General features: G+C 55.8%; 47 protein-coding genes and 1 other RNA gene (1 of these 48 running past the window's edge). 3 read left to right on the top strand and 45 right to left on the bottom strand.

The features are described from left to right. From WMO23_RS00740 to tkt, 11 genes are all read right to left on the bottom strand, one after another. Positions 1–42, bottom strand: the 5' portion of a protein-coding gene (locus tag WMO23_RS00740) for a regulatory protein RecX (protein WP_020309632.1). It extends 384 nt beyond the left edge of the window; the window shows 42 of its 426 coding nt (coding positions 1–42); its start codon is at positions 40–42; its stop codon lies off the left edge, out of view. Next, positions 43–1,119 (bottom strand): recombinase RecA, encoded by a 1,077-nt coding sequence (gene recA, locus WMO23_RS00735; RefSeq protein ID WP_020309633.1) that lies wholly within the window; start codon positions 1,117–1,119, stop codon positions 43–45. Between the two features lie 15 nt (positions 1,120–1,134). Next, positions 1,135–2,394, bottom strand: coding sequence for a competence/damage-inducible protein A (locus WMO23_RS00730; RefSeq protein ID WP_292298514.1), 1,260 nt, complete (start codon positions 2,392–2,394; stop codon positions 1,135–1,137). Between the two features lie 15 nt (positions 2,395–2,409). Beyond that, a complete protein-coding gene (gene rimO / locus WMO23_RS00725; protein WP_349173027.1) occupies positions 2,410–3,744 on the bottom strand; it encodes a 30S ribosomal protein S12 methylthiotransferase RimO in 1,335 nt (444 codons plus the stop codon). 6 nt (positions 3,745–3,750) lie between these two features. Continuing rightward, a complete protein-coding gene (locus tag WMO23_RS00720; protein ID WP_020724158.1) occupies positions 3,751–4,794 on the bottom strand; it encodes an ABC transporter substrate-binding protein in 1,044 nt (347 codons plus the stop codon). A 5-nt stretch (positions 4,795–4,799) separates the two neighbouring features. Next, complete coding sequence (locus WMO23_RS00715; protein ID WP_071601811.1) at positions 4,800–6,689, bottom strand: YgiQ family radical SAM protein; 1,890 nt, start codon at positions 6,687–6,689, stop codon at positions 4,800–4,802. Between the two features lie 12 nt (positions 6,690–6,701). After that, entirely contained in the window at positions 6,702–7,106 is a 405-nt protein-coding gene (locus WMO23_RS00710; protein ID WP_292108205.1) for a helix-turn-helix domain-containing protein, read from the bottom strand. A 72-nt stretch (positions 7,107–7,178) separates the two neighbouring features. After that, positions 7,179–9,722 carry an FtsK/SpoIIIE family DNA translocase gene (locus WMO23_RS00705; protein ID WP_020309641.1) on the bottom strand — a complete coding sequence of 848 codons (2,544 nt, stop codon included), beginning with the start codon at positions 9,720–9,722 and terminating at the stop codon, positions 7,179–7,181. A 24-nt stretch (positions 9,723–9,746) separates the two neighbouring features. Next, positions 9,747–11,066, bottom strand: a complete 1,320-nt coding sequence (locus WMO23_RS00700) for a replication-associated recombination protein A (protein ID WP_349173024.1) — start codon at positions 11,064–11,066, stop codon at positions 9,747–9,749. 79 nt (positions 11,067–11,145) lie between these two features. Next, positions 11,146–11,323: non-coding RNA, 6S RNA (gene ssrS / locus WMO23_RS00695), on the bottom strand. Between the two features lie 271 nt (positions 11,324–11,594). Further along, positions 11,595–13,586, bottom strand: a complete 1,992-nt coding sequence (tkt, locus tag WMO23_RS00690) for a transketolase (RefSeq protein ID WP_020309643.1) — start codon at positions 13,584–13,586, stop codon at positions 11,595–11,597. Between the two features lie 160 nt (positions 13,587–13,746). On the opposite strand from tkt, the gene WMO23_RS00685 reads away from it, so the two are divergent. Continuing rightward, positions 13,747–14,508: an HAD family hydrolase gene (locus WMO23_RS00685; protein WP_020309644.1), complete on the top strand. Its 762-nt coding sequence runs from the start codon at positions 13,747–13,749 to the stop codon at positions 14,506–14,508. A gap of 38 nt (positions 14,509–14,546) precedes the next feature. On the opposite strand, the gene WMO23_RS00680 is transcribed toward WMO23_RS00685, so the two are convergent. From WMO23_RS00680 to fdxA, 34 genes are all read right to left on the bottom strand, one after another. Next, entirely contained in the window at positions 14,547–15,698 is a 1,152-nt protein-coding gene (locus tag WMO23_RS00680) for a toxic anion resistance protein (protein ID WP_020309645.1), read from the bottom strand. Positions 15,699–15,707: 9 nt separating this feature from the next. Further along, positions 15,708–16,418 (bottom strand): 5-bromo-4-chloroindolyl phosphate hydrolysis family protein, encoded by a 711-nt coding sequence (locus WMO23_RS00675; RefSeq protein WP_256378943.1) that lies wholly within the window; start codon positions 16,416–16,418, stop codon positions 15,708–15,710. A 234-nt stretch (positions 16,419–16,652) separates the two neighbouring features. Beyond that, a complete protein-coding gene (locus tag WMO23_RS00670; protein ID WP_020309647.1) occupies positions 16,653–17,567 on the bottom strand; it encodes a lysophospholipid acyltransferase family protein in 915 nt (304 codons plus the stop codon). 12 nt (positions 17,568–17,579) lie between these two features. Then, positions 17,580–18,611, bottom strand: coding sequence for a UDP-3-O-(3-hydroxymyristoyl)glucosamine N-acyltransferase (gene lpxD / locus WMO23_RS00665; protein WP_020309648.1), 1,032 nt, complete (start codon positions 18,609–18,611; stop codon positions 17,580–17,582). An 18-nt stretch (positions 18,612–18,629) separates the two neighbouring features. Beyond that, positions 18,630–19,049: an OmpH family outer membrane protein gene (locus WMO23_RS00660; RefSeq protein ID WP_020309649.1), complete on the bottom strand. Its 420-nt coding sequence runs from the start codon at positions 19,047–19,049 to the stop codon at positions 18,630–18,632. A 16-nt stretch (positions 19,050–19,065) separates the two neighbouring features. Next, the gene (locus tag WMO23_RS00655; RefSeq protein ID WP_020309650.1) at positions 19,066–20,001 is read right to left on the bottom strand and encodes a hypothetical protein; all 936 of its coding nucleotides are present in this window, start codon (positions 19,999–20,001) and stop codon (positions 19,066–19,068) included. 9 nt (positions 20,002–20,010) lie between these two features. Then, on the bottom strand, positions 20,011–20,559 hold the full coding sequence (locus tag WMO23_RS00650) for an OmpH/Skp family outer membrane protein (protein ID WP_020309651.1): 549 nt from the start codon (positions 20,557–20,559) through the stop codon (positions 20,011–20,013). A gap of 21 nt (positions 20,560–20,580) precedes the next feature. Further along, positions 20,581–21,861 carry a hypothetical protein gene (locus WMO23_RS00645; protein WP_239639535.1) on the bottom strand — a complete coding sequence of 427 codons (1,281 nt, stop codon included), beginning with the start codon at positions 21,859–21,861 and terminating at the stop codon, positions 20,581–20,583. An 18-nt stretch (positions 21,862–21,879) separates the two neighbouring features. Further along, the gene (locus tag WMO23_RS00640) at positions 21,880–24,102 is read right to left on the bottom strand and encodes a BamA/OMP85 family outer membrane protein (protein WP_020309653.1); all 2,223 of its coding nucleotides are present in this window, start codon (positions 24,100–24,102) and stop codon (positions 21,880–21,882) included. A gap of 16 nt (positions 24,103–24,118) precedes the next feature. Beyond that, positions 24,119–24,718 carry a hypothetical protein gene (locus WMO23_RS00635; RefSeq protein ID WP_020309654.1) on the bottom strand — a complete coding sequence of 200 codons (600 nt, stop codon included), beginning with the start codon at positions 24,716–24,718 and terminating at the stop codon, positions 24,119–24,121. Between the two features lie 168 nt (positions 24,719–24,886). Next, complete coding sequence (locus WMO23_RS00630; protein WP_292107619.1) at positions 24,887–25,522, bottom strand: sigma-70 family RNA polymerase sigma factor; 636 nt, start codon at positions 25,520–25,522, stop codon at positions 24,887–24,889. Between the two features lie 242 nt (positions 25,523–25,764). Next, positions 25,765–30,051 carry a translocation/assembly module TamB domain-containing protein gene (locus WMO23_RS00625; RefSeq protein ID WP_349173019.1) on the bottom strand — a complete coding sequence of 1,429 codons (4,287 nt, stop codon included), beginning with the start codon at positions 30,049–30,051 and terminating at the stop codon, positions 25,765–25,767. Between the two features lie 154 nt (positions 30,052–30,205). After that, a complete protein-coding gene (locus WMO23_RS00620; RefSeq protein ID WP_292107615.1) occupies positions 30,206–31,888 on the bottom strand; it encodes a TolC family protein in 1,683 nt (560 codons plus the stop codon). A 28-nt stretch (positions 31,889–31,916) separates the two neighbouring features. Beyond that, positions 31,917–33,152, bottom strand: a complete 1,236-nt coding sequence (locus WMO23_RS00615; RefSeq protein WP_349173017.1) for an MlaD family protein — start codon at positions 33,150–33,152, stop codon at positions 31,917–31,919. Next, positions 33,149–33,901, bottom strand: a complete 753-nt coding sequence (locus tag WMO23_RS00610) for an ABC transporter ATP-binding protein (protein WP_020309660.1) — start codon at positions 33,899–33,901, stop codon at positions 33,149–33,151. Before WMO23_RS00610 ends, WMO23_RS00615 begins: the two co-directional genes overlap by 4 nt. 8 nt (positions 33,902–33,909) lie before the next feature. After that, entirely contained in the window at positions 33,910–34,674 is a 765-nt protein-coding gene (locus tag WMO23_RS00605) for an MlaE family ABC transporter permease (RefSeq protein ID WP_292107609.1), read from the bottom strand. A 362-nt stretch (positions 34,675–35,036) separates the two neighbouring features. After that, positions 35,037–37,052: a SpoIVB peptidase S55 domain-containing protein gene (locus tag WMO23_RS00600; RefSeq protein WP_292299461.1), complete on the bottom strand. Its 2,016-nt coding sequence runs from the start codon at positions 37,050–37,052 to the stop codon at positions 35,037–35,039. Positions 37,053–37,063: 11 nt separating this feature from the next. Continuing rightward, a complete protein-coding gene (locus tag WMO23_RS00595) occupies positions 37,064–37,354 on the bottom strand; it encodes a hypothetical protein (protein WP_020309663.1) in 291 nt (96 codons plus the stop codon). A 41-nt stretch (positions 37,355–37,395) separates the two neighbouring features. Next, entirely contained in the window at positions 37,396–38,466 is a 1,071-nt protein-coding gene (locus WMO23_RS00590) for a rod shape-determining protein (protein ID WP_020309664.1), read from the bottom strand. Continuing rightward, complete coding sequence (murA, locus tag WMO23_RS00585) at positions 38,447–39,721, bottom strand: UDP-N-acetylglucosamine 1-carboxyvinyltransferase (protein ID WP_292298506.1); 1,275 nt, start codon at positions 39,719–39,721, stop codon at positions 38,447–38,449. Before murA ends, WMO23_RS00590 begins: the two co-directional genes overlap by 20 nt. A gap of 388 nt (positions 39,722–40,109) precedes the next feature. After that, on the bottom strand, positions 40,110–41,075 hold the full coding sequence (glpX, locus tag WMO23_RS00580; RefSeq protein ID WP_020309666.1) for a class II fructose-bisphosphatase: 966 nt from the start codon (positions 41,073–41,075) through the stop codon (positions 40,110–40,112). A gap of 322 nt (positions 41,076–41,397) precedes the next feature. Beyond that, on the bottom strand, positions 41,398–42,678 hold the full coding sequence (serS, locus tag WMO23_RS00575; protein WP_292262347.1) for a serine--tRNA ligase: 1,281 nt from the start codon (positions 42,676–42,678) through the stop codon (positions 41,398–41,400). Positions 42,679–42,732: 54 nt separating this feature from the next. Beyond that, a complete protein-coding gene (locus WMO23_RS00570; protein WP_292107600.1) occupies positions 42,733–43,377 on the bottom strand; it encodes a histidine phosphatase family protein in 645 nt (214 codons plus the stop codon). Between the two features lie 12 nt (positions 43,378–43,389). Then, the gene (gene serA / locus WMO23_RS00565; protein WP_301876882.1) at positions 43,390–44,982 is read right to left on the bottom strand and encodes a phosphoglycerate dehydrogenase; all 1,593 of its coding nucleotides are present in this window, start codon (positions 44,980–44,982) and stop codon (positions 43,390–43,392) included. A 24-nt stretch (positions 44,983–45,006) separates the two neighbouring features. After that, positions 45,007–46,080 carry a 3-phosphoserine/phosphohydroxythreonine transaminase gene (gene serC / locus WMO23_RS00560; protein ID WP_292262353.1) on the bottom strand — a complete coding sequence of 358 codons (1,074 nt, stop codon included), beginning with the start codon at positions 46,078–46,080 and terminating at the stop codon, positions 45,007–45,009. 842 nt (positions 46,081–46,922) lie between these two features. Beyond that, positions 46,923–49,205 carry an adenosylcobalamin-dependent ribonucleoside-diphosphate reductase gene (locus WMO23_RS00555; RefSeq protein ID WP_296821036.1) on the bottom strand — a complete coding sequence of 761 codons (2,283 nt, stop codon included), beginning with the start codon at positions 49,203–49,205 and terminating at the stop codon, positions 46,923–46,925. Positions 49,206–49,344: 139 nt separating this feature from the next. Continuing rightward, entirely contained in the window at positions 49,345–50,301 is a 957-nt protein-coding gene (locus tag WMO23_RS00550) for an alpha/beta hydrolase (protein ID WP_020309673.1), read from the bottom strand. A gap of 6 nt (positions 50,302–50,307) precedes the next feature. Further along, a complete protein-coding gene (gene dhaM / locus WMO23_RS00545; RefSeq protein ID WP_020309674.1) occupies positions 50,308–50,685 on the bottom strand; it encodes a dihydroxyacetone kinase phosphoryl donor subunit DhaM in 378 nt (125 codons plus the stop codon). 21 nt (positions 50,686–50,706) lie between these two features. Then, entirely contained in the window at positions 50,707–51,336 is a 630-nt protein-coding gene (gene dhaL / locus WMO23_RS00540; protein ID WP_239639869.1) for a dihydroxyacetone kinase subunit DhaL, read from the bottom strand. A 6-nt stretch (positions 51,337–51,342) separates the two neighbouring features. Beyond that, the gene (gene dhaK / locus WMO23_RS00535; RefSeq protein WP_020309676.1) at positions 51,343–52,332 is read right to left on the bottom strand and encodes a dihydroxyacetone kinase subunit DhaK; all 990 of its coding nucleotides are present in this window, start codon (positions 52,330–52,332) and stop codon (positions 51,343–51,345) included. Between the two features lie 207 nt (positions 52,333–52,539). After that, the gene (gene pyrR, locus WMO23_RS00530; RefSeq protein WP_292261590.1) at positions 52,540–53,073 is read right to left on the bottom strand and encodes a bifunctional pyr operon transcriptional regulator/uracil phosphoribosyltransferase PyrR; all 534 of its coding nucleotides are present in this window, start codon (positions 53,071–53,073) and stop codon (positions 52,540–52,542) included. A gap of 15 nt (positions 53,074–53,088) precedes the next feature. Then, positions 53,089–54,006: an RluA family pseudouridine synthase gene (locus WMO23_RS00525; RefSeq protein WP_020309678.1), complete on the bottom strand. Its 918-nt coding sequence runs from the start codon at positions 54,004–54,006 to the stop codon at positions 53,089–53,091. Between the two features lie 10 nt (positions 54,007–54,016). Next, positions 54,017–54,454 carry a signal peptidase II gene (gene lspA / locus WMO23_RS00520; RefSeq protein ID WP_020309679.1) on the bottom strand — a complete coding sequence of 146 codons (438 nt, stop codon included), beginning with the start codon at positions 54,452–54,454 and terminating at the stop codon, positions 54,017–54,019. Positions 54,455–54,579: 125 nt separating this feature from the next. Then, the gene (gene fdxA / locus WMO23_RS00515; RefSeq protein WP_020309680.1) at positions 54,580–54,744 is read right to left on the bottom strand and encodes a 4Fe-4S ferredoxin; all 165 of its coding nucleotides are present in this window, start codon (positions 54,742–54,744) and stop codon (positions 54,580–54,582) included. Positions 54,745–55,259: 515 nt separating this feature from the next. Here fdxA and WMO23_RS00510 point away from each other — a divergent pair. After that, positions 55,260–55,940, top strand: coding sequence for a response regulator transcription factor (locus WMO23_RS00510; RefSeq protein WP_020309681.1), 681 nt, complete (start codon positions 55,260–55,262; stop codon positions 55,938–55,940). After that, a complete protein-coding gene (locus tag WMO23_RS00505) occupies positions 55,924–57,357 on the top strand; it encodes a sensor histidine kinase (RefSeq protein ID WP_296821034.1) in 1,434 nt (477 codons plus the stop codon). Before WMO23_RS00510 ends, WMO23_RS00505 begins: the two co-directional genes overlap by 17 nt. The last annotated feature ends 314 nt before the right edge of the window (positions 57,358–57,671 follow it).

Raw genomic sequence — 57,671 nt, 5'->3', positions numbered from 1 at the left:
GAGGAGCTGCAAGGCTTTTTCATAAGCTTCGCGATAATCCATTTAGGCTTCGTCGCTGTTTTCAGCAGTTGTATCCGCCGCATCCAGGGACGCCGTATCTTCTTCTTCCATGGCTTCGTCGAATTTTTCCGGTTCTGCTGCCAGGGTATCGCGGATGATCTTTTCCACTTCGTCCGTGATTTCCGGATGTTCCTTCATGAAAATCTTGACGTTTTCCTTCCCCTGGCCCAGGCGTTCACCCTTATAGGAATACCAGGTGCCGCTCTTTTCGATGATATCCATAGATGTACCCAGGTCGAGGACCGTGCCTTCGCGGGAAATGCCCGTGCCGTACATGATGTCGAATTCGCAGTGCTTGAAAGGTGGAGCCACTTTATTCTTGACGACTTTGACCCGCGCCCGGTTGCCGATGACATCGCCGCCGGACTTGATGGCTTCGCCCTTGCGGATTTCCATGCGGATTGAAGCGTAGAATTTCAGGGCCCGGCCGCCAGTCGTCGTTTCCGGGTTGCCGAACATGACGCCGACTTTTTCGCGGAGCTGGTTGATGAAGATGACGATGGTTTTGGACTTGGAAATGATGCCCGTCAGTTTGCGCAGGGCCTGGCTCATGAGGCGGGCCTGGAGACCGACGTGGGAATCGCCCATTTCCCCTTCGATTTCCGCTTTCGGGACCAGGGCGGCTACGGAGTCGACGACGATGATGTCGACGGCGCCGCTGCGGACGAGTTCTTCCGTGATTTCCAAGGCCTGTTCGCCATTATCGGGCTGGGAAATGAGCAGTTCATTCGTGTCGACGCCGAGGTGGCGGGCATAGACCGGATCCAGGGCGTGTTCGGCATCGATGAAAGCGGCAATGCCGCCGCTCTTCTGGGCCGAGGCGATGGCATGCAGGGCCAGGGTCGTCTTGCCTGACGATTCAGGACCGTAGATTTCGATGACGCGGCCGCGGGGATAACCGCCGACGCCGACGGCCAGGTCGACGGCCAGGGAACCCGATGAGATGACTTCCAGGTTCATCTTGTCGGCGACGTCGCCGAGGCGCATGATGGCGCCTTTGCCGAAATCCTTTTCAATCTTGCGCATTGCATTTTCAAGTGCTGTCTGTTTTGCGTCCAAATTGTCTCCTCCTAACTATGCTTTCTTTGTATGTGTCACTATATAGTGGACTAAGTAATAGACGGCCCGCAGGGCAGCCCGCTGTTTGACTTCGACCCGGCCGCCGTGATAGACGTTGCGGTGGGTCACGGTCCCCCAGGGACCGCTGATACCCGTATAGACCAGGCCGACGGGCTGGTCCGGCGTGCCGCCGCCGGGGCCGGCAATGCCCGTCGTACTGACGGCCAGGTCCGTCCCGTACAGGCGGCGGCTGCCTTCGGCCATTTCAGCAGCCGTCTGTACGCTGACGGCCGTATAGCGTTCCAGCGTATCGTGAGAAACGCCGAGTATCTTTTCTTTCATTTCATTGCAGTACGTCCCGGCCGAGCCGCGGAAGTAATCGGAGGCGCCCGGCACATCGGTGATGAGTGAGCCCACCAGGCCGCCGGTACACGATTCGGCAGCGCTGACGGAATAGCCGCTGTCGCGAACGAGCTGACCCAGGACATGGGCCATGGTATCGTCGTCGAAGCTGACAATCTGGCCAGCCAGCCGGCGGCGGACTTCCCCTTCCAGGGGAGCCAGCAGGGACCGCGCCTGATCTTCCCGGTCAGCCCGGGCCGTCAGGCGGACTTCGACGAAGCCTGGCCGGGCATACATGGCCAGGGTCGGATTCGATTGCTCCTTGACCAGGTCCATGAGTTTCTCTTCGATGAAGGCTTCGCCCATGTCATAGATTTTGATATAGCGCGAAGCGATGCAGCCCTGGCTGCCAAAAGTCTGGAGCAGCCACGGTTTCAGGCGGTTTTCATACATCCAGCGCATTTCCGTTGGCGGTCCCGGCAGGTGGACCAGGGTCTTGCCGCCTTGCTGCATGGCCACACCCGGTGCCGTACCGGCGCCGTTATCGAAGAGGACGGTGCCCTGTGGGACCATGGCCTGGCGCTTCTGGTTTTCCGTCATGGCCGTGCTGCCGTGATGGACGAGGACCCATTGGCGGACCGATTCGGCGATGGTTTCATTATAAACGAGAGGCATTCCCATGAGGCGGGCGCCGATGATCTTGGTCATATCGCCCTGGGTCGGCCCGAGGCCGCCTGTGGTGATGACCATGTCGACGCGGGACAGGGCCGTCTTCAGGGCTTCTTCCATGCGCCGCGGGTTGTCGCCGACCGTCGTATGATAGATGACAGAATAGCCGATTTCATTGAGTTTCCTCGACAAGTAAGCTGAGTTATAATTGGTAATTTCACCTAACAGTAATTCGGAACCTGTCGTAACCAGTTCCACGAACATAAGCGATCACCTCGGTTAATCCATCCGTTCCGCTACGAGGTCATAGGCAAAGCCCTGGGCGATGCGGACGGGAATCATATCGCCAGGCTGTACATCCTGGGCGTCTTCCAGATAGGTCAGGCCATCGACGTCGGGAGCCTGGATTTCAATGCGCCCGACAGCCTGGCGGATACCCTTTTCTTCTTCTACTCTTTCGACGAGCATCGTATGGACAGAGCCTTCCAGTTCCTGATTGCGGATTTCCGATACCTTGGCCTGGATGGCCATGAGCTGATGATACCGTTCTTCCTTGACTTCTTCCGGAATCTGGCCGTCCATGAGGGCTGCCGGCGTGCCGTCTTCGCGGGAATAGGTGAAGACGCCGACATCGTCGAATTCCGTTTCCTTGACGAAATCACAGAGTTCCTGGAATTCTTCTTCCGTTTCGCCAGGGAAGCCGACGATGAACGTCGAGCGCAGGGTCAGCTTGCGGCCGTGACTGCAGAGCTTCTTCATGAGGCTGCGCACATCGGCTTCGGAATCGCGGCGGTTCATGCGCTGCAAGACGGACTGGGAAATGTGCTGGAGCGGCAAGTCGACGTAGGGACAGATTTTTTCTTCCTTGACGATGAGGTCCATCAATTCATCCGTAAAGTAGTGGGGATAGAGATAGAACAGGCGGATCCAGCGGATGCCGTCGATCTTCACCAGCTGGCGCAGCAGTTCCGGCAACAGGGAATGACCGGCCAGGTCGACGCCATAGCTCGTCGTGTCCTGGGCGATGAGGTTGACTTCCTTGACGCCGTCGGCTGCCAGCTGCTGTACTTCGGCGACGACGGAATCGACGGGCCGGCTGTACAGCTTGCCCCGTACATGGGGAATGATGCAGAACGAGCAGCCGTTGTTGCAGCCTTCGCCGATTTTCACATAGGCACTGTACTTCGGCGTCGTCCGCAGGCGGCTCGTATTCTGGTTGTAGAGATGGCTGACATCGTCCATGAAGCAGGCTTTGCGCCCTTTCTTGACCGTATCGATGGCTTCCCAGATGCGGTCCCACGAACCGGTTCCCAAGAGGGCGTCGATTTCCGGCATTTCCTTCATCAAATCTTCTTTATACTGCTGGCTCAGGCAGCCCGTGACGATGAGTATCTTGCATTTCCCCTCCGTCTTGTAGCGGGCAGCCTGCAATATCGCATCAATGGATTCCTGCTTGGCTTTTTCAATGAACGTACACGTATTGACGATAATGATATCCGCCTGGGGCAGGTCCTCTGTGATCTCCATATGGCGGTCGCGGAGGATGCCCAGCATGACTTCCGTATCAATAAGGTTTTTGGAGCAGCCTAAGCTGACAAATCCGATTTTTTCCATGTATCTTTACTTTTCCTTTCCGAAGCGAATTGATTTGATCCACCAGGCCTGCAAATCGCGGCGGCCCTGATCAGAATACTGTTTTTTTACGGGGAATAAGACGAGCTCCCGGCCTTTGGCATCGACTTCCGGGTTGGCCGGCGGCAGGGCTTCGCTCAAAAAAATGTGTCTCTGCCGCAAGACGTCAATAGCATCGGGCGAATAGAGCCAGTCGATGAAGGCGTTGGTCAATTCTCCATCTTCACACCAGTTGGTGACAGCCGCACCGGTCAGCCAGTACGACGTGCCGTCTTGAGGATAGAGGATGAAGATCGGCGCCCCGTCTTTGTAATACTGCCGGGCGACGGACGCGTCGGCGACGCCCATATCGGCTTCGCCGCTGGCTACGCGGCGGACATTGACCGACATGGACTTAGAATAGGCCGCTACATGGCTCTGGAGCGAGCTCAGATAGCGTTCACTGTCTTCCATGCCTCTCATTTCCACAAAAGAACAGAGGAACTCGCCGGCCATATCCATGGATGCCAGGTCCGGGAAAGCCAGGACCATACCCGGGTCGGTCAACAGGTCGTCCCAGGACTGGATCTGCATGCCCCGCCGTTCGTAATAGGCCTGGCTGAGGACGAAGACCATAGGGTTATACCAGAGGCCATTCCAGAGCTGTTCCGGGTCCTTCATGGACGGCGGCACTTTATCCGTGACCGGTGAGGCGTAGGGCTGCAAGATGCCGTTTTTCTTCTGAGCCTGCAAGTCGTCTTCCGAGGCGATGAGGATATCGGGCTTGACGCCGCCGTCGTCCTTCAGGGACTGGCGGATCTCGCTGTCGCTCTTGGAATAGATCTGGACGCGCAGATGTTTCTGTTCGTAAAAGCGCTGGGCCAGGCCGTCGTTGACATCCTGAGGCAAGTCGGAAAAGACGACGAGATGGCGTTCGGCTTCATACGCCCGCTGTGCTTCTTCCTGCTGGCGCTGTACCAGGATGGGCCCGCACAGGCCCAGGAGCAGGATGACGAAGAGGCTGAGCACGATAAAGGGCACGAATTTCTTCATTAGCTTCACCTGAATTTTCTAGTCTTAGCCGGTCCCCTCCCCTGCCTGCGGGGCGGAGCGGCATGCCGGCCGGCCTTATCGGGCCGTCTCCCTGCCTGATGGCGCCGCGGCGCGATGAGGCATTTGGGACCGTATCCGATGAGGTCCCGTCGGCCGGCCAGGCACAGGGCCTTATAGACAATATCATAATTGGCCGGGTTCTTATACTGCATCAGGGCCCGCTGCATCTGTTTCTCTTCCGGCCGGCGGGCGACGTAGACTTTTTCACCCGTCAAGGGATTGAGGCCTGTATAGTACATGGCCGTCGACAGGCTTCCAGGCGTCGGGATGAAGTCCTGTACCTGTTCCGGCTGCATATGCATATCCCGAAGGAATTCGGCCAGGGCGACGGCATCTTTCAGGGTACAGCCGGGATGGCTGGACATGAAATACGGGACGAGGTACTGTTTCTTCCCCAGTTCCCGGTTGGCTTCATCGAACCAGTCCTTGAACTTCAGGAAGGCATGGACGTCGGCCTTGCCCATGAGGTCCGTCACGTGCTTGACGACGTGTTCCGGCGCCACTTTCAGCTGGCCGCTGACGTGGTACTGACAGAGTTCCTTGACGAAAGCCTTGTTGTGGTCGGCCAGGACGTAGTCATAGCGCAGGCCTGAGCGGACGAAGACCTTCTTGACGCCTTTGACGCTGCGTATTTCCCGCAGCAGCTTCAGATAATCGTCGTGGGACGTATTGAGGTTCGGACACGTTTCGCTGCCGATGCAGTGGCGGTTGCGGCAGGCCCCGTCGGTGAGCTGCTTGGCACAGGCGACGTGGCGGAAGTTCGCCGTCGGGCCGCCGACATCGTGGATGTAGCCTTTGAAACCGGGCAGATGGGTCATGCGCTCCGTTTCCCTGACCAGTGATTCATGGCTGCGATGCTGGATGATGCGGCCCTGATGGCTGGCAATGGCGCAGAAATGGCAGTGGCCGAAACAGCCGCGCTGGCTGGTCAGGCTGAACTGGACCTCATGCAGGGCCGGAACGCCGCCGGCTGCGTCGTAATCAGGATGCCAGCGCCGCTGGAAGGGCAGTTCGTAGATAGCATCCATCTCGGCTGTCGTCAGCGGCAGGGCCGGCGGCGTCTGGACGACGAAGCGGTTCTCTGACGGCTGGATGATAGTCTTGCCGTAAAAGGGATCCTGTTCTTCGTACTGCATCTTGAAAGCCTTGGCAAAGGTCAATTTATCCTTCTTGACGTCTTCATAAGACGGACAGACGACGGTCTTATCTGAAATGGGCGGCCGGCTGGTGACGTAGCAGATGCCGCGGATGTCGTACATTTCGGCGACGGTCTTGCCTTCGGCCAGAGCGTCGGCGATTTCGACGACGGAATGTTCCCCCATGCCGTAGCTGAGGATGTCGGCCTTGCTGTCCAGGAGGATGGAATGGCGCACTTTATTGGACCAGTAATCATAGTGGGCAAAGCGGCGCAGGCTGGCTTCGATGCCGCCGATGATGATGGGCACATCCTTATAGGCTTCCCGCATGCGGTTGGCATAGACGATGGTCGCCCGTTCCGGCCGGTGGCCGGCTTCGCCGCCTGGCGAATAGCTGTCGCGGCTGCGGAATTTCTTGGCTGCCGTCTTTTCATTGAGCATGGAATCGAGATTGCCGGCTGTAATCAAAGCGGCCAGCCGCGGCCGTCCCAATTTCTTGAACGGTTCGGCACTATGCCAGTCGGGCTGGGAAATGATACCGACACGATAGCCCCGGCTTTCCAATACGCGGCCGATGAGGGCTGCGGCAAAACCGGGGTGATCGACATAGGCGTCGCCATTGATGTAGACAAAATCGAGCTGATCCCAGCCGCGGCGTTCCATGTCCTCCCGGCTGGTTACTAAGAATTTCTCGCGCATATGGCTCCTTATTTAAATTAAAATCCAAATGATGAGCAGCAGGAAAATGATGATGCCGGCAATGATAGTGATTTCCGGCCATTTTCCCTGACGCTGCTTCTTCTTTTTATTGCTGTCCTTGCGGACTTTCTTCTTTTTGACGGGCATGATGGTCCGCACTTCCGGCTGCGGCGTCCGTTCTTCGACGTTTTCCTTGTATTCCCGGGCCAGGGCGATGCCGTCCAGTTCCAGGAAAATGCCGTAATTGCGAAGAAAGCCCTTGACGAAGACGGCGCCGGGAATGGCATCGTATTCGTCCTTTTCCAGGGCTTCCAGGTATTCCCGCTTTATATTGAGGGCATCGGACACGTCTTGTAGTGTCAGCCCTTGTTGTTCTCTTGCCAGTCGCAGCACTTCTCCGATCGACGATTCGTTCACTGTTGTTCCTCTCCCCATTCTCTATAATCGTACCTTTTATTATATAACAGATACGGCCAGGGGTACAGGGGTTCAGCTCAAATACTTCTGCTGGACTTCGTCGGCCGTCATGAGGATTTCCCTGGGCTTGCTGCCGTTATTGGGGCCGACGATGTGCATGGCTTCCATCATGTCGATCATGCGGGCTGCCCGCGTATAGCCGACGCGGAAGCGGCGCTGGAGCATGGACGTCGAAGCCTGGCCCGTTTCCAGGACCATGTCGATGGCCTGGCGCATGAGGTCGTCTTCAAAGAAATCGACGCTGTCTTCGGGATTTTCCGACTGGGCCTTCTGGACGGCTTCATCGTAATTGGGACCGCCCTGGGCCTTGATGAATTCGACCATTTCGTCGATTTCCGAATCGGAAATGAAAGCGCCCTGGACGCGGAGAGGCTTGGAAGCACCGAGAGGATAGAAGAGCATGTCGCCCTTGCCAATCAGTTTTTCTGCACCGGCCATGTCGAGGATAGTCCGTGAATCGACCTGGCTGGAAACGGCGAAGGCAATGCGGCTCGGGACATTGGCCTTGATGAGACCCGTCAGGACATCGACAGACGGCCGCTGTGTCGCCAGGACGAGGTGCATGCCGCAGGCACGGGCTTTCTGGCCCAGGCGGATGATGGACTTTTCCACGTCGTCTGAGGCCATCATCATGAGGTCGGCCAATTCGTCGATGATGATGACGATGAAAGGCATCGTGTCTTCCGGATGGAGTTCATTATAGCGGGAAATATCCCGCGTATGGGTGATGGCGAAGCGCTTATAGCGGTCGTCCATTTCCCGGACAGCCCAGCGCAGGACGCTGGCGGCCTTCTTCGGGTCCGTGACGACTGGCGTCAGCAAGTGCGGGATGCCGTTGTAATTGGATAATTCGACGACCTTCGGGTCGATGAGGATGAGCTTGACGTCTTCCGGCCGCTGCTTGAAGAGGATGCTGGCAATGAAGGTGTTGATGCAGACACTCTTGCCGGACCCGGTCGAGCCGGCTACCAGGAGATGAGGCATCTTGGTCAGGTCGGCGACGATGGGGTTGCCGGCAATGTCTTTGCCCAGGCAGACCGGGACGCCGCCGGCGGCCTTGCGGAACGTATCCGTGTCGATGACATCGCGCAGATTGACACCGGTCAGCTTTTTATTCGGCACTTCGATGCCGACGGCCGCTTTGCCGGGAATCGGCGCTTCGATGCGGATATCCGTGGCGGCCAGTTTCAAGGCGATATCATCGGCTAAGTGGACGATTTTGCTGACTTTGACGCCCGCTGCCGGTTCCAGCTCGTAACGGGTGATAGACGGCCCCTGGCTGGCATTGAGTATCTTGGCATCGATGTTGAAGCTCTGCAGCGTTTCCTGGAGGATGCGGGCATTTTCCCGGACTTCATCGCTCAGGCCGATGATATGCTGCGGCCCCGGTTTGAGCATGCTCACCGGCGGCAGGCGGTACGTCTTTTCGCCAGCCGCTTTGGGAACGGCACTGCTCCCTTCTTCGCTGGTTTCGACAGCGACGCTGCTCTTTTCGACTTCAATGGGCTTGACGTCGCCCATATCATGGCCAAGGACATCCGTTTCTCCGGCCAGTGAAGCCGCCGGCGCTGCCGGGCCGGGCTGTACGTCATGGGCCGTCGGCACTGTATCGCCGACGACGGTTTCATGTATCTGACTGTAAGGCCGGGCGTCTTCCGGCATTTCCTCCGGCGTTTCCGGAACTTCTTCATACGAATCGTCGCTGGCCCAATCGTAAGGCACGTCTTCTTCGATAGGGCTGGCATCGAAGCGGACTTCTTCGACGCCGTTGCCCAAGTCGCAGGCATCGGCAATGGTTGAGGCCGGGCGTTCCATATCAGCGGGATAATCATCGGGATTCCCACAAGCGGGACGCCCTAACGGGTCGTCCCCTACAACCGCCTGCAAATCGAAGATGCGGCGGCGTTCATGCCACTGTTTCAGGGACTGGGATGCGTCCTGAAGGCCTTCGACGGCCTTACCCGACACTTTGGCCGCTTCCTGGCCGGCCTTGTCGGCTACGACAGCCACAGGCTTAGAAATAGACCAATTCTTCCAGACCAGGAAGGTGACGATGCAGGCACCGGTAATAGCCATGACAGCTCCAAAAAATCCAAGAAACCGCCGCAGGACCAAGGCCATGACGGCCCCGACGATTCCCCCGCCGACAGATAAGCTGTGCGGCAGGAATTCCGTCCCTTCCGGGATGACCAGCAAATGGACCAGCCCCAGGAGGAGGATATAGATCCACGTCCCGACGGCCCACGATTTCGACACTGGGCAGGCCTTGCGGATGACGATGTATTTCAGGCCCAGGACGATGAGGGACAGGCTGACGACGATCCGGCCCAGGCCGAAGATATACGATAAGATATCGTCGACGCTGTGGCCGATGCGGCCTGTATCGACGCCGATGAAGCCGGCCGTCGCAAAGACGCCTGCGAGGATACAACAAATACCTATGATTTCATATTTCAAAAGTGGCGACGTCCCTGCCTTCCTGGCAGTCTTCGCCTTCTGACGCGTGCCAGTCGTCCGCTTGGTGCGGCTGGTTTTACGGGTCTTTCCTTTTGTCAAAACAGTTCACCTTCTACTAATAGATTACTTGCCGCCACGGCGCTTATGCCAGGCAGCTGCCATGCTCCCTTCCTGTCCATAGGGCCGTTCCCGGTAATAGGACGCTCCTTTCAAAGCATCGGGCAGATACTGCTGGGCCACCCAGCCCCCATCGAAATCGTGAGGGTACTGGTAGGTCAGGCCATGGCCCAGAGCGGCGGCGCCGCTGTAATGGCTGTCGCGTAGATAATCGGGCACATCGCCACAGTCCTTATGGCGGACGTCGGCCAGAGCCGCATCGATAGCCATGTAGGCGCTGTTGCTCTTCGGCGCACAGGCCACGTAGATGACGGCTTCGGACAGGATGATGCGCCCTTCCGGCCAGCCGACGAACTGGACGGCCTGGGCAGCGGCATTGGCGATGACCAGAGCCTGGGGATCGGCCAGTCCTACGTCTTCAGCCGCACAGATGACCAGGCGGCGGGCGATGAAGGACGGCTGTTCTCCGGCGTCGATCATACGGGCCATATAGTGCAGGGCCGCATCGGGGTCGGACCCACGCATACTCTTGATGAAAGCCGATACCGTATCGTAATGGGCATCGCCTTTCTTGTCATACGTATAGACCTTATGACCGGCTACTTTTTCGATAGCGTCGTGTGTGATATGGCCGCCAGCCGGGACGACCATGCAGACCTGTTCCAGCAGGTTGAGGCCGACGCGGGCATCGCGGTCGGCCAGCCGCGCCAGGGTTCCCAGCATCTCATCGCTGGCCGTGATGCCCAGCGAGCCCAGGCCTTTTTCTTTATCCGTCAGAGCCCGCCGCAGGACGGCCATGACGGCCTGTTCCGGCAGGGGCTTCAGCTGGATGACGCGCAGGCGCGACAATAAGGGGCGGTTGACTTCAAAATAAGGATTTTCCGTCGTCGCCCCGATGAGGATGACCGTCCCGTCTTCGACATACGGCAACAGGACGTCTTGCTGGCTTTTATTGAAGCGGTGGATTTCGTCGATGAAGAGGATCGTCCGCTTTTGATATAAATGGATGGCATCCTGCGCCGCCGCGATGACTTTGCGCAGTTCCGCCGTCCCGGCCGTGACGGCGTTGAGGGTTATGAAACGGCTGTCCGTCTCATTGGCAATGACATGGGCCAGCGTCGTCTTGCCGACGCCAGAGGGACCGTAAAACAAAAGGGACGGGATCGTGTCCTTCTCGATGAGGGTCCGCAGAAAACTGCCCGGGCCGATGAGGTCGTCCTGTCCATAGATGTCATCCAAAGATTCCGGCCGCATGCGGACGGCCAGCGGCGCATAGTCCCGGCCGCTCCGTTCATCAGCCATAGAAAATAAATCGTCTCCGCTCATTTGTTTGCTCTCCAGACTAAATAGAACGCCGCCAAGTCTCCTCAGCGGCGGACGAAATAACTAAATTCTCGAATAAGAAAAGAGCCCCACCATGCCGTTTATAAACCGAGTTTTGAGCCTGCCTAAGCAGGTGGGTGTTCTCCTATAAGGGTCGACAGTCCAGTGAAGGCATTGCCTAACGATATAGAGCCCGAACTCCCAATGTAAAAAGTGTTGGTTCAAAACATCGAGACCATTTACGTACACAGTAGGGTTTCTTCTTGTATCTAGTATAATAAAATATAGAAGAAAAATCAAGCCTTGACAAATGAAAAAGGCGCTGTCGCATGAAGACAGCGCCTTTTAAGTGGTTAGGGGCTAGGGGTTAGTGGCTAGTAGGGGCGCCACGTGGGGCGCCCGTTTCCGTATATGTGAGAATCCCGCAAAGACGCGGCGGGCCGCCCTTTGGGACGGCCCCTACGAACGGCTAACTGCGACCTGCGGTCTGCGGGACGCCTTTGGACGTTCCCTACGAGCCACGAACCACGATTATTTTACGACTTTCTTTACGGCGGCTACGACGTTTTCTGTCGTGAAGCCAAATTTCTTGAACAAGACGCCGGCCGGAGCGGAGGCACCGAAGGATTTCATGGAAACCGTCGTCCCGTCGAGGCCGACGTATTTACCCCAGCCGAAGTCCGAAGCGGCTTCGACAGCGACGCGGGCGCGGACAGCTTTCGGGAGTACCTGTTCTTTATAGGCTTCGTCCTGCTGTTCAAAGAGTTCCATGCAAGGCATGCTGACGACGCGGACGTCGACACCTTCTTTAGCCAGTTCGTCTTTAGCGCTGACAGCCAGTTCGACTTCCGAACCGCTGGCCATGATGATGGCATCGGGAACGGCCTTGTTGGCATCGGCGATGACGTAAGCGCCTTTCAGGGCTTCTTTGCTGCTGCCGGCGAGCTGCGGCAGGTTCTGGCGGGTCAGGACGAGGGCCGTCGGCGTCTTCTGGCTGGTCGCAGCCAGGTACCAGCCGGCAGCCGTTTCCGTAGCGTCAGCCGGACGGAAGACGTTGACGTTAGGAAGGGAGCGGAGCATGGCCAGCTGTTCAATCGGTTCGTGAGTCGGGCCGTCTTCGCCGACACCGATGCTGTCGTGCGTGAGGACGTACGTCGTCGGCAGGCTCATGAGGGCAGCCAGGCGGATCATGGGTTTCATGTAATCGCTGAAGACGAAGAACGTGCCGGCATACGGACGGATACCGCCGTGAAGGGCCAGGCCATTGGTGATGGCGCCCATAGCCAGTTCACGGACGCCGAAGTGGACGTTGCGGCCGCTGTAATCGGTCTTGCTGAAGAAGCCTTCGCCTTTCATTTCCGTCTTGTTCGACGGAGCCAGGTCGGCGCTGCCGCCAAAGAGCTGAGGCATGATGTCTTTCAGGCGGTTGATCATCGTGCCGGACAAGCTGCGCGTAGCCTGCGGTTTATCTTCATAAGCCCAGAAATCTTCGTCATTCAAGAGGGCCTGTGCATCGACATCGCTGTGGAAAGCATCCCATTTAGCTTTCATATCCGGGAATTTGGCAGCGTAGTCGGCAAAGAGTTTCTGCCAATCCGCTTCAGCTGCGCCGGCTTTCTGGCTCAATTCAGCATAATGAGCATAGACTTCGTCCGGGATGTAGAAGGTTTCCTGCGGTTTCGGCCAGCCCAGGTTTTCTTTCATGGCGACGATGTTTTCTTCACCCAGCGGCGAGCCATGAGCGGCAGCCGAGCCCTGTTTGGCCGGGCAGCCATAGCCGATCTGGGTCTTGATGGTAATGAACGACGGATGTTCCTTGTCGGCTTTGGCTTCTTCGATGGCTTTGCCGATGGCATCGAGGTCCGTGCCGTCTTCGACGGTAATCGTCTGGAAACCGAAGGCAGCCATGCGGGCCTGGACATTTTCCGTAAAGGCGATGTCCGTATTGCCTTCGATAGAGATGTTGTTGCTATCGTAGAGGACGATGAGTTTGGAAAGGCCGAGTGTCCCTGCCAGGGAGAAGGCTTCCGACGAGATGCCTTCCATCAGGCAGCCGTCGCCGCAGAGGGCGAAGGTGTAGTGGTCGACGACGGGATAACCCGGTTTATTGAAAATAGCTGCCAAGTGAGCTTCTGCCATGGCCATGCCGACAGCCATGCCCAGGCCGGCGCCGAGGGGGCCTGTCGTCGCTTCGACGCCCGTCGTGTGGCCGTATTCCGGATGACCCGGTGTCAAGGAGCCATCTTGACGGAACTGTTTAATGTCGTCCATGGTCAGGCCGTAGCCGTAGAAATGGAGCAGCGAATACAACAGCATCGAGCCGTGGCCAGCCGAGAGGATAAAGCGGTCGCGGTTCGCCCATTTCGGGTCCTTTGCGTTATGGTTCATGTGATTTGCCCAGAGTTCGTATGCAATGGGGGCTGCGCCGAGGGGCAGGCCGGGATGGCCGGAGTTGGCCTTCTGGATGGCGTCAGCCGACAATACACGAATGGCATTTACACAAGTCGTATCAATGGTGCTCATTAGTCAAATCGCTCCTTTTTATGTGATCGAAAATAAATAGACATTCACTTTATTATGTAAAAAAAGGACCCCTTCTGTCAATGGCAAAAGGGGATTTTGGGAGAAATTTATATATGCTATAATAAAGAAGTTTCTTAATTTTCCGAGAAAGGATAGACTCATGACGAAAAAATACTTTTTCTTTGATATCGACGGGACCCTGGGCCTGGGGATCTCCAGCATCATCCCGGCAGACACGCTGTACTGCCTGCGCCGCCTCGTCCAGAAAGGCCATTTCATCGCCATCGCATCGGGCCGCCTGCAGCACGATACACAGACCTTTGCCGACCGCTACGGCATACCGGCCGTCGTCGCCGATGGCGGCAACAGCCTGTCCCTGGACGGGAAAATCCTGAAAATGACCGGCCTGCCCCTGGAGAACTGCAAAGCCCTGCTGCGCGACCTGACGGACCGCCACTATCCCTGGGCCGTCGTCACGGACAATACCATCAACCGCTATACACCGTATGCTGATTTCCCCCACGACGACCCGCGCAATTACATGGAAACCGTCATCCGCCCGGTCCCCATCGAAAATCTGACGGCCGTCTATAAAATCATGTACGCCCGGCCCCAGCGCCTCGAAGACGAACCGCCGACATACGGCCTGCCCCACCTGGAATACATCGACCACACGTACCTCATCGAACCGACCGACAAGAGCCGCGGCATCCTGCGTATGCTGGACCTCGTCGGCGGCCGCCCGGAAGATGCTGTCGTCTTCGGCGACGGCATGAACGACATTTCCATGTTCCGCAAGCCCTTCTTCTCCATCGCCATGGGCAACGGCCGGGATGAGCTGAAAGCCCATGCCGACTACGTCACGGGCGACAACGATAAGGGCGGCATCCTGGAAGCCTGCAAAAAATTCGGCTGGCTCTAAGGGATAGTCCGTAGTTTGTAGTCTGTAGTTTGCAGTTTCTAGTTGTGGCCGGCGCCTTTTAACAGGGCTTCCCGCAGGCGGTCTTCGATCTGGACCAGTTCGGCTTCGGCGGCCTGCCGCTTCTGCCGTCCTTCCTGCTGGATGCGCAGCGTATCTTCGATGGTGCTGATCAAATCTTCATTGACCTGCTTGACCGTTTCGATATCGACGATGGCCCGTTCATTTTCGACGGCCGTATCGTGGGAATTCTGCTTGAGCATGGCGGCGTTGCGCTTGAGCAGTTCATTGGTCGTATTAGACACAGCCTGCTGCATTTCCAGGGCTTCTTTCTGCCGCCCCAGCCCCAGGGCCAGGACCATCTGGTTCTTCCACAAGGGGATGGTGTTGTAAATGGCACTCTGGATGCGGTCGACGAGGATCTTGTCGTTGTTCTGGATGATGCGGATCTGCGGTGCCGTCTGGATGGCAATGGTCTTGCTGATTTTCAGGTCGTGGACCTTCTTTTCAAAGCGGCTGACGGAATTCTTGAAATCCTGGACGACCTGGACGGCCATGGGATTATCTGAAACCTGAGCCTGGGCTTCCAGTTTGGGAATCGTCGTCAAGTTCAGTTCCTGTATCTTTTCTTCGCCAGCCTGGATGTAGAGCTGGAGCTGTTTGAAGTATTCCAGGTTCTTATCGTAGAGGCCGTCGAACATGGCAATGTCCTTCATGAGGGTCATTTTCTGGCTGTCCAGGCCGGCCTGTATCTTGTCGATCTGGGCGGCCAGCGTCGTATAGGACTGGGTCAGGGCTTCTTTTTTCTTGAACAGCGAGCCGACGACGGGCAGGCTGGCCAGGAAGCCCTGGTCCTCGTCGTTTTCGTCTTCAAAGGACTTGACCCGCTTGACCAGGTCGTTGAGCAGGTCACCGGCTGCGGCCGGGTCCGTACTCTTGACCGTCGACAAGACGCTGTCCGAAAAGGTGGCGATATTTTTCTGGGCGGCGCTGCCGTACTGGACGATGGCGTTGGAATTGACCAGGTCGATGGCATCCTTGATGGTGTCGACCTGCTGCCGTTCTTCCGGCGTCAGGCTTTCGACCTGGGCATTGAAATGAGCTACTTCGTGCTTTTCATCGACGGCTGGCAGGGCTTTCTGGCTGTCGGCCTGCTTTTTCTCTAAAAGGTCATTCAAATTGATATCGGCCATAGTATCTACCTACTTTCTTTTTGTATTCAAGAACTGGTCGGCTAAATCGATGATCGTCCCGACCAGGTCATCACTGCGCTTGGCCTGCGGTTCCACCTTGGGCGGTTCCGTCTGGATGCCGTCAGCGGCCATGTTCTGCTTCATGACCTTCATTTCGGCGTCGAGGTCCATGAGCTGGGCATTGAGGACCTTGGAGAACTGGTCTTCATAGGCTTCGTCGAACTTATCCAGGAGCTGCTTGATCTCCCATTTCGACTGCTGCACTTCCTGCGCTTCAAGGCCCGTCTTTTCCAGCTCCTGGTACTTGCGGACCAGGAGCAGGGCCCGGTCCTGGTAATAATCGACGAAGCGCCGGGCCAGGCTCATCCGTTCTGGATGCTGCTGCAAGTAGGTCAGGAAATTCTTGGCAATGCCCTGCATCTTGCGCAGCTGTTTCCGCAGTTCGTCGTCATCGACGTGCTTCATTTCTTTTTCAATGGCGTTGAAATCATCGACGGCTTTGCTGAAGAGCTCGTCGTTCAGCTTGTCCACTTCTTCGTTGCCGCTGGAAAATTCCAGTTCCGGCTTGAACTTCTTCTTATTGCGGCGGTGAATCCAGTAGAGGATGAAGACGCCGAAGACGAGACTGAACGTCCCGGACAGATGACCCGTAGCGAACCAGTTATAACTGGGAACGGCAAAACAGATGATAGCGATGAGATATAAGAAAATATTCACGATCGTCCCTCCTAAGTGAAGAATGTCTTTCCTTAATCATAGCATTTTTCGCCCCATTTGTCGTGGATTGTAAGGCAAAAAAGAGGCTGTCCCTGAAGACAGCCTCTTTTTGAGTATTAAGTTTGCAGTTTGTAGTTTTTAGTGAATGGTTTTAAATTTAGAGCCATTTTCTACAAACTGCAAACTCCGAACTACAAACTACGAAGTAATAGTGACTACGCATGATGACATAAGCCTTCATACGCCAGCCCCCTTTTCAGCTTGTTTTATTTTATACCGTTTAGTCCATTTCCAGCGATTGTGCAGCCAGAACCAGTCTTCTGGATACTTGCGGATATGGGCTTCCAGGCGGTCGTTGAGTTCCTGTGTCGTTTCGTACATGATGCGGTTCTTTTCCTCTTTCGAGAGCTTGTGGTCCGCTGTGTACGGCTTGATGGGCGGCAGGACTTCGACGACGTGGTGGTACGGCCGGTCTTCGTGGATGAAGGTCGACACGATGGGGTAATTGGCGATGCCGGCCATCTTGGCCGGTCCGTCAGCCGTCAGGGTGTCCATGCCAAAGAGTTTGACCATGATGCCGGTATAGCCCGGGTCCTGGTCCATGAGCAGGCCGATGTAGTGGCCGTCGCGGAGGAAGCGGACCATGTCGCGGATGCCCGTCTTGTAAGTGACGTGCTGCTTCATCATGGCCCGGTACTCGTTGATGAAGGTATCGGCGCTCTTGCTGTTCTGTTCCTGAGCAACGGAGATGAGGGGATAGCCATTCATGGCCAGGACAGCTCCCAGGAGTTCCCAGTTGCCGGCATGGGATGCCATGAAGACGGCCCCTTCGCCGCTGGCTTTGAGTTCGTCCAGGTATTCCTTGCCGTGCCAGGTAATCTTTTCGTCGAGCATCTCCTTCGTATAGCGCGGATACGACAGGACTTCGATGATCATGGGCCCGAACCGGACCGTACTGGCCTTGGCGATGGCCATGGCCTTTTCCGGATCATCGGTCAGACCGCAGTCCAAAATCTGCTGCTGGGCCAGGACCTTGCGCTTCTTGGGAACGAAAGTCCAGAAAAAGGCACCTAAAAAGGTGCCTAGGGCCCGGCGACAGCCTTCTGGAATGTGGCAGATGATCCAGCTCAGACATTTCATAAAGGTGTACATAGGCAAATCCTCTTACTGTTGTTCTAATTTCTTTTCCAGTTCAGCGATTTTTTTCTGCAAGGCTTTGACGGTCTTGGCCATTTCCGGCAGGTGTTTCAGGTAGACCTGGGTACGGCTCCATTCCATGTGAGGCCGGATGGGGAACCCGGCATAGACCTGGTTGCCCTTGACATTGCCCGTAATGCCCGATTTGCCGGCAAAGACGGCATTGTCGCCAATGGTGATGTGGCCAGTGCAGCCGGTCTGACCGGCAAAGATGACGTGATTGCCGGCTTTGGTGCTGCCAGCGATGCCCGTCTGGGCGATGAGGAAACAGTCTTCACCGATTTCGACGTTGTGGCCGAGATGGACGAGGTTGTCGATTTTCGTCCCCCTGCCGACTTTCGTCGAACCCAGGGTTGCATTATCGAGACACGTGCAGGCGCCGATTTCGACATCGTCGCCGAGGGTGACGTTGCCGATCTGCGGGATCCGCGTATGCTTGCCCTTTTCCGTAGCAAAGCCGAAGCCTTCGCCGCCGATGACGGCGTGAGCCCGGATGACGGCGTTCTTTCCGAGGACGCAGTTTTCGTGGATGACGGCACCGGGATAGAGGACCGAACCTTCGCCGATCTTGACATTATCGCCTAAAAAGACGTAGGGATAAATCGTCGAGCCCTTGCCGATTTCGACGTTCTTGCCGATGACGGCATAAGGCATGATGGCTACGTCTTCGCCGATAGAGGCGCTGCCGTCGATGATGGCTGTCGGATGGATGCCCGGCGTGACCGACTGGCGGGGATGAAACAGCACGAGGAGCTGGGAAAAAGCCAGGCGGGGATTTTCTACGACGACGAGCGTATTATCTCCGGCAGGAACTTCTTTTTCGACAATGACGGCACCGGCATGGACCTGCGGCAAATATTCCGTATACGGATCGACGGCAAAGGTAATGTCCTGCAGACCGGCTTCGGCCAGGCCTTTCACGTCTTCAATGACGGCGTCACCCTTGCCGATGACCGTGCCGCCCAGCAATACTGCTAATTCCTGTACTGTTTTCTTCACGATATACAACCCCTTTTTTTACTGCAATTTGGCAATTAAATCGTCGGTTACGTCGATGCCGCCGGAAGGAACGGCTTCTTTGACGACGATGATGCCGACATTTTTATCCTTGGCGATGTCGCCTAACTTGCTCTGGATGTCCGACATGAACTGACGCTGCATGCTGGCGCCGAAAATATTGAGTTCCTGCTGGGCCTGCTGCTGTTTCTTCTGGAAATCTTCAGCCGACATGGACTGCTGTGCGTCCTGCAATTCCTTTTCGATGGATTTCTGTTTATCTTCGGTCTTCTGTTTATACTGCTGGACCAGGGGCGCTTCTTTCTGTACGCGCGACATGTCGACGACGCCTACATTATCTTTTCCGCCACAGCCGGCGAGCATACCCGTCAGGGCCAGCATTGCGGCGACGATTCCTAAGCGCTTCCAAACTTTTTTCATTGCTAAAAGCCTCCTGTTATGCCAACTTGGCAATAATATCATCGGTAACATCCGTAGCCGTGCCGATGCCTTCGTAGTTGGCGAAGATCATCTCAAAGCCCTGTTCCTGGGCGACATCGGCGGCTTTATCGCGGATATCTGCCATAATGGCGTCTTTCACATCTTTCATTTCTTTTTCTTTTGCATCGAGTTTATCTTTCCATTCCTTGTTCCACACAGCCGGTTCCGGCCGGTCCTGCAAGACGCCCAGCTGCTGCTGGAAGACCTGCTGGTTGTCTGCCTTGCGTCCTTCCAGGTCTTTCTTGACCTGCTGGGCGTAGTCATCGAGCTCTTTCTTGGCCTGGGCCTTATCCGGTGCCATGAGGGCCGCGATTTCATCGGCTGTCCGGTTGGTCACCTGGACGTCAGCCTGGCTACCTTTGAGCAAGGTTTGGAGCTGTTCCTCTGTCGCTGCCCGTTCTTCTTTAGACAGGGACAGGGTCTTCAGCTTCAACTGGAGATTGACGATTTTCAACGTGTCGGCCTGGGAAATGACAGGCGTCGTCTTCTTCTTTTCCTGGACGAGCGAATCATACCGCTGTTTCAGCCGGTTGTTGAGCTCGTTCTCCTTGAGGGCGACTTTGGCCTGCAGTTCCTGGTCGAGGGCTGCCGTACCTGCGGCGTCGGCAGCGGCAAAATTCTGGACCGACGTCCCTTCGGCAGCAGCTTTCTGGGAATAGTTCCACTGTTCAAACTGATATTGGGCAACCATAGCGTTGTATTCCAGTTCTAAATGGTGATACTCGCTATAACGCGGGTGGCTCATGACGACGTGTTCCAGGTCTGCATAGGCATAGACCGGCGTCGCAGCTGTCGACGGGGCCGGCTGGCTGCGGTGGCTGAAGAACCACCAGCCGGCGAGGAGACAGACCATGAGGACCGCGGCACCGGCTGCCGCATATATCCGTTTCATAAAGACTCCTTACTGGTTACTGCTGCTGGAGCTGTCCGAACTGCTGGAGCTGTTGGCGCTGCTGTCGGAGCTGCTGGAACCAGAGTTCTTGTTCAGTTCTTTAGCGACCTGGTCGGTAATATCCGTACCGCCATAGAGGACGACGCTCTTGTCGACGACGAGGCTGAGGCCTTTGGTCTTGGCAACATCGCTGACAGCCGTGTCGACTTTATCTTTGATGCCTTTGAAGATTTCCTGGCGTTTCGTAGCCAGTTCGCCCTGCATCTTCTGGAAGAGCTGCTGTTTCTGCTGGTCGTCCATGCCGGCCGACTGCTGTTCAAACTGTTTCTGCATGTCTTCGCCAGCCTGCTGGAGCTGTTTCTGTGCCGCAACGGCGTCCTGATTATCAGGAGTGATGATCTTGCTCGTATCGACGACGCCGATGTTGCTCGACGGAGCCGCATTGACAGGGTTGCCCGTCTGCATGATAGCCAGGCCGGCGACACTGAAGACGAAGATAGCTGCGATAACAGCCGAAAAAATCTTGATATTGCGTTTCTTACCTATTTCAGACATCATAATAAAACTTCTCCTTTTGTATTACAAATAACCGATAATCCGGAGCCAAGCATCGTGGTCGGACACGATATATTCCAAACCGACATAATCATCGACGCGATAGTGCAGGCCGACTTCGGAATCGTCATGCGTCAGGTCCCGGTCGTAGCGCAAGGTCCACCGCCCGCCTAAGGGCTGGCGCAGCCACAGGTGCTGGCTGTCGTCGAGGCTCTCGAACTGGTATCCCGCCTGTGTTCTGCCGGCAAAGCGGTAAAAGTAGCCGGGAATGAAATTCCAGTCCAGCGAAGACGGCATGAACTTGACGGCGCCGTAGATTTCGTGATGACTGCCGATCTTGCGGCCCAGATGGGCCATGAGGACCGTATCTTCGTCGCTGCTGTGGTCACGGGCGGCGTCGATATAGGCTCCGCCGCGGATGTCATAAAAAGCCGTCTTCGACGTAAGGTCGATGGTCGTATCCTCACCGAGCGACAAGGACGGCGTCACGTGAAGGCCGTAGTTCTTGACGACCCACTGACGCTGGACGTCTTCCTGCAAGGCTGCGGCGATGTCCCGCTCATGGCGCTTAACGAAGGCGACAGGCAGGCCGTCCAGTCCGGCGTAGTCCCGTTCCAGATGGTTGCGGGCGCTGAGGAAGATGACCTTGGGCACATCATCGCCCTTGATGGCGACGCGGACGTTGCGCACGACAGGCAGCTTGGGCAGCATATAGACCGTGACGTCTGTCTCGGGCCCGCCGTGGATGACGATGTGCGGATAGAATTCCGGCACCCGGTCTTCCAGTTCATTCTCCAGGACCGACTTGACGGCGCCGTTAGCCCAATCCAGGGCATCGACGGGCAGTCCCGTGAGCAGGCTCTCAGCCATATCCCCGGCGTGTTCCAGGTCCTTATCGACCAGGGCCTGGCCCATCGCCGGCAGAGCGCCGTAGTCGATAACAAAGTGGACTTTGCGGATCGTATCGCCCCAGGGGCGGATGCGCACATCCAGGTCCGTCCGGCTGCCGGGATGGATGGCAAGGGATTCCACCGTATAGCCTATGAGGACGCGGTTGATGATATCGTTGACGGTTCGCTCGTATTCTTCATGACGGCTGACGATTTCCCCGCTGTCGTGGTTGAGGAATATGTGGTTCCCTACAGTTTGGATGCTGGCAGCAATGCGTTTCTCGACTAATGGCGGAATCGCCTCCTCTACGGAGGCGACATGGACCGTCACTTGGTCTACCGATGCTGCTGTAGCACTACTAAGACTAGCACAGACGGCAAAGACAGTCAATAAATAAGTGCGGATCTTCATCATCCACGACCTTTCATCGTCTTAGAACTTACCGCCAAAGCTGAAGTGGAACTTGCCGCCATCCTGGCCTACGCCGTAATCCAGGCGGATAGGCCCGATCGGCGTGGTGATGCGGAAGCCGATACCACCGGAATAATGGAGTTTATTGTTTTCATGGTACCAGGGGATGTTTTCTACGCCACCCCAGGCATTGCCCACGTCGGTAAAGACGACGCCCTGGATCTTCTTGGCAATGGGATAGCGGTATTCGACGGTCGCTTCGTACATCTTGTTGCCGCGGAATTCATCGTCTTCATAGCCGCGCAGGTTGTCGGCACCGCCGAGGGTGAACAGGTCGTTGTAGGGCATATCACCGGTGGCGATACCACCCATGAGGCGGACGGCGATGACGTGGGCCCGGCCAACTTTATAGTACAGGCGGTTTTCGGCGATGAATTTGAAGTAGTCGAAGTCGCCGCCCATGCCGTGGCCAGCCCAGGTGCCCGTAAAGGACAGGCGCTTGCCTTTCGTCGGGTCGTAGACGTTGTCGCGGTTATCGAAGACGTGGGACCAGGTCAGGCTATTGGTGCGGCCGAAGTTCTTACCCAAGTAATCCATTCCCGCAAAATCATATCCTTTATTATCAGGGTCTTTTGCATCGTTTCTATAGTTAAACCCGCTATCGTGATCGGTGTATTTCGTCCGCTTTGTTTCCAAAGTGACGTAGTCGCTGACGTATTCGCTGCGGACACGGCCGTACGTGACGTTGAAGCCATTGGTCCGGCGGTCATATTCAGCGACGGAATTGCCCTTTTCATCATAATCGTCGTATTCCGATTCGCGGTCGAAGATGCTGAAGCCGATGGAGTCGCCGGCATCGTTGAGGTACGGATGGGTATACGAGAAGATGTAGTTCTTGTTGCTATCCGTGTTGCCGCCGAATTCCCAGCTGATATTGGCCTTGTCGCCCGTACCGCGCAGGTTCGTTTCAGCCAGGCCGAGGATGCCGACCAGGCCGTCCGAATCGGAGTAGCCGGCACCGATGGTGACCGAACCGGTCTTCTGTTCGGTGACGTCGATTTCAACGATGACGTCTTTGGGATTGCGCTGGCCCGGCAGGAGGCGGACGTTGACGTCTTCAAAATAGCCCGTGTTGTAAACACGTTGGATACTGCGGCTGGCAGCGTTCTTGTTGAAGATATCGCCCTTCTTCATGCGCAGTTCACGCATGATGACCTTATTCTTGGTCTTGGTATTGCCGCGGAGATTGATATTTTCGATGCGCGGTTCAGAAATGGCAATGTGCAAAACGCCTTCGTCGTCGAGGCGGACATCGGAGACGCGGCTCATCATATAACCGGCATTGGCAAAGGCCGTGTTGATATTGGCTACGTCGTGGCTGACGACGGCGGTGTTGAGCGTCGTGCCCGGCGTCGTGGCGACGAGTTTCATCAAATCACCTGTACTGAGGGATTCGTTGCCGACGATGTCGATTTTCTTGACGACCGGATTCATCTGGACCGTATAGTTCAGGGAAACGCCTTCCGGTACAGTCGTAAAGGACGGCTTGACCGTCGAGAACAGGCCCGTCGCCCCGATGACGTTGAGGTCGTGACGGATGTAGTCCATGTTGACGGCATCGCCGACGCGCATGGCCAGCTGCGGTAGGAGTTTCTGTTCAATCTGGGCTTCCGGTACGGGGCCGACCGTAACGGAAGTGGCTACCTTGTCGACATAGGGTTTCAAGTCGGCATCGGTAACGGCTTCCCCATAAGGCAGGACCACGTCCTGGCCGGCCTGGATGACGGCCAGGGGATAGCCGGGGATGGACGTATCAAACTGCATGTCGCTGGTACCGCTCATGTAGCTGACTTTGTCGCCCGTAATCTGCGGCGTCGTATCGACAGGAGCCGGGTTGAGGATTTCATTTTCCTTGTGGACGGCTTCTGCTGTTTCCTGCTGAACTGCAGCCGGACTCTTACCAGCCGCAATGGCGGCCAGTTCTTCTGCCGTTTCATAGCCCGTCAGGCCCGATTTAGCCGCTTTCATGGCATCGGCTGTCGTTTCATCATTGGGCGAGGTTACGACCGTATTGACAGCTGTTTTCTGGTCATCCGCCGGAGCAGCTGCCGAGCCAGATGTAACCGTCTGGCTGCCCGACGACTCATAACCTGTTGCCGCTGTCGTATCATCAGCCCAAACAGGGCACGTCATCATCGCACTGGTTACCATCAGGGCGAGAAGTTTTTTCTTCCGCATATTCATAAAAATCCTCCATTATCTATTTCGTAATACCTGTACCGCGCAAGGTATGACGTGCTTCTTGTACAGTAGCTTGTATCTGGCGGTCCGACAAGACTGCCTTCCTTGCCACCCGTACCGGAGCCGCTGCTGGCGGTTCCGGTACGGCTGCAGCCGTCGCGGCTGGCTGCACAGGCGGTTCGTCTCCGGCAGGAGCTGCTGGCGGCGCAGATGCTGCCACCGGTGCTGGTCCTTCCTGGACAGGGGGCTGCACGCTGCCTGCCGGGACCGGCTCGGCCACAGGCGCAGCCGTATCCACCGGGTCCCGGTCCGCTTCATTCCCTGCCGCCGTCTCCTGGACGACGGCCTCGACGGCCGGTGGCCGTTCTTCCGGCCCGGTCAGGCGGAAGGCATACCAGCCGCCCAGCGCCAGGAAGAAGGACGTGACCATGGCACCGGCCCGCAGCCAGTTCCTGCTGACTGGATGGTGTTTGCGCAAATTCTTCATTTCCGCTTCGGCCAGCATCAGATTGAGTTCGCCCTTGATATCGGACTCTTCATCAAACGAGGCTTCGGCCTTTTCCAGCCAGGACCGGACGGCCCGGACCCGGTGAACTGTATCGCGTTGGGAATGTTTCATACAGCCTTCTCCTTTCTGCCTAGACGAATACTCTTATAAAATCGGCAAAGGCCGTATGAATTTATACCGGCAAAAAGGCGCAAAAACATGCCATAATCTATATTTTACAGCATTTTTCGATTATTTTCACCTAAAAACGGGTCAATTTTAAGAAAGTGTAAAAAAATTTTAGTGGCGGCTCTCATGGATGAACCGGCTGAGCATGCCGCGCACGCGGCGGATGCCCCGTTTCTGCAGGCGGTAGACGTAAGGCAGGCTGACGTCCAGGCTCTTGGCCAGGTGCTTCTGCTCCACGTCGTTCAGGTACACGCCTTCGACGACGGCCTGTTCCTTTTCGGGCAGCCTTTTCAAGACGTGGCCGACCTTTTCCAGCAACAGCTGGCGGCTCGTGGCTTCGACAGGGTCCTGGCGCTCATCGCAGAGCGTATCCTGCAACGTCACGCCCCGTTCATCCGGTTCGTCAAGGGATACGGCGCTGACGGCGCCTTCGCGCTTCAGATAGTCCAGGATGGCCCCGCGGATGCGGTGGACGGCAAAGAGCGGGAAGGCCACGCCACGGCGGTAATCATAGCGTTCCACGGCTTCGATGAGGCCCAGTGTCCCTTCCTGCAGGGCGTCGGACAGGATGTCGCGATGGATGTGCCAGCGCATGGCCTCTTTGAAGACCAAGGGCTGGTACTGCTCGATGAGGCGGCTGCGGGCCTCCAGATTCCCCTCGTCCTTATAGGCCTGCCACAGGGCCCGTTCTTCGTCGGGCTGGAGCAGGGTGATATGCTGTAGTTCTTTCAGATAATCGTCTAACATGGCCTTTCACCACCTTTTCATTCAAATGGAATTCACACATATATAGGGACGGGCGCCCCACGTGGGCGCCCCTACAAAGGCAATGGCGTATCCACACATATACAGGGATGGGCCTGTGTCCCATCTGTAGGGGCTTGCACGTGGCAAGCCCGCTTCAGGACATGTTTCCTTCCCGTTATTCCTGTATGTATGGCGTCCTGCCATCAATCCCCGGATGCAACGGCATGACCCCATATACGGAATCAAAACGAATACTTATAGACACCGCCGATGAAACTGTCGTCGTCGGACGTCCAGGCGTTGACGCTGAACTTGCTGCCCAGGTCATACATGAAGCCGAAGCGGTCGTCGCCGTGGTTGATGCCGAAGGCTGCCGTGACCATGAAGTCGTTGAACAGGTATTTCCCCATTTCAATGTTGTAATAGTTGCGGCCCACATCGGTATTCTTATCATTGAGGTTCAGCGAGCCGTTGGTGACGGTGAGCATATCTAGAGACAAGGCCTTTTCCAGGCTATGTGTAAGGCCCAGGCTGTTCAGGGTCATGCGGATGCCCGATCCGAGGAGGCTGTCCATATCTTCCTCGCTGAGGGAGCTCTGGGGGCGGCCGCCGCTGTTGCGCAGGGTAATGAGCGATACGATCTGCTGCTTCGTCAGGGGCGGGTCGGAGCGGAGCATGAGGTCCATGTTGTCCGCCTGACCGCGCAGGGTCAGCATGACATTGTACTGGCCGACGCGGCTGAAGCCTTCAGCGTCGACATAGGGCAGGAAGGAATCATACCGTGAGAAATCGGCCTTAGCCTTGGTCACGCGGAAATTGGTGTCCAAATAATGGACGGTCCCCCGCGTCGCTTCAAAGCGGCCCGACGGATGGGGATGATTGAGGTTGCCCTGGAAGGTGACCGACCCATTGACCATCAAGTCGTACAGAGCCGGATTGTACAGACGGACCTTGTTGCCCAGGGTCAGGGTGAAATCCAGGTCCAAATCGGGCCCTTCACTGCTGCTGGCCAGAGCCAGGGGAATGTCGACAGTCGTATTGTCGACCTGCATGAGGCCGCTCACTTTAGGCCGCCCGTCGCCAGGCGTGACGTTGACATAGCCCGTGATGGGACCGTCATAATAGGGGCAGTTCAGATAGAGGCCAGAAAAATCAGCCGCCAGGGAATACGAATCTAAGCTGCGGCCACTCCAGGCGGCTTTGCCGTCAAGGCTGATGCTGCCGGGATTCTTCTTCCCTTTCTTATCCATAGTACCGCTGCCGCTGAGGACGGCCGAACGGCCTTTGAAGGCCAGGTCAGCATTGATGTTGGCCAGGGGATAAGCCGTGTCCTTGAACTTGATGGTGCCGTTCTTGACGGCAATATCGCCGTTGACCGTCGGTGCATCCAGGGTTCCGCCGATTTTGACGGCCCCCTGGATGGTACCGTCGGCTTCGGTGACGTAAGGCGTCAGGAAAGTCAGGACATCGAGGCCGGCGTTATCGAGCTGCAGCGAAAGGTCCATGGATTCGCCGGTCTTGCCGCCAGACAAGGCGCTGACGGGAATGGTACCGTGTGCGCTGACCTTATAGGGGTCGCGGCTGCCGCTGGCCTGCTGCAAAGTGATCAGTCCGTTGCGGATGTTGAACAGGGCATAAGCGCCCGTAAAGGAAATGCCGTTGGCCGTGCCGCTTCCCAGCTGGGCCGATACGTCGGCCTGGAGGTCATCGCCTGTACCGCTCAGGTCAGCGGCAAAGTCGATAGGCGCATCGACGACGAAGTCTTTATGTCCCAGAACGTCGGTCAGGGCCTTGGCCGGGAACTGCTTGGCAGCGACGGACAATTTCACCGGACCGTGCAGGGCATACGTCCCCTGGGCAGCCAGGACGCCGCTGCCGATGTTCAGGGCCATCTTGTTGATGGTGACGACGCCATTTTCCATCTGGACGTCGATGTCAGCCGGTTCGACGGCCTGGCCGCCGAAAGAAGCGTCACTGATGGTCCCCTTCATGGAGACCGTCGGGTTGTCACCTGTGCCGCTGATGTCGACCTGGCCATTCAGCTTGCCGGCAATATCCTGTACCGGCAGGGCCGCGACCTTGAGCAGGCCGGCAATGTCGCCGTTGACGACCGTCGCCTGGCCCCGCAGGAGGGACGATTTCGTATTATACAATAAATTGCCGTCATACGTCCCGCCGAGCTGGGCGAAATGAAGGTCCGTCAGGCGCAGCATATTGTCATAATAGGCAAAATCGCCGTGGATATTGTTCAGGGCCATGTGGTTGATGACCAGATTGGCCGCCGTCAGTGAACCGGCTGCCGTCGGATTGTCCAGGCTGCCGCCGATATGGGCCTGGACGTCGAAAGATCCGCTGCGCGGCGTCTTGTTCTGCGGTACCAGGCGGGAAATATCGACGTTCTTCCCGGTCAAATCGAGGTTGAGCATATCGCCGATGGAACCGGACAGGGCCAGGGATGCCGTGTAGGAAGAAATATCGCCGTTCGAGAGATAGACTGTCCCATTATCCAGGCGGTAATCGGCGCTGACATTCTTATAGAGGTAGCCTGCATAGGATCCGCTGGTCAGGCGGAACGAGCCGGAAGCCGTCGGATTATCCAGGCTGCCGCTGAGGGTAATCGTATTATCGGCCCAGCCAGTGAGCGGCAGGTCTGCCTTGCCGATAGCCGGCAGGAGCTGTTCGATGCGCATATGCGCCGTCGTCAGCGATGCCTGTATCGTCCGGGCATCCAGGTCCGCCTGGCCGCGCAGGGTGTGGGTCCCATCACCGCGGCGCCAATAGAGGGCCGGGATTTCGATGCGGCTGCCCTGTCCCCGGGCCGTCCCGTCGATGCTGTCGAAGGGGACGCCTTTGATCTGGCCGCTGCGGGCATTGAAGGCCACATCCCACTGCTGCCCTTCGACGTGGCCGGACAAATCAGCCGTTCCATCCATGGGGAGGGACACGAAAGGCGAGGCGGCGTCGAGGGGCAGGTCATGGCCGGTAAAGGTCAAGTGCGGCGTCTGGCTGTCCACTTCATAAGAACCGCTGACGTCGATACTGCCGCCTGCCAGGTCAGCGTGACCGCTGCGCAAGGTCACGACGTGGCCATCATAGGCCACATCGCCGGCTGCCGAGTCGACAGTCAGGCCATTATAAGACAGGTCCCCTGCCGTCACGTGGCCTGTCGCCATGATTGAGTTATCCGTACTGTTGCCGGCTGCGTGGAGTGACGCCGACAGACTCCCCATGACGGCCACGGGCACGCCGGGCACGGCCGAGAGGTCCAGTCCGTCTACGTCGGCATCGGCTTCATAGGCACCGCTCTGGATGTCATAGACGCCCTTCCCGCTCAGGGAAGCGCCATAGGCCTGGGCCGTCAGGGAATCGATATCGATCCGGTTCTGACTGTAAATCAAATCTACCTGGGCTTCATCGACGGTATAGCCGTTATAAGTCATATCGTGCAGAGACGCTGTACCGCGGGCATTCACGTCCTGTACCGTCCCCCAGACCGTCCCTTTGAAACCGGCTGTCCCGCTGATAGCAACGGGCAGATAATCGGCAAAGGCCGTCACGTCGGCTCCCGGGACGTCGACGTTCAGGTTGAATACCGGCGTGTCGCCGTTGGTCACGATAGTCCCGCCGACGCGGAAGTCCTGGCCGTTGACACGGCCTTCGACGTCCGATAAGGTAATATCTTTGCTCGTCAGGGCCGCATGGCCTTTCAGGCCGTCTACCTCGAGGCCCTGGACGGTGACGTGGCCGTCAGATACGTCGGCCTGGCCGGACAGGAAAAAGCCGTTGTGGCTGTCCGCGACGCGTACTTTGACGTTTTCGACGGTCCCGCTGCGGATGACGACATCGGCCGACGACGGGATGAATGACGACGCATAAGTCCCGTTGACGGCGTCGGCGCTGACGGTGAAATCATACTGGCGGTTCGAGGCATACCTTCCGTGAGCCGTCACCTTTTGCCCATCGACGGTCATGGACGCATCGATGGCCAGCGACGGATAGTCGGCAAAGGCCACGCTGCCGTTGACATTTTCTCCGGTGACGACCGTGCTGTCCGGTAATTGGGCGTCGATAGTCCCGTTGTGAACATTGATGGCCCCGCGGAACCCGGCATCGGTCGTACTCTGATTCTTCTTGATGAGCGACGCCACATTCCACGTGCCATCGTCTTCATTCTGCCAAAGATGCAGGACGGGGTCGTCGACATCGGCCGTATCCAGGGCCTGCAGGATTTCGCCCTGCCTTAGAGCCGTCATGATCTTGCCGGGGTTGACATAAACCCGGACGGCATCGCCTTCGATGACGACCCGCCCTTGTGCATCTTTAATGACCGGCTTAGCCATGACCAGCTGGCCGTTCAGGGATATATCCAGTGAAGAAAACGACAAGGTCCCGTTCAATTTACTGTTTGCAGTTGTCGTAATCGCCTGGCCAGCCATCTGGGTCAGAGCCGGTTTTTCCATCCACAGGGCAATCCCTGCTGACAGGAAAAAGGCCGTGACGCCACAGGCAGCCATCCATTTTTTCTTCATAATCGAGCTCCGCATACAAAAAAAGAGAGAATTGCACGTTACAATTCTCTCTTTATTCTACCTATGGAGTTGAGGAAAATCAAGAAATAGATGACAAATAGGATATTTCCCTTGTAAATTGTTAAAAACCTGTCATCATCTCTTTAAGTCCTGTTTATCCCCGATATGTCGTCGCCGTCAAAGACGGATGGATGACACCCGATTCGACATCGACGCCCATGACCTGTTCCAGTTTGGCAATGCCGACGTTGTAGTCGTACAGGGCCTGGATGTGGTTGACCTGGGCTTCGTTGAGGCTCAGCTGGGCATCGAGGACGTCCAGGTTGATGCCGACGCCGGCCTGGTAACGGATATTCTGGATACGATAATTTTCACGGGCCTGGTCGACGACAGTCTGCGTTTCTTCGACCTTCTGGGCGGCACTGCGGATGTTGAGGTAGGCCTGCTTGACTTCCAGCTGGACGGCTTCGCGGGTCTTCTGTTCCGTTTCACGGGCGACGAGGAGGTCCTGTTTGGCCTGGTTGACTTTAGCCTTGGTCGCGCCGCCGTCATAGAAATTATAGGTGACGCCAGCAGCTACTTTCCAGCTGCGCTTATTGGCATCGATGCCAGGGAAGGTATTATCGGCCCAATCATTGCCGCCCGTAATAGCTACTGTCGGTTTATTGCCGGCATCGGCAATGTCGATATTGCGTTCCGCTTCCTGGACGGCAATGGCTGCCTGGAGGACTTCCGGCCGATATTTCATGGCGTAGTCCGTCGCTTCCTGAAGGGAAATGTTGTACGTATCGAAGGGAAGCTGATGGTCGGCCAGATTGAGCTTCGTTTCCAAGGGCAGGCCGAGGATGTTGTTCAAGTTCGATTCGGCAACGGCGACGTTGTTATCTGCCGTAATGGCCGTCGTCTTGGCGTTGGCCAGGGAGACATCGGACGAGAGGACGTCGACTCGGGCCTTGGTGCCGACGTTGTACTGAGCCTGGACGTTATCCAAGTGGCCCTGGAGGTTGTCGACGGCTTCATGGTAGACGCCTTGCAGTTCCTGATAAGCCAGGAGGGCATAATAGCCCTGGATAGCCGAATATTTCGTCGCCTGTTCGACGCGCAGGATTTCTTCCTGAGTGTTGGTCTTGCCTAATTTAGCCACGTCAATCTGGCCTTCAACGAGACCGCCAGTATACAGCGGAATGTTTACAGAAATGCCATTGGAAAAAGCATTGCTGACACTATTGGCACCTCCCATAAGACTGGCAGCACGACTATACGTAGCGGCATCCGTAGCCCGGCTGCGCTGGGCACCAAAGTTGTAATCGACAGTCGGCTTCTTGCCTGCCTGGGCTTGATTAATGGCGTATTCAGCCTTCTTCAGGGCGTACTGGGAGTTCTTGATATCCCGGTTGTAATCGAGAGCCATCTGAACGGTCTTGGGCAGGTTCAAATCGACAGTGCCATTGGTCGGCACGCGGCCGATGATGATGACCGGATCGACTTCCTGTGTCTTTGCCCGTTTGGCAGCGGCTTTATCGGCCAATTTCGCCGAATCGTCGGCGATTTTCTGGGCCAGTTCTTCGCGCAGTTCCGGCGTAATGTCTACAGGACGGACGGCGTCGGCAGCCTTCTTGGCCTTGGCTTCGGCCTTGGCGGCTTTCTTCTGCTGGGCCTTTTCGGCCTTGATTTCCTGCTGTTCCGCCTTGGCGCGGGACTGGATCGTATCGGCCTGCGCTAAGTCGACAGGACGGACAGAAGCCGTCGTATCCGCTGCCGAAGCGGCGGCGACTGCGCTTATGGTCGTAATCATCATGGCGATGACCAATTTCTTGTACAGTTTGTTGTTCATCATGGGTACCCCCGTTTATTTCTATAATCTGCTAAAAAGCGTAACTAATACCATAATAATTGCCACCGTCACTGCGACTCATGGGCCGCGTGAACTGGCTGAAGAGATAGAGATCCGGCGCCAGGCGGTACTGGGCTTTCAAACGGAAGCGCCAGTCATCGGGATCATAGCCTTCCAGGGACAAGCGGAAAGGCCCGTCCCGGAAGAAGTCCAAGCCGGCACCGAGGTCGCCGTTGATCAGTCCGGCCCGCGTGTCGAACAGACGGCCGCGGCGGCCGTACTGCAAGTTGAGGTTCGTACCGTTGCCGATGTTCTCTGCCCCGACGAGGCCGAACGTATCGCCACGGTACACCTTAAAATTTACAGTGCCGCTGGTCTCATTCTTCGTCGTATTATATAAGAGTCCGGCTTCGCCCTGGACTTTGATGTCCGATGCGCCGCCGAGTATCTTATTCACTTTTGTTGTAATCTGGGCCGTATTATTCAGCGCCGTCTGAATATTGGCCTGGGTCTGCGGATCCGTCGTCATCTTTTCCATCGACTGGGCAATGATCTCGAAGCGGTCGGTGATCTGCTTCATGTTGGCCGCCGTGGCCCGGACGTTAGCTGAAGCCGCGCCATCGCCGTCGAGGTTCTGCATGGACGCGTTCATCTGAGCTGTCATGGCTGCCATATTAGCCGTAATCTGCTGGATATTGCCGGCATTGGCATCCATCATCTGGCTCGTCTTGCCGGTAATATCGTCGATATGCTGGATGGAACCGCGCATAGCGGCCTGCGTCTTTTCATCGCCGATGATGGCATTGATATTCTTGACCATATCGTCAGCACTGCCCATGAGCTTGCCGGCACTATCCATCATGTCATCCATGTTCTTGCTCTGTGTGCCATCGATGTAATCTCCATCAGCGAGAAGATGATTCTTGTCATTCCCCGGTGTAATGGCCACGATTTTTTCGCCGAGCAGGCCGTCCGTCGTAATCGTCACTTTGGAATCGCGGGGGATTTCCGTCCCTTTTTCCAGTTTCACGGCCACATCGACGCCATCGCGGGACGGTTTTACACTTTCAACCTTACCGACGTGGACGCCGACATAGCGGACGGAATTCCCTTTTTGCAGGCCATTGGCATCCTTGAATTCCGTATGGACGACAAAGCCGGGCTTACCAAAGATTTCGGCATGAGCCAGGGTCAGGACGACAAAGGTAAATAAGAGGACGCCGACGATAGTGACCAATCCCACTTTTGCTTCTGCACTCCACTTCATAGGCTATCCCCTCTTTCTTCTGGAAGACGCCCGCCGTGGATAAAGCGCTGCACTTCCTCATCATCTGTATGGGCAAAGGTCTTCTTATCGGCAATGAGCCGGAAGCGCCCGTCTTGTAAATAAGCCAGGCGGTCAGCGACATAGAAGGCCGAGTCCATATCGTGGGTGACGATGACCGACGTCGCATGGATCTGCTTCTGCATACTGACGACCAGGCGGTTGATATCCATACAGCGCAGCGGGTCCAGGCCGGCTGTCGGTTCATCGTAGAGGATGACCTGCGGGTCCAGGGCAATGGCCCTGGCCAGGCTGACGCGCTTCTTCATGCCGCCTGATAAATCGTTGGGCATCATGTCCTCGATGCCTTCCAGGCCGACAAGGTGGAGTTTCTCCTCAACGATGCGCTGGATCGTCGCTTCATCGTCTTTCGTATGCTGGCGCAGGCCAAAGGCGACGTTTTCGCCGACAGTCATGGAATCGAAGAGGGCCGAATACTGGAAGACCATGCCCATATGACGGCGCACAGCCGTCAGCTGTTCCTCATCAAAGGTAGTAATGTCTTCATCGTGAAAGAAGACCTGCCCTTTCGTCGGCTTCTGCAGGCCGATGATCAGGCGCAGGATGGTACTCTTGCCTGAACCGCTGGCACCGAGGATGGCCAGGGTTTCACCCTGATGGATATCTAAATTGATGTTGTCTAGTATGACCCGGTCGCCATAGGCGACGGTCACATTGCGAAGACGGATCATAGCACTCCTCAATACAATAGAACCGATAAGATATAATTGCAGATAAAGATGAAAATAATCGACGTGACGACGGACTTCGTCGTAGCCTGGCCGACGCCTTCGGCCCCGCTCTGGGCATGCATGCCTTCATTGCAGGCGACGAGGGCGATGATACCGCCGAAGAACATGGCCTTGATGAGGCCGTAGACGACGTCGCTGACTTCCGTAAAGAGTTCGATGGAATTCACATAGGTGAAATGCGTGAGCCCGGCGCCCAATGTGGCCACGCCGTAGCCGCCGGCCGTACCGATGACATAGCCGTAAAAGGCCAGGATAGGCACCATGACGACGCAGGCTACAAAGCGCGGTACGACGAGATAGGCAATGGGATTGACGGCCATACAGCGCAGGGCATCGATCTGTTCCGTGACCTTCATGGTCCCGATTTCAGCCGTCATGGCTGCACCGACGCGGCCTGCCATGACGACGCCAGTTAAAATAGGGCCTAATTCACGGCCCATGGCGACGGACATGACGCCGCCCAGCGTCGACTGGGCGCCATAGCGCAAGAGAATATCGACGATCTGCAAGGTCATGACCATGCCGGCAAAGAGCAGGGTCAGGCTGACGATAGGCAGGGAATTAACGCCGAGATGAGCCATCTGGGCAAGGGTCAGGCGGCGTTGTATCTTTGGCAGCTGACGCAGGGTCTGGCCAAAGAGGATGGCAATGACGCCGACTTGTTCAAAGACACGGAGCGTAAAGCTGCCGATGCCTTCCAAAATTTCCTGCATGAAAGACCGTCCTTTCTTTAAGTATCATACTACTTTACTATACCATCATTAAAAATGGATGTAAAACACCTGTATTCAATTGTACCATCATTAAAAATGGATGTAAAACACCTGTATTCAATTGTGCCTAAATTGTGAGAAAGAAAATAAGGAAAACTAAAATTGCAATTTGAGTTTTCTACAGCTAAAATAATAGCATTTTATGCGAAAAATGGCAAGGGAAAAGGCGCTGTCATATGAAGACAGCGCCTGTTTAGTGGCTAGTGGCTCGTGGCTCGTGGTTAGTGGCTAGTGGCTAGCTGCTGACTGCGACATGCGGCCTACGGCCTGCGGGACGCCCTTTGGGCGTCCCCTACGAACGGCTAGTGGAACATATCCAGATCGACGGTGCGGATCGGTTCAGCCGATTTCTTATCCTGGCCTTTATCGGGTTTCTTGTCGCTTCCCTTGTCATCTTTCTTGGTTGTATCCTTGTTGTCATCGCTGCTCTTATCGGCTTTGACCAATTCATCATCCTGCGAGGACCCGTCGGTTTCTTCACCGATGACGGCTTTCGCTTCGTTGATGTTGTGGTTCTTGGCCAAATAAGCGTCGCGTTTTTCCGGCGTGACGACTTTGATGGTGATCTGACCGTCGCCTTTGACGATATACGGTGTCGGAATGGAAGATTTGGCGTCGTTCGGATTTTCATCGCCGATGTTGTGCTTGCCCGGTTTGATGACATCCTTGGCGCTGGTCCCCGGTTCTTTGCCGCGGATCTTTTCCTTCTTCACTTTCGTGCCGCTTTCGTTGATCATGCTGACGCCCTGGCTGAGGATTTCGATGACCAAGTCATTGTTGGCATCTTCTTTTTCGATTTCCTTCTTCAGTTCATTGAAATCCTTATAATGGCGCAGGCGCTGGACGATTTCGTCAGTCAGGTTGTAGCGCTGTTTTTCGATGAGGTACGGCAGAGGAATGACGCCGCCGCCGCGCACTTCCAGGACCATATCGCCGAGAGGCTGGTTCTTGGGGACGGTGAAGCTCATGGTCTTCACTTCATCGACACCGCGGTACGGGTGGAGCTTGACCTTGAAATAGACCGTATCGCCCGGGCTGACAACGACAGGCGCTGCCGACGCATCGACGATGGTCGCCGACTTGCAGGCCTGCGTGATATCGACGGACATGTTGATGTCCAGGATAGGATAGTCGATGAACTCATTGTGTTTCAAGATATCCAGTACATTGTAGAGCTCGTCGATACTCTTTTCATTGATGTTATCTTCGGAATAATACATATTGTGCCGGGTAATATCTTTATCACGGCCATTGGAAGAGCGGATGGTATACGACAAGGTCGCCGTGCCGCCGCCCGTGCGGTCGATGGTCTTATTGACCGTATTGTACACCGTCGTAGCCGCCAGGACCGGAGTCAGTTCATTGTCTTCGATGATCTTGACGCGCTTGGTCATGGCCGTGTCGGTGTCCGTATCCCTGGCCTTGATGACGACGGGAATGCCCGGTGCCAGATAGCCATACTGGCCGCCGATGCCGGCGCCGCGGTCCTGAGTGATTTTGCCCACTTCGGCACCGATAGAGCCCAGCTTAAAGGAACTGGACAGGTTATTGACGACTGTAAAGATATAGGCATTGTGCATGAAATAATTGATGCTGCCCTTTTTCAGGAAGGGATGGCCAAAGGCGACGATCTGGTCGTTGTCGACGTAAGTGACCGTCCCGATGGCACCCATCTTCATATCGCCGTTGACGAAGGCTGCGGCGACGCTGCTGCCCGGTTCCAGGGGCAGGGCCGTGCTGTCGCTGCTGGCCGAAGCCGTATCGACAGGCATGAAGTTATAGCCCGGCAGTTTGCTCTGCATCCACGCTGTCGACACGCTGTCGAAGCCCGACGTCATGAGCGGCGTCGCAATGGGGATGAGCGATGATTCGCGGGCGTTGAAAGGCCGGATTTCTTCTCTCGTCGGCACATTCCAGAGCTTGATCATATCGTTGATAGGCGTAATCATGCCGACGCGGGAATTGGTAAAGGACCAGCCGTAAGCGACGGCACCGAGCAGTTTGCCATTGATATAGACCGGGCTGCCGCTCATGCCCTGAGCGATGCCACCCGTTTCTTCAATGAGGGGCCCGGAAAACTTGGCCAGGACCAAGTCCCCTGACGGGCCGCTGTTCTTCATGACCCCTAAGATTTCGACGGGGAAGGTATCAATAGTCGTACCGTGGACGACGGTCTTGGCATAGCCCGTCATCCCCGGCTGGACTTCACTGACATTCATGAACTCCTGTGCCTGTGCCGAAAGAGCCAGGATACAGGAAAGGGCCGCGGTCAGACAGACCCGGCCCAACGTACGCCGCAAGGCGGAGACTTTCTTCATCATGGTATATCTCATTTCGTTTCCACCACGACGACAACGGCGCCTTGCTGCACTTGTGATCCCGGCTGAACGAGGACGGTCTTGACGACGCCATCCTTGTCAGAACGGGCAGCCGGCATCGGACCGGCCAGGGAATTCACCGTAAGCAGGACATCTCCCTCTTTGACGGCTGCACCGACAGGGGCTACGCTGACGACGCTGCCGCTCAATACCGTCGTGTACGATACGTCAGCAGCTGCGGCCGGCATAGCCATCAGACCTGCTAACCCAGCTAATACGGCGAGTCTGCGAAACTTTTTCATGACGGCTCCCTCCTTCTCAGCTCCGCCTGCTGCGGAGCACTCTATAAATCATCAAAACTATCTTTTAAGCGGTCCATTTCCCGCAAAGCCTTACCGGCTCCGTTGGCGACGCACAACAAAGGTTCATCGCAGAGATAGGCGGCCATGCCTGTCGTCTGGGAAATGAGGCGGTCGAAACTATCCAGGAGCAGGCCGCCGCCGGTAAGGACGATGCCATGGTCGGCAATGTCCGCAGCCAGTTCGGGCGGTGTCTTTTCCAGGATGGAGACGATCGTCTTGAGGACGGTCTGAATCGGTTCGTCCAGGGCCTGGCGGATTTCCTGCGAGTCGATATCGACCGACGTCGGCAGGCCCGTTTCCGTGCTGCGGCCGCGGACATCGGCTGTCATGCGCCGGCCGTCGCCCATGGCCGTGCCGATGAGTATCTTCAGCTCTTCTGCTGTGTGCTGACCGATGGCGACGTGCTTGATCTTTTCCAAATAGCGGATAATCGCTTCGTCAAAAGTGTTGCTGCCAATGCGCAGGGATTCGCTGATGACGACGCCGCTCAGGCTGAGGACGGCGACGTCCGTCGTCCCGCCGCCCATGTCGACGACCATGGAACCATTAGACGTGGCAATGTCCAGACCGGCGCCGATAGCGGCAGCCAGCGGTTCTTCCATGACCGTCGTCTTGCGGGCACCGGCCTGCATGGCCGCTTCGATGACGGCCCGCCGTTCGACGTTGGTGACGCTCGACGGGACGCAGATGACGACGCGGGGTTTAAAGATCAGTGCCTTGCCGATGGCCTTGCGGATGAAGTAGCGCAGCATGTATTCCGTCGCGTCGTAGTCGGCGATGACGCCGTTGCGCAGCGGATGGTAGGCGTGGATGTTACGCGGCGTCCGCCCCAGCATAGCCTGGGCTTCGCGGCCGATGGCGACGACTTTATTTTCCATCGTATCGACGGCGATGACGGCCGGTTCATTGACGACAATGCCCCGGTTCTTGACGAACACGATGATATTGGCCGTTCCCAGGTCGATAGCGATATCGCTGCCGAACCAGTTGGCCAGAAAGAACGAGTGGGACTGTTTCGGCTGTACTCTTTTCTTAGTTTTCTTCTTCCTCAATATTGACGCGAACAATGTCTGCACCTAGCCTTTGTAATTTTAATACGAGATTATCATAACCGCGGTCGATGTGGTATAAATAGCCGACTTCCGTTTTCCCTTCGGCGACGAGGCCAGCCAGGACTAAGGCAGCACCGGCCCGCAGGTCCGTCGCATTGACAGAGGCCCCTTTGAGCCTGGGGACGCCTTCGACGATGGCGCTGCGGCCTTCGATGCGGATCTTGGCGCCCATGCGCTTGAATTCGTCGACGTGCATGAAGCGGTTTTCAAAGACCGTTTCGGTGACGACACTCGTCCCCTGGCAGATAGTCGTCAGGGCCATGAACTGGGCCTGCATGTCTGTCGGGAAACCGGGATAAGGCAGGGTCTTGATATCGGCCGGGCGAAGCGGTTCATGGCCGATGACGCGGATGCCGTCGATTTCTTCCTGGACTTCGGCGCCGACTTCTTTCAATTTGGAAATGAGGGGCTTCAAGTGTTCCGAAATGGTATTCTCTACGAAGACATTGCCCTGGGTCATGGCCGCGCCGACCATGAAAGTACCCGCTTCGATGCGGTCGGGGATGACGGCGTGATTGGCGCCATGCAGTTCCTTGACGCCTTCGATGCGGATGACGTTGGTGCCGGCACCGCGGATGTTGGCGCCCATACTGTTGAGGTACGTTGCCAAATCGACGATTTCCGGTTCTTCTGCGGCATTTTCCAGGACCGTCTTACCGTCGGCCATGGATGCAGCCATGAGGATATTTTCCGTAGCGCCGACGCTGGGGAAATCGAGATAGATCTGAGCCCCTTTGAGGCCATTCGGTGCCGTCGCTTCGATGTCTCCGTTTTCCAGGTTGATGACGGCTCCCATGGCTTCAAAAGCCTTGAGGTGCAGGTCGATAGGACGGGCACCGATGGAGCAGCCGCCGGGCAGGGAAATCTGGGCCCTCCCCTTGCGGGCCAGTAAAGGTCCCATAACCAAAAAAGATGCACGCATACGGCGCACTAAATCATACGGAGCCGTTGTCGATGTCAGCTCATGGGCATCGATGACCAGTGTATCTCTTTCAGGATGTTCTATATGAACGCCGAGGGACGCGATGACGTCACAGACGGTATGTACGTCGGCTAATTTCGGGATTTCTGTCAAAGTACTCTGCGTCGTTCCCAGCATAGATGCGACAATGATAGGCAGCACGGCATTTTTAGCCCCGCTGACGCGAACCGTACCCTGTAAGGGCTTTCCACCATGAATAACAAGTTTCTCCAATTCTGGTGCCTCCTAATACTATTCGAGTAGTTTATTCTAAATGGCCCAAAGGCAATGGCGCTTAAGGTGCCATTATGAGCATATAATTACTATCAAGTCATTGTACCATAAAAGGGGAGAAAAAAAAAGGGCTTGTCGCCGTGCGATAAGCCCTTTTTAAGCTGTAGGGGTCGCCACGTGGGCGACCCGCTGGATATTTGACGACGTTCTCCCAATCCGGAAAATCACTCATATTCCGGAGCGGGCTTGCCACGTGCAAGCCCCTACAGACGAAATCACTCGGAAATTTTTCTTCAACCTACAAGCGGGACGCTAACTGCTGACCGCTAGCTGCTGACCGCTAGCGGCTGACGGCTAACAGCAACCTGCGGCCTGCGAACTACGGCTTTTACAAATGAATACTCCATTTGGCCTTCTTGTCGAAGCGGTGGAACGTGTCGATGAAGCGGATCGTGCCGCTCTTGTAGCGCATGACGACGGACATGGTGCGGGCGCCGCCGCCAAAGTACTGGACGCCTCGCATCATGGGCGTATCGGTAATGGCCGTCGCCGAGAAGATGCAGTCGTCGCCTTTGACCAGGTCGTCGAGGGTCATGACGCGGTTGATGTCATCAATGCCCATTTCCCAGCAGCGCTTCCGTTCTTCGTCGGTATAGGGAATGAGGCGGGCCTGCATATCGCCGCCCAGGCATTTCAGGGCCGCTGCAGCCAGGACGCCTTCCGGAGCGCCGCCGATGCCCATGAGGACGTGGACGCCGGACCCTTCGATACCGGCGTCGACAGCCGGCGAGACGTCACCGTCCGTGATGAGCTTGATGCGGGCGCCGGCACTGCGGCATTCGTCGATGATTTCCTGATGGCGCGGCCGGTCGAGGATGACGACGGTCAGATCGTCGATGCCTCGTTCCAGGCCTTCGGCGATGCGGCGCAGGTTTTCCTGAACGGGCTGGGTCAGGTCGATGCGGCCTTTGGCCCGCGGTCCGACACAGAGCTTTTCCATGTACATGTCCGGAGCGTGGAGCAAGTTCCCCTTGCGGGCGATGGCCATGACGGCAATGGACCCATCCTGGCCTTTCGCCGTCAGGTTCGTCCCTTCCAGCGGGTCGACGGCGATATCGACTTCCGTGCCGCCGGCGCCGACTTTTTCACCGATATAGAGCATCGGCGCTTCGTCCATTTCGCCTTCGCCGATGACGACAGTCCCATCAATAGGAACCGTCGATAAAATCGAATGCATCCCATCGACAGCCAACTGGTCAGCGCCCATCTTGTCGCCCTTCCCCATGAGGCGGCCAGCCTTGACGGCAGCCGTTTCGGTAACGCGGACAAATTCCAAGGTCAATACGCGATCCATAGTGAACCTCCTATCTAAAAATAATTGAAATACATATATAGTATTACTTCTAGACAGAGTAAAAAAACTCCTGCCTCGGGGCAGGAGTTTTTTCGTTCATCGTTTATCGCAGGCGAACGCCTTTTTCGAGTTTGAAGTTTGCAGTTTTTAGTTTGCAGCAAATGGTAAAAAATTTAAAGCCAGCTTCTACAAACTCTGTACTACAAACTATAAAGTAAAAGGGACCGTGTATGATGGCAAAATTTTTCGTGCGACAGCCCCCTACGAACGCGACCGGCGGCCTGTGAATGCGAACTGCGGGACGCCCTTTGGGCGTCCCCTACTACTGTTTCGTGATCACGTCGCAATGCATGTACGGGCGGAGGACTTCCGGTACGATGACGGAACCGTCAGCCTGCTGGTAGTTTTCCAGGATAGCGGCGACGGTACGGCCGACAGCCAGGCCGGAGCCATTCAGGGTATGGACGAATTCCGGTTTCGATTTCGGCGTGCGGCGGAAACGGATATTGGCCCGGCGTGCCTGGAAATCTTCCGTATTGGAGCACGACGAGATTTCACGGTATTTCCCCTGTGCCGGGAACCAGACTTCGACGTCGAAGGTCTTGGCAGCGGAGAAGCCGATATCGCCCGTGCAGAGGCAGACGACGTGGTACGGCAGGCCCAGGGCCTTGAGGATATCTTCGGCGTTGTTGGTCAGTTTATCGAGTTCATCATAGCTCGTTTCCGGAGCGACGTATTTGACCATTTCAACTTTGTGGAACTGGTGCTGACGGATGAGGCCCCGCGTATCGCGGCCAGCCGAACCGGCTTCGGCACGGAAGCACGGCGTCATGGCCGTGAAGTAGACCGGCAGCTTGGCACCGTCGATGATTTCACCGCGGTAGTAGTTGGTCAGCGGTACTTCTGCCGTCGGGATCATGTACATTTCTTCGCCTTCGACGTTGAGCTTGTACATATCTTCGTAGAACTTCGGCAGCTGGCCTGTACCGGTCATGGAATCGCGGTTGACGATGTACGGCGGGATGACTTCGGTGTAGCCGTCCTTTTCTGTATGCTGGTCGAGCATGAAGTTGTAGACAGCGCGTTCCAGGCGGGCGCCGGCGCCGATGTAATAATAGAAGCGGGCACCCGTGACTTTAGCAGCCCGTTCGGAATCGAGGATACCCAGTTTTTCACCGACATCCCAATGATTGAGGGGCTGGAAATCGAATTTCGTCGGTTCGCCCCATTTGCGGACTTCCGGGTTGTCGCTGTCGTCGTTGCCAACGGGGACCGAGGGGTGGCACATATTGGGGATCATGAGCTGGATAGCGCGCATGTCAGCTTCAACTTTCTTGACTTCTTTATCGAGAACGTCGATGTCGTCGCCGAGCTTCTTCATGGCTGCGATCTGGGCGTCCGCATTTTCTTTGTTGCGTTTGAGCTGGCTGATTTCCTTGGTGACCGTGTTGCGTTCGTTCTTCATGGCTTCGACTTTCTGAAGAATGTCGCGGCGCTGGTTGTCCAAGGCGACGAAAGCGTCGACATCGGCTTTGGCATGGCGGTTCTTAATATTTTCTTTGACTTCTTCCACGTGTTCGCGGATGAATTTCGTATCTAACATGATAGTTTCTTCCTTCCTCAGTAAATATGCTTTTATACCCCTCGTATTATAGCCTTATAAGCCTTTCTGTTCAATACCGCTGAACAAATACCCCATATGATTCGTAGAATTTAGCAGGACCAGGCGCCATACGCCGTCCTGACATTCCAAGACGTTGATACACGTATTATCCTGTTTAATCTGCCAGAAATGGCTCATATCCAGGCCCAGGACATCGCAGATGATGGCCTTGTTGACGGCGTCATGAGCGGCGACGAGGACCGTCTTGCCGTCGTACTTCCGGACGTAATCATCAAAGGCAGCGCGGGCGCGGACGCGGACATCTTCCAGGGATTCGCCGCCCTGGCCGGGCATGGTCACCGTATGAGGCTGTGTATGCCAGCGGTGGAATTCTTCAGGATACTTGGCTTCGATTTCATCGGCCAGCTTCCCTTCCCAATCGCCGTGGTTGATTTCCAGGAGCCTGTCGTCCTTGAGGACCGGCAGGCCGTGGAGGTCCGCACAGAAAGAGCAGGTCATGTACGACCGTTCGAGGGGGCTGGAAATGGCTACGTCGATGGGCGTATCCTTCAGGCCTTCGGCGACCATATGGCCCTGGCGGAGGCCCCGTTCACTCAGGTGCGTGTCTTCCTGGCCCTGGTAACGGCCTTCAATATTCCATTGTGTTTCGCCGTGGCGAATGAGTATGATGCGTACCATAGTTTCCCCCTGTTAGTGAATATCGCAGTGAATGAGCTTCATATCGAGGATGCCGTTGATCGAGCGGAGCTTGACCATGATGTCGTTGGGGATGTCATCCTGGACGGCAATGGCCATGATGTTGTTGCCCGATTTGGTCATGCGGCCGACCTGCATGCCCATGATGTTGATATGAGCCTGGCCGAGGATGGTCGAAATCTGACCGATCATGTTCGGCTGGTCGACGTGCGGTACCAGGAGCAGGTAGCCTTCGGGCGTGAAGTCGACGCGGTATTCATCGATCTGGACGATTTTGGCTTCCGTCCCGTTGAACAAGACGCCGACGATGGCGTGTTCGCCCTTATTGGTGCGGACCCGGACAGTGACGGAGTTGACGAAATAGCCATTGGACTGGCTGTTGATTTCTTTGATGGCAATGTGGCGCGTCTTGGCGACTTCGGCGGCATTGACGTAGTTGACCGATTCCTGGAGGATCGGATTGAGGGCTCCTTTGAGGACGGCCGTCGTCAGCAGGCGCGTTTCCGTATCGGCCAGTTCGCCCGTGTATTCGACTTCGATTTCCTTCATCGGCGCATCGGCCAGGTAAACGGCCAGGTTGCCCATGCGTTCCATGAGGTCGAAATAAGGATGGATGACATTGTAGACATTGGGCGGTACAGGAGCCATGTTGACGGCTGTAGCGACGGGTTCGCCTTTCAGGGCTTCCATGACGCCTTCGGCGACGTCGACGGAAACGCCGATCTGAGCTTCGACAGTCGAAGCGCCGAGGTGCGGCGTAATGACGACGTTATCCATGCCCAGGAAGGGGTTGATGTCCTTGGTCAGCGGTTCCGTCGGGAAGACGTCGATAGCGGCGCCGGCGACGTGGCCGCTCTTGAGGGCTTCAGCCAGTGCATAGATATCGAGGACCGCCCCGCGGGATACGTTGATAACCCGGACGCCGTCTTTCATCTTGGCGATTTCTTCCTTGCCGATGAGGCCCCGCGTTTCTTTGGTCAGCGGCGTATGCATGGTGATGTAGTCCGACCGCTTGAAGAGCGTATCCAAGTCGACTTGTTCGACGCCGAGCTGTTTGAACCGTTCTTCCGGGATGTACGGGTCATAGCCGATGGTCTTCATTTCCATAGCCTGCATGCGTTTGGCAATGCGCGAACCGATGCGGCCGACGCCGATGATGCCGATGGTCTTGTTCTGGAGCTGGATGCCCGTAAAGGTCTTGCGGTCCCAGTTGCCGGCCATGAGCGAGTTGTGGGCCTGCGGGATGTGGCGGGTAATGGCCATGATCATGGCGCAGGTATGTTCCGTAGCGGCCAGGGTGTTGGACGTCGGCGTATTGACGACGACGATGCCCCGTGCCGTCGCACTCTTCAAGTCGATGCTGTCGACGCCGACACCGGCACGGCCGATGACCTTCAATTTCGTAGCCGCTTCGATGACCTTTTCCGTGACGTGGGTCATGGAACGGGTAATGAGGCCGTCGTATTCGCCGATGCAGTCGATGAGGCCCTGTTCATCGAGGTTCTTCTTCACATCTACTTCATATCCATTTTCGCGTAAGAGATCTACGCCTTTCATCGATACGTCATCGCTGACTAAAATCTTCATTTTCTTCTCCCCCTATGTAATACATTAATGTTTTTTCTGGAACGCTTTCATGAAATCGGCCAGAGCCTGGCAGCCTTCTTCGGTAACGGCATTGTAAATCGATGCCCGGCAGCCGCCGATGGAACGGTGCCCCTTGACACCGATGAGGTCGTGATCAGCCGCTTCAGCGACGAACTGGGCTTCCAGTTCCTTCGTCGGCAGGTTGAAGGTGACATTCATGAGGCTGCGCGAATCTACGCGGGCATGGCCGCGGTAGAAGCCGTTGCTGTCGTCGATGACACCGTAGACGATAGCCGCTTTCTTCTTATTTCGTTCATGCATGGCAGCCAGTCCGCCGTTATCGTCGAGCCAGTGGGCCACTTTATTGACGAAATAAATGTTGAAGACCGGCGGCGTATTGTACGTCGAATCGTGGTCGACATAGGTCTTGTACTGCAGCATGAGCGGCAAATCACGGCAGACCTTCTTCAGCAAGTCGTCCTTGATGATGGCCACGACGACGCCGGCCGGGCCGACATTCTTCTGGACACCGGCATAGATGAAATCGAAATTCTTCACATCGACCGGACGGCTGAGGAAATCGCTGGACATATCACAGAACAAGGGAACGTCGAAAGACGGGAAATCATGCCATTCCGTCCCATGGATGGTATTGTTCGATGTCATGTAAATATAGTCCGTGTCGGGCTTGACGACGAAACGGTCTGCCTTGGGGATGTACGTAAAGCCATCGGCTTTGCTCGAAGCGACTTCATACGTTTCCCCGTAGAAGGAAGCGGCTTCCATGGCCTTATTGGACCATACCCCAGTATTCAGATAACCGCCGCGCTTCTTGAGGAAATTTGCTGCATGCATGACGAACTGCATACTGCCGCCGCCCTGGATGAAGACGATATGATAATCATCTGGAACAGCCAGGAGCTTCTTCAGCGTCGCTACCGTGTCGTCCTGCATTTCCTGATAGGCAGCACTGCGATGACTGATTTCGACGATGCTCATCCCCGTGTGATTGAAATCGAGGAATTCATCCTGAACTTCCTTGAGGACTTCCAAAGGCATTGCCGATGGACCTGCATTGAAATTGTACACTCTCTTCATATTTCCACCTCTTACTGCGCGAAGACCGCAGGGAAAGTCTTCTGCCATACCAATAAAAAAACTCCCGTCCCATCAAAGGGACGAGAGTCGATATTCCCGCGTTGCCACCCAACTTGCCTTTCGGCCAACTTGTACCGCTATATCGGGCGTACCCGTCAAATTCATCATTTGCAGCTCCAGAGCGGAACGCCTTACAGCCCTGCTGCCTCGCACCACCCGGCAGTTCTCTGAAAGGACCCATAATTTGCTTCTCCTTCATCGCCTTCTGTAAAATTACGTTTATTATAAACACAAACGCCCTGCCTGTCAAGACAAATTTTAACAGGATCATCCCCCAACAGCCGTAGGTGCGTGCTCGTAGCCGATAAATCAGTCCCATCATCCTGCCATGGGCTATCACTATCAGTCTCCAGCGGGTCGCCCACGTGGCGACCCCTACAGTCCGGATTGCCCATTTCCTAAAAGCCAGCGTCAGCCAGTGGCACAACTCATTGGCTTTTCCCAATTTTCCAGAGATTGCATAGAGTCTGATGCCGTCTCTGGGGGGCAGTTGGATTGCCAGGCCAGCGTCAGCCAGTGGCACGACTCATTGGCTTTTCCAAATCTCCCACAGCCCGGAGTCTGATACCGTCTCTGGGAAACGTCAGTTTACCACATTGCCTAACAAAGGCCGTGACTCGATGCTGACACCCCATATGAGGTGGTTCGGATTGCCGCAGATTGGCGTATCTGACAAGGAAGCAATCCGCAAGGCGTAGCAGGGCTACGTCGAGGAATTGCTGACGCAGGCAGATGCGTCAAGATGCGGTAAGACGGGCCTCCCCATATGGGGCGTCAGCATCTTAATTACATTTACTCCAGCCGCAGTTTTTGCAGGTGTTGCAGCCGCCTTCAAAGACTAAGGGTTCGCCGCACTGGGGGCAGAGCATGCTTTCGGCTGTGACCTTCTTTTCAGCTTTCGGCCGGACCGGCGTCTTTTTGACTGGCGTATGGCCGCTGGCGACGGATGCCGTCTGATGCAGTTCTTCCTGGACTTCATCGAACATTTCCAGCAGGGCGTTGCCGACCGTCATGGGGCAGCACGAACCGCGGCTGGTATCGCCGCGCGTCGCCCGGCGCACCGAATAGGACGGGCAGTTGCCTGTCGAATTGAGCTGGTCGACGATGGTATAGATATCGATGCCGGCGCGGGCACTGATGGAAATCATGCGCGACAAGCCGATCATAAAGTTGTTGCAGCCGCCTGTCGAGCCCTTGCTGAGGTATGTTTCCAGGAGAGCCCCTGTCTGGGGATCGAAGAAAGCCATGCAGTGCAGGCTGCCGCAACCCGTGATGAGTTTACGTTTCTTGCCGATGACGTTGTCGTCGATGCTGACGATTTCACCGCGTTCCAGGCCTTCACCAGCCGTAGGTACACGTTTTTCTTCTTCATGGGTCGTCAGGATACCGGCCCGCTTGCAGCCGTCGCGGAACAGGGTCAGGCCCTTACAGCCCTTTTCATAGGCCAAGAGGTAGAGGTCTTCCGTATCTTCGACGGTAAAGCTGTTGGGCACGTTGACTGTCGAACTGATGGACGCATCGATGTGCTGCTGCCAGGCTGCCTGCATTTCGACGCGTTCATGATAATCCAGGGTCAGGGCCGTGACGAAGTATTCCGGAAGCTGGCCGTCGTCTTTGATGTGGTACTTCTTCATATAGCGTTCGACAATAGGCGTATAGACCTTATAATAGACGTCCGTCCCGTGGAGGGATTCCGTCTTGCGTTCATAGAAGTTCGCATAAATCGGTTCGATGCCGCCGGAAATGCCGAGCATCGTCGACAAAGTCCCCGTCGGGGCGATGGTCAGGAGCTGGGAATTGCGCAGGCCGTATTCCTTGACCAGTTTGGCCGTCGCTTCCGTCGTGTTGGCTTTGAAATAAGGCGTACTCATGATTTCATCGATATGGCATTTTTCGAAGGCACCGCGCTGATGAGCCAGTTCTGCCGACGCAGCGATAGCCGTATCGGCCATGGCAAAGCCGATATCATGACAGAAGGCGACGGCGTCTGTGCTGCCATAAGTCAGGCCCATCTGGATGAGCATGTCGCCGAGGCCCATGATGCCCAGGCCGATCTGGCGCCAGGCTTTGACGCTTTCCCGCTGTTCTTCCAAGGGATGCAGGGGCAGGCCTTCTTCGAGGACATCGTTCAGGGCCCGGACGGCAATGCGGACGCAGCGCTTGAATTCATCGAAATCAAAGGTAGCGTTCGGCGTAAAGGGATCGTTGACGAAGTTGGACAGGTTCATGCTGCCCAAGAGACAGGAGCCACCGGCCGGCAACGGTTCTTCGGCGCAGGGATTGACGCCGGCAAAGGAAAATTCCGGCGTGTGGGCCAGGAGGTTCCACGATTTGATGCGGTCCCAGAACAGGGCGCCCGGTTCGGCATAGTCCCAGTTCGTTTCTGCGACCAGGCGGAAGACGTCGGCTGCATTGACCAGGCTTTCAATGACCTGCCCCGTTTCCTGTCGCTTGAAATGGAGGCGGAACTGTTTGTGTTCCTTGACGGCTTCCATGAATTCATTGCTCAGGCGGATGGAAATATTGGCCTTAGTCACCTTATTGAGGTCCGTCTTGAGCTTGATGAAATCCAGGACATCAGGATGGGCACAGTCGATGGAAATCATCAAGGCCCCGCGGCGGCCGTTCTGGCCGATCAGTTCCGTGACCAGGGAATAGAGGGTCATAAAGGAAATAGAACCGCTCGTTTCTTTGGCCGCGTTGTTGATGCGCGCCCCTTTCGGACTCAAGCGGGAAATATCGATGCCGCAGCCACCGCCGTAGCTGTAGGTCCGGGCCAATTTCCCGGCCCGGTCGAAGATGCTTTCGATGCTGTCTTCCGGCGGCGTCATGACGTAACAGTTGGACAAGGTAATCTTCTTGCCTTCATATTCCAGTCCCCGGTTGGCCAGGATGCGGCCGCCAAAGAGAAATTTCTTGGTTTTGATCAAATCGGCGACTTCTTCATCGCCGCCACTGATGCGGCCGACCCAATGGTCAAAGGTTTCGCCGTTATCGCAATATTTATTCTTCCAAATATCCAGGCCGAGCTGATTCTCTGCACCGAGCCATTCTTGTTCGTTCATAATCTTCCTCCTCCACTGCGCATAGCAAACGCATGACCGCCGTCTACTACATGTAGTAGACGGCGGTCATTTACTATACTAATAATAGCAGGATGGCGGGAAATAGTCAAGTATCGGAAATGCATAGTCCGACGCCTTCCTAGTCATTGAGGACATCCTTTTCTATGAAACGGCTGACGACGCGCAGGTAATCGCTGCGGTCTGTTTCAATGCCGACAGCATGAGGAGAGTCGGCAAAAATATAGAGTTCTTTTTTCGGGCTCGTACAATTATCATAGAGGCTCTTTGCCGTCTTGACCGGCACCAGGGCATCGTCGCTGCCGTGAAGGAAGAGGACAGGCATCTTCATCCGCTTCACAGCCTGCGCCGGTTCCAGGGAAGACACGGTCTTGTGGGTATGGTAGAACATGGCAGCCTGGAAGAAGGGGTCCAGGAGGTCATAACTCCAGATAGCCCGCTTATCTCCTGAAGCCTGCCACAATTTCTCCCGTCCCAGGGAGATGATATTGCCATAAGAGCTATCGGCGACGACAAAGGACAGGTCCTTGCCGTATTCACTGCCTGCATACAGCAGGGCCATGGCCGCTCCGAGGGAGACGCCGTGCAGGCCGATGCTCATCTGTTCATCGCGGTTGCGCAGCCACTGGCACCACATGGCCAGGTCATCGATTTCCCGGATGCCCCATTCCGTATGGGCCCCTTCGCTTTCGCCGTGGCCCCGCAGGTCGATGAGCAGGATATTATAGCCCAGGCGGCGATAGACTTCCATATAAGGCAGGCACATGGACCGATTCTGGTAGAGGCCGTGGATGAGGATGACCGTCTTATGGGAATCATGACGGTTCTCGATATACGTCCCGCGCAGGATCGTCCCGTCCTGACCATTGACCCGGACCGGTTCCCAGCCCCGTTCCTTTTCCCACTGGCGGACGGTGGACACGTCTCGGCTGTGGTTCTCGATGCCCAGGAGCTGGTCCCAGGGAGCATCATAAAATTCTTCATAAGCCATGTTTCCGATATAAGCCCCGATACCGCCCAAGATGACGGCCAGGCAGACCAGGAACAGGAGCAGGCGTTTCAAGAAGCGCTTCATCATGATACCTTACAGCTTCCTGTCCCGGCTGGCTTCTACTTTATCCTGCATGGCAGCCAGAGGCGTACCGCCAACTGCTTCAATGGCGGCGATGACTGCCCCTTCGACGAAGGGGCAGTCCAGGAGCTGTATCTGCCGGTCGTCCAGGCTTTCAGCGACCATTTCTGCCGTCATGACGGCACTGCCCATATCCATGATGCAGGCGACGCCATCGCCTTGATCTACGGCTTCGACAGCCGCCGTGATTTTCTCGAAACTCGTTCCCAGGCTGCCGTCTTCGAGTCCGCCGGCAGCGGCAATAGGCGCATCAGGCGCCATCATGCGGGCCAGTTCAACGGCCCCTTCAGCGGCCTTCTGGCTGTGGGAAATCAATACGATTCCTACCATCTTTTCCTTCACTCCTAAAGATCAGGCCATTTCAGCCAGGACCTGCAGCAAATAGAGCGACGACGTAGCGCCCGGATCCTGATGGCCCAGGCTGCGTTCGCCTAAATAGCTGGCACGCCCTTTGGTAGCGATAATGGTCTTCGTGTATTCTACGCCTTTTTCCGCAGCTTGAGCTGCATCCTGCAAGGCTTCTTTCAATGATTTGCCGGCCGTTACGTCATCCTGCAGGACTTTCAGTGCCGGGCACAAGGCATCGAGCATGGTCTTTTCGCCTTCTGTCGCCTTGCCGCGCATCTTGATGCCGTCGACAGCGGCTTCCATGGCTTTGACGAAAGCAGGTCCGTCGATTTCCGTCAGGCCCTTGCAGGCCATGCCGGCTTTCATAAAGGCCGTCCCGTAGAGCGGGCCCGATGCGCCGCCAACTGTCGACACGAGCTGCATGCCGACGCCTTTGAGCAGGGCACCGATGTCACCGCCTGCCAGGGAAGGCAGCTTCTTTTCGACGGCTTCAAAGCCGCGGGCCAGGTTGATGCCGTGGTCGCCGTCACCGATTTCGTTGTCGAGCTCGGTCAAATATTCTTTTTCTGCTTCGATTTTCTTAGCCATCCCTTCGACGATGGCTGCCATCTGTTTCGTATCCAATGAACTCATCCTCTCTTATTTTTTCCAGGCCAGCGTATCGGCCGGTGCATCGTAGAGAGCCTTCATTTCGTCATCCAGGCGCAGGAGAGTGATGGAGAAACCAGCCATTTCGATGGATGTCATATAATTGCCGACCATCGTGTCGTAGACGCTGATGCCCTGTTCCTTGAGATAATCCTGTACGAAGTTGTTGACGATGTACAGTTCCATGAGCGGCGTCCCGCCCATACCGTTGATGAGGACGACGACTTCATGACCTTTATAATCGAGATCCGCCAGAATCTGGTCGACGAGCATCTTGGCGATTTCATTGGCCGGACGCATTTTTTCCCGATGCGTCCCCGGTTCGCCATGGATGCCGATACCTATTTCCATTTCATCATCGGCCAGTTCAAAGCCCGGTTTTCCCGCAGCCGGAACAGTGCACGGTTCGATGGCCATGCCCATGGAGCGGACGTTGGCGATGACCTTTTCGGCGACGGCCTTGACTTCCGGCAGTTCAGCGCCCTGTTTAGCTTTGGCACCGGCGATCTTATGGACGAAAATCGTACCGGCTACGCCGCGGCGGCCCGTCGTATACAGGCTGTCCCGGACGGCGACGTCATCATTGACGACGACATAGTCGGCCTTGATATCTTCATCGGCTGCCATTTCGATGGCCATTTCAAAGTTCATGACATCACCTGTATAGTTCTTGACGACGCAGAGGACGCCTTTATCCGTCGCTACGGCTTTGATGCCTTCCAGGACCTGGTCCGGTGTCGGCGACGTGAAGACCGTCCCGGCCACGGCGCAGTCGAGCATGCCCGTGCCGACGTAGCCGGCATGAGCCGGTTCATGGCCGCTGCCGCCGCCGCTGACCAGGGCGACTTTGTCTTCTTTTTTGTCGGCCCGGACGACGATGGTCCCATAATCGAGTTTGCGCAGCTTCTTCGGTGCCGATTTGACCAGGCCCTGAATCATTTCCTCTTCAACGTTGTTGACATCATTGACAATTTTTTTCATGATAACCCCTTCTTTCTAGGATATAGTTAAAAGAGCTTGTCGCACGTGCGACAAGCTCTTTTAAGTGGTTAGTGGCTAGCAGTCAGTTGTTAGCGGATGGTTAAAAATTTACATCAATCTTCAAACATTAACGCCAGGATAACCAGATAAGATGGTCGAAAACTTCGTGCGATGTTCACTTAAGTATAGCAAGAAATAAGGGGAAAATCAATTCTGTTCCCGCAAGACGACGCGGTCGCACGAATCGGTTTCCTTTAATTGAACCGACACGTCTTCCTTCCGCGACGTCGGCACATTTTTGCCGACATAATCGGCACGGATCGGCAGTTCCCGGTGACCCCGGTCGACGAGGACAGCCAGTTCGATGAACTGAGGCCGCCCCAGTTCCATGATGGCATTGAGGGCTGACCGGACCGTCCGTCCCGTGAACAGGACGTCGTCGACTAAGATGACCGTCTGGCCGTCGGCATCGAATTTGCCGGCATCGCTGACGGCGATGGGGCTCTTGCGGTCGTCGTCGCGATAAGCCGAAATATCGAGATCATACACGGGCACATCCCGGCCTTCGATAGCTGCCAGTTCCCGGCCCAGGCGCTGAGCCAGGGGGACGCCGCGCGTATGGATACCGACGAGTACCGTCTTGTCCAGGCCTTTATTGCGTTCAATGATTTCATGGGCAATGCGGCGGATAGCCCGGCCGATTGCTTTTTCGTCCATGAGCAGTGTCTTTTCTTTCCACATGTGACTCACCACCTGTCAGTCTTTCTTTTCCGCCCGTTCCAGGCAGGCCAGGAAATCAGCCGGCGCTGGCGCTTCAAAATGCATGGCCTTCCCCGTAATCGGATGGACCAGATCGAGACTATGCGAGTGAAGGGCCTGACCGTCGATAGGGAAATCGTCCTTCTTATACCCATATAAAGGGTCGTTGACGACCGGGTGGTGGATATAAGCCATGTGGACGCGGATCTGATGAGTCCGGCCCGTTTCCAGCTTACATTCGACCCAGGTGTAATCGCCATAGCGCTTCAATACTTTGAAATGGGTCACAGCTTCGCGGCCACCCTTAAAGGTGACGGCCATCTTGACCCGGTCTTTGGGATGGCGGCCGATAGGGGCATCGACGACGCCCCGTTCTTCCGAAATATTGCCGTGGACCAGGGCCCAGTACGTCCGGTGCGCCGAATGTTCTTTAATCTGTTCGGCCAGCCCCTTATGAGCTTCATCGGTCTTGGCGGCAACCATGACGCCTGACGTATCCTTGTCCAGGCGATGGACGATACCCGGGCGGATGACGCCGTTGATGCCCGACAACTCGCCCTGGCAGTGATAGAGCAGAGCATTGACCAGGGTCCCGTCGGGATTGCCTGCAGCCGGGTGGACGACCATGCCGCGGGCCTTATTGACGACGATGATGTCCTTATCTTCATAGACGATATCCAAGGGGATGTCCTGCGGGACCACCTTATATTCTTCCTGGAGTTCGATGACAGCCTGTACCTGATCGCCTTCGTTGAGGCGGCGGTTAGCCTTGGCTTCCTTACCGTTGACAGTGACTTCCTTGCGCTGAATGAGCTGCTGGGCATAACTGCGCGAAATATCCAGGGCCGTCGTCAAATAGACGTCCAGCCGCTTTCCCTGTTCCTGTTCTGTGACTATTAATTTCTTTTCTTCCATGTCTTCATCCTCATTTATCCGAAATATGGGTCCAACTATACCATAACAAAAGTGCGACGCCGACGACGATACCGATATCGGCAACGTTGAATACGGGCCAGATGCGAAAATCGAAGAAATCTGTTACTGCCCCGCGGAGCGTCCGATCCAGGGCATTGCCCAAGGCACCGCCCAAAAGCAGCCCCGCCCCGCCATAGACCCAGGGCGTCGCCGGCAATTTCTTGCGGAATAGACCATACAGCAGGAATAAGGCCAAGGCCATGACTAAAAAGAGCCACTGCTGATTTTCTAAAATCCCAAAAGCAGCACCGCGATTCAAAATATAAGTAATATGAAAAAATCCCGGAATGACCGGAATGGATTCATGAAGGACCATGGCCTGATGGATAGCGTATTTCGTAAGCTGATCGACAACGGTCACGGCCAGGGCAATGCCTAATACATACAAAGCAAACTCCTCCTATTATGCATCTTACAGTGCTTTTATCCTATCACAGAAACAGGGAAAATTCAATAAAAAAAGGCCGCCGCATGATGGCCAAAGCCTTCTGCGACAGCCTTTTGCCGAAGCAATTATTCAGCTGCAATAGCGCCTGTAGGACAAGCGGATTCGCAAGCACCGCAGTCGATGCAGGAATCAGTTACAACGTATTTCGTTTCGCCTTCTTCGATGGCACCGGTCGGGCAAGTGCTAGCGCAAGCGCCGCATTTTACGCATTCGTCGGAAATAACATGCATGGTTTTCACCTCCAAACATCAAGCCTTCGGGGGAATCTCCCCTTCGTCTTCCTCATTATTACACGAATAGACAGACTTGTCAATGAATACCGAATGGGTAAAGATATAGGTATTTCCTAGGTTTTTGCGATTGTCCAAAAAAATTTTCTCAAAATTTCGCCAAAATCATTTTCCGTAGAAATAGAAAAAAGCCGGCGAGGGGAGCCGGCTTTCTCTTTTTGCAAGATATCATCGGGGGAAGACAATATCTCAGCAGTTGAAGAAAATAAGATAGGGGTGTTCGAGGGGTATATGAACAACTTACTTCTCCAACGTCTCGTAGATGATCTGTTCTACATATATTATAATAACAGGTTCTGGCGAAAAGTAAATCCCTAAAGATTAAAAATAGATTAAATTTTCGTGATATTTTTGTAACAATGTCCGAATGAGTAGTACAAAAAAGGGAATTTATACGTTATAATAGTATGTATATGGCTTAGAGTGTGCAAATTCTTTTTTGGGGAGGTTGTTATATGACCGAAAAGACACATATCTTAATCGTCGAAGACGAAAAACAAATCGCCCGCTTCCTGCAAATGGAGTTGGAACATGAAGGCTATGAATGTGGCATCGAATACAACGGCGCCGCTGCCCTGGACCGCATCGGCCAGGAACACTTCGACCTCATCCTGCTGGACATCATGCTGCCTGACGTCGACGGCCTGACCATCTGTAAGCGGACGCGGGAGCTATCGAACGTCCCGATCATGATGCTCTCAGCCAAAGACGATATCGAAACGAAAGTCGTCAGCCTGGACATCGGCGCCAACGACTATCTGACCAAACCCTTCAACAGCAAAGAACTCTTTGCCCGCATCCGTGTCCTCCTGCGAGAACGCCATCAGCTGGCCGACCGGGGAAATTTTCTCCAGCTGAATGACATCACTTTATTCCTCGACCGTCACGAAGTCATGAAGGGAACGAAAAAATTAAAATTGACGAAGAAAGAATTCGAGCTCCTCGCCTATTTAGTCCGGAACAAGAACATCGTCCTCTCGCGGTCGCGCATCGTCGAAGAGGTATGGGGCTACGATTACATCGGCGACACGAATATCGTCGACGTCTATATCCGTTACCTGCGCAGCAAACTGGGCCCGAACGGGCGCAACTACATCCGTACAGTCCGTGGAGTCGGTTATGTGGCAGAAGATTAATCATTGGCTGACACAGCACCTGCTCATCGCTCCCCTGCCCATTTTCGCTAAAATGGTCCTGCTCTATTCGTCTATCGTCTTTTTCATCCTCCTGACCGTATCGGTCGTAACCATTACCAGCGTCCACTACATCATGAACGACTCCCTGCGCGATGAATTGAAGTCCCGCGCTGCGGCGGCCATCCAATACCTGGACGACTACGGAAAGGTCGATACGACGATATTTGTCCGGGCCAACGTACCACCGTCGATGAACTTACAAATTTATGACGGCGCAGGCCATCTCATCGTCGACAACGGCCCGACCCATGCCGTCCGCAAACTGAGCGACCGCTACATCGACGACGCCATAAGCAATCCGCAGAAAAAGCCGCTGCCCACCAGCGTCCAAGGCAACGAATCGTCTGAATTCTCCTATTATCAGCTCTGGACGGACAAACAGGGAAAGAACTACTACCTGCGCTTTTCTCAGCGCCCCGATAAAGAAACGGGCTTCGTGTCGCTCTTATCGAAACAGCTCCTGGCTTCGGTCCTCATCAGCCTGATCTTGACCATCTTCACGGGTATGTACCTCATGAAGCGCTCCCTGGCCCCCTTGCAGGTCATCAATGACACGGTCAAGACCATTGAAGTCAACCGCCTGGACAACCGTATCGCCCTGTCTGACAACAAGAACGAACTCCACGACCTGGCCGTCAGCATCAACCAGGCTCTGGACCGCATCGAATACGGTTATAAACAACAGCAGCAGTTCATCAGCGACGCGTCCCACGAATTGCGGACGCCGATTACCGTCATTGCCGGCTACGCCGACCTCTTATGCCGCTGGGGCAAAGACGACCCAGCCGTCCTCAACGAAAGCCTGACGGCCATCAAATCAGAAACGGACTATATGAAGCAGCTCATCGAACGCCTGCTCTTCTTTGCCCGTTCCAATAATGGAACGCTGTTGAAACACTTTACGAAAATCAATACGGCCGACCTCCTGCAGGAAGTATACAGCGAAGTCAGCCTCATCGACAAAGAACACCAGATCATCCTGCGTCAAAACGACGAAGCCCTGATTACGGCCGAACCGGGCAGCGTCAAACAGATGCTGCGCATCTTCGTCGACAATGCCCTGAAATATACGCCTGCCGGCGGACAGGTCACCCTGACCTGCCAGGCCGACGAAAAGACCGTCCGCTATGTCATCAGCGATACAGGCATCGGCATCCCCAAAGAAGACCTGGAACGCGTTTTTGAACGCTTCTACCGCGTCGATTCGTCCCGCACCAAAGACACAGGCGGATCCGGCCTGGGCCTATCCATCGCCAAATACATCACCAAGGCCAATAATGCCGAACTGGAATTAGACAGCACCCTCCATAAAGGAACGACAGTCACCGCCATCTTCCAACGCACGCAGGAAGAGTGATGGATTAGCCGTTAGCGGTCGGTCCACCGGACCGCTTTCGTAGGGGCCTGCACGTGGCAAGCCCGCTATGACTATGTGAGCATAACGTATGCTGATATATGTGCGTGTTTTCCTGCATCACCTGTCATGTATGATGGATATACCATTATTCCGAACGGGCGCCCCACGTGGGCGCCCTTGCTAGCTGCTAACTGCTGACGGCTAACAACAAAAAAAGCACTAGCCTAAGCTAGTGCTTTTTTTCTTAATCAGCGGCTTCCTATCCTCCCAGGGGGCCTCCCCCCAAGTACTTTCGGCGTTTGCGGGCTTAACTG

It is taken from the genome of Megasphaera intestinihominis (genome assembly GCF_040096415.1).
GTDB classification, from domain to species: domain Bacteria; phylum Bacillota; class Negativicutes; order Veillonellales; family Megasphaeraceae; genus Megasphaera; species Megasphaera intestinihominis.
This window is presented reverse-complemented; position numbering and strand designations above follow the sequence as displayed.

Excerpts from the sequence above, each read along its gene's own strand:
- WMO23_RS00730 (WP_292298514.1), bottom strand. The coding sequence starts at position 2,394 with ATGTTCGTGGAACTGGTTACGACAGGTTCCGAATTACTGTTAGGTGAA.
- rimO (WP_349173027.1), bottom strand. The coding sequence starts at position 3,744 with ATGGAAAAAATCGGATTTGTCAGCTTAGGCTGCTCCAAAAACCTTATT.
- WMO23_RS00720 (WP_020724158.1), bottom strand. The coding sequence starts at position 4,794 with ATGAAGAAATTCGTGCCCTTTATCGTGCTCAGCCTCTTCGTCATCCTG.
- WMO23_RS00715 (WP_071601811.1), bottom strand. The coding sequence starts at position 6,689 with ATGCGCGAGAAATTCTTAGTAACCAGCCGGGAGGACATGGAACGCCGC.
- WMO23_RS00700 (WP_349173024.1), bottom strand. The coding sequence starts at position 11,066 with ATGAGCGGAGACGATTTATTTTCTATGGCTGATGAACGGAGCGGCCGG.
- tkt (WP_020309643.1), bottom strand. The coding sequence starts at position 13,586 with ATGAGCACCATTGATACGACTTGTGTAAATGCCATTCGTGTATTGTCG.
- WMO23_RS00685 (WP_020309644.1), top strand. The coding sequence starts at position 13,747 with ATGACGAAAAAATACTTTTTCTTTGATATCGACGGGACCCTGGGCCTG.
- WMO23_RS00680 (WP_020309645.1), bottom strand. The coding sequence starts at position 15,698 with ATGGCCGATATCAATTTGAATGACCTTTTAGAGAAAAAGCAGGCCGAC.
- WMO23_RS00670 (WP_020309647.1), bottom strand. The coding sequence starts at position 17,567 with ATGTACACCTTTATGAAATGTCTGAGCTGGATCATCTGCCACATTCCA.
- WMO23_RS00660 (WP_020309649.1), bottom strand. The coding sequence starts at position 19,049 with ATGAAAAAAGTTTGGAAGCGCTTAGGAATCGTCGCCGCAATGCTGGCC.
- WMO23_RS00655 (WP_020309650.1), bottom strand. The coding sequence starts at position 20,001 with ATGAAACGGATATATGCGGCAGCCGGTGCCGCGGTCCTCATGGTCTGT.
- WMO23_RS00650 (WP_020309651.1), bottom strand. The coding sequence starts at position 20,559 with ATGATGTCTGAAATAGGTAAGAAACGCAATATCAAGATTTTTTCGGCT.
- WMO23_RS00645 (WP_239639535.1), bottom strand. The coding sequence starts at position 21,861 with ATGATGAAGATCCGCACTTATTTATTGACTGTCTTTGCCGTCTGTGCT.
- WMO23_RS00640 (WP_020309653.1), bottom strand. The coding sequence starts at position 24,102 with ATGAATATGCGGAAGAAAAAACTTCTCGCCCTGATGGTAACCAGTGCG.
- WMO23_RS00635 (WP_020309654.1), bottom strand. The coding sequence starts at position 24,718 with ATGAAACATTCCCAACGCGATACAGTTCACCGGGTCCGGGCCGTCCGG.
- WMO23_RS00630 (WP_292107619.1), bottom strand. The coding sequence starts at position 25,522 with ATGTTAGACGATTATCTGAAAGAACTACAGCATATCACCCTGCTCCAG.
- WMO23_RS00625 (WP_349173019.1), bottom strand. The coding sequence starts at position 30,051 with ATGAAGAAAAAATGGATGGCTGCCTGTGGCGTCACGGCCTTTTTCCTG.
- WMO23_RS00620 (WP_292107615.1), bottom strand. The coding sequence starts at position 31,888 with ATGATGAACAACAAACTGTACAAGAAATTGGTCATCGCCATGATGATT.
- WMO23_RS00615 (WP_349173017.1), bottom strand. The coding sequence starts at position 33,152 with ATGAAGTGGAGTGCAGAAGCAAAAGTGGGATTGGTCACTATCGTCGGC.
- WMO23_RS00610 (WP_020309660.1), bottom strand. The coding sequence starts at position 33,901 with ATGATCCGTCTTCGCAATGTGACCGTCGCCTATGGCGACCGGGTCATA.
- WMO23_RS00605 (WP_292107609.1), bottom strand. The coding sequence starts at position 34,674 with ATGCAGGAAATTTTGGAAGGCATCGGCAGCTTTACGCTCCGTGTCTTT.
- WMO23_RS00600 (WP_292299461.1), bottom strand. The coding sequence starts at position 37,052 with ATGAAGAAAGTCTCCGCCTTGCGGCGTACGTTGGGCCGGGTCTGTCTG.
- WMO23_RS00595 (WP_020309663.1), bottom strand. The coding sequence starts at position 37,354 with ATGAAAAAGTTTCGCAGACTCGCCGTATTAGCTGGGTTAGCAGGTCTG.
- glpX (WP_020309666.1), bottom strand. The coding sequence starts at position 41,075 with ATGGATCGCGTATTGACCTTGGAATTTGTCCGCGTTACCGAAACGGCT.
- serS (WP_292262347.1), bottom strand. The coding sequence starts at position 42,678 with ATGTTAGATACGAAATTCATCCGCGAACACGTGGAAGAAGTCAAAGAA.
- WMO23_RS00570 (WP_292107600.1), bottom strand. The coding sequence starts at position 43,377 with ATGGTACGCATCATACTCATTCGCCACGGCGAAACACAATGGAATATT.
- serA (WP_301876882.1), bottom strand. The coding sequence starts at position 44,982 with ATGAAGATTTTAGTCAGCGATGACGTATCGATGAAAGGCGTAGATCTC.
- serC (WP_292262353.1), bottom strand. The coding sequence starts at position 46,080 with ATGAAGAGAGTGTACAATTTCAATGCAGGTCCATCGGCAATGCCTTTG.
- WMO23_RS00555 (WP_296821036.1), bottom strand. The coding sequence starts at position 49,205 with ATGAACGAACAAGAATGGCTCGGTGCAGAGAATCAGCTCGGCCTGGAT.
- WMO23_RS00550 (WP_020309673.1), bottom strand. The coding sequence starts at position 50,301 with ATGATGAAGCGCTTCTTGAAACGCCTGCTCCTGTTCCTGGTCTGCCTG.
- dhaM (WP_020309674.1), bottom strand. The coding sequence starts at position 50,685 with ATGGTAGGAATCGTATTGATTTCCCACAGCCAGAAGGCCGCTGAAGGG.
- dhaL (WP_239639869.1), bottom strand. The coding sequence starts at position 51,336 with ATGAGTTCATTGGATACGAAACAGATGGCAGCCATCGTCGAAGGGATG.
- dhaK (WP_020309676.1), bottom strand. The coding sequence starts at position 52,332 with ATGAAAAAAATTGTCAATGATGTCAACAACGTTGAAGAGGAAATGATT.
- pyrR (WP_292261590.1), bottom strand. The coding sequence starts at position 53,073 with ATGTGGAAAGAAAAGACACTGCTCATGGACGAAAAAGCAATCGGCCGG.
- WMO23_RS00525 (WP_020309678.1), bottom strand. The coding sequence starts at position 54,006 with ATGGAAGAAAAGAAATTAATAGTCACAGAACAGGAACAGGGAAAGCGG.
- fdxA (WP_020309680.1), bottom strand. The coding sequence starts at position 54,744 with ATGCATGTTATTTCCGACGAATGCGTAAAATGCGGCGCTTGCGCTAGC.
- WMO23_RS00510 (WP_020309681.1), top strand. The coding sequence starts at position 55,260 with ATGACCGAAAAGACACATATCTTAATCGTCGAAGACGAAAAACAAATC.
- WMO23_RS00505 (WP_296821034.1), top strand. The coding sequence starts at position 55,924 with ATGTGGCAGAAGATTAATCATTGGCTGACACAGCACCTGCTCATCGCT.